This is a genomic window from Pseudomonas sp. MIACH, assembly GCF_001269925.1.
Lineage (GTDB): Bacteria > Pseudomonadota > Gammaproteobacteria > Pseudomonadales > Pseudomonadaceae > Aquipseudomonas.
This window is the reverse complement of record NZ_LHVO01000053.1, coordinates 113,824-168,060: the sequence shown is the minus strand read 5'-3', so window position 1 is coordinate 168,060 and position 54,237 is coordinate 113,824. Positions and strand designations below refer to the sequence as shown.

At 57.8% G+C, this 54,237-nt stretch carries 57 protein-coding genes, 2 tRNA genes and 3 pseudogenes (2 of these 62 cut by a window edge); 25 read left to right on the top strand and 37 right to left on the bottom strand.

Annotation, left to right across the window (positions count from 1 at the left end; genetic code table 11):
- On the bottom strand, window positions 1–143 hold the 5' portion of the coding sequence (locus tag AD670_RS21240) for a LysR family transcriptional regulator (protein WP_053136880.1). It extends 754 nt beyond the left edge of the window; 143 of the gene's 897 nt are visible here — the first part of the coding sequence; the start codon lies at window positions 141–143; the stop codon falls past the left edge of the window.
- A gap of 95 nt (window positions 144–238) precedes the next feature.
- Here AD670_RS21240 and AD670_RS21235 point away from each other — a divergent pair, with 95 nt between their 5' ends.
- The 3 genes from AD670_RS21235 (at window position 239) to AD670_RS32340 (ending at window position 3,002) form a co-directional block, all read left to right on the top strand.
- Window positions 239–1,402: an MFS transporter gene (locus tag AD670_RS21235; RefSeq protein ID WP_053136876.1), complete on the top strand. Its 1,164-nt coding sequence runs from the start codon at window positions 239–241 to the stop codon at window positions 1,400–1,402.
- Window positions 1,399–2,574, top strand: coding sequence for an MFS transporter (locus tag AD670_RS21230; protein ID WP_053136873.1), 1,176 nt, complete (start codon window positions 1,399–1,401; stop codon window positions 2,572–2,574). The genes AD670_RS21235 and AD670_RS21230 overlap by 4 nt, the downstream gene beginning before the upstream one ends.
- A gap of 287 nt (window positions 2,575–2,861) precedes the next feature.
- The gene (locus AD670_RS32340) at window positions 2,862–3,002 is read left to right on the top strand and encodes a DUF6124 family protein (RefSeq protein ID WP_371263193.1); all 141 of its coding nucleotides are present in this window, start codon (window positions 2,862–2,864) and stop codon (window positions 3,000–3,002) included.
- 62 nt (window positions 3,003–3,064) lie between these two features.
- On the opposite strand, the gene AD670_RS21225 is transcribed toward AD670_RS32340, so the two are convergent.
- The 8 genes from AD670_RS21225 to AD670_RS21195 form a co-directional block, all read right to left on the bottom strand.
- On the bottom strand, window positions 3,065–3,370 hold the full coding sequence (locus AD670_RS21225) for a DUF6482 family protein (protein WP_053136870.1): 306 nt from the start codon (window positions 3,368–3,370) through the stop codon (window positions 3,065–3,067).
- A gap of 20 nt (window positions 3,371–3,390) precedes the next feature.
- Window positions 3,391–3,915 carry a DUF3833 domain-containing protein gene (locus AD670_RS21220; protein ID WP_053136867.1) on the bottom strand — a complete coding sequence of 175 codons (525 nt, stop codon included), beginning with the start codon at window positions 3,913–3,915 and terminating at the stop codon, window positions 3,391–3,393.
- 199 nt (window positions 3,916–4,114) lie between these two features.
- Window positions 4,115–4,188, bottom strand: a tRNA-Gly gene (locus tag AD670_RS21215).
- On the bottom strand, window positions 4,189–4,377 hold the full coding sequence (locus tag AD670_RS31725; protein WP_172681507.1) for a hypothetical protein: 189 nt from the start codon (window positions 4,375–4,377) through the stop codon (window positions 4,189–4,191). It lies immediately after the preceding tRNA gene.
- Window positions 4,378–4,411: 34 nt separating this feature from the next.
- Window positions 4,412–5,296 carry an alpha/beta fold hydrolase gene (locus AD670_RS21210; protein ID WP_053136864.1) on the bottom strand — a complete coding sequence of 295 codons (885 nt, stop codon included), beginning with the start codon at window positions 5,294–5,296 and terminating at the stop codon, window positions 4,412–4,414.
- A 304-nt stretch (window positions 5,297–5,600) separates the two neighbouring features.
- Window positions 5,601–6,293 carry a pseudouridine synthase gene (locus AD670_RS21205; protein WP_053136862.1) on the bottom strand — a complete coding sequence of 231 codons (693 nt, stop codon included), beginning with the start codon at window positions 6,291–6,293 and terminating at the stop codon, window positions 5,601–5,603.
- A complete protein-coding gene (locus tag AD670_RS21200; protein WP_053136858.1) occupies window positions 6,283–6,489 on the bottom strand; it encodes a cysteine-rich CWC family protein in 207 nt (68 codons plus the stop codon). The genes AD670_RS21205 and AD670_RS21200 overlap by 11 nt, the downstream gene beginning before the upstream one ends.
- A gap of 134 nt (window positions 6,490–6,623) precedes the next feature.
- Window positions 6,624–8,246: a methyl-accepting chemotaxis protein gene (locus AD670_RS21195; protein WP_053136855.1), complete on the bottom strand. Its 1,623-nt coding sequence runs from the start codon at window positions 8,244–8,246 to the stop codon at window positions 6,624–6,626.
- Window positions 8,247–8,561: 315 nt separating this feature from the next.
- Here AD670_RS21195 and AD670_RS31125 point away from each other — a divergent pair, with 315 nt between their 5' ends.
- A complete protein-coding gene (locus AD670_RS31125; protein WP_082341025.1) occupies window positions 8,562–8,933 on the top strand; it encodes a hypothetical protein in 372 nt (123 codons plus the stop codon).
- A gap of 55 nt (window positions 8,934–8,988) precedes the next feature.
- On the opposite strand, the gene AD670_RS21190 is transcribed toward AD670_RS31125, so the two are convergent.
- Window positions 8,989–10,101, bottom strand: a complete 1,113-nt coding sequence (locus tag AD670_RS21190; RefSeq protein ID WP_053136852.1) for an enoyl-CoA hydratase/isomerase family protein — start codon at window positions 10,099–10,101, stop codon at window positions 8,989–8,991.
- A 136-nt stretch (window positions 10,102–10,237) separates the two neighbouring features.
- Between AD670_RS21190 and ung the strand changes: the two genes are divergently transcribed.
- Window positions 10,238–10,930 (top strand): uracil-DNA glycosylase, encoded by a 693-nt coding sequence (gene ung, locus AD670_RS21185; protein ID WP_053136849.1) that lies wholly within the window; start codon window positions 10,238–10,240, stop codon window positions 10,928–10,930.
- 65 nt (window positions 10,931–10,995) lie between these two features.
- Here the strand turns inward: ung and AD670_RS21180 are convergent, their stop codons facing one another.
- From AD670_RS21180 to AD670_RS21160, 5 genes are read right to left on the bottom strand one after another with little or no spacing between them, the layout of a single operon-like run.
- Entirely contained in the window at window positions 10,996–12,033 is a 1,038-nt protein-coding gene (locus AD670_RS21180) for an AbrB family transcriptional regulator (protein WP_053136846.1), read from the bottom strand.
- Window positions 12,026–13,540, bottom strand: a complete 1,515-nt coding sequence (locus AD670_RS21175) for a tripartite tricarboxylate transporter permease (protein ID WP_053136843.1) — start codon at window positions 13,538–13,540, stop codon at window positions 12,026–12,028. The genes AD670_RS21180 and AD670_RS21175 overlap by 8 nt, the downstream gene beginning before the upstream one ends.
- A 1-nt stretch (window position 13,541) precedes the next feature.
- Window positions 13,542–14,000 carry a tripartite tricarboxylate transporter TctB family protein gene (locus tag AD670_RS21170; RefSeq protein WP_053136840.1) on the bottom strand — a complete coding sequence of 153 codons (459 nt, stop codon included), beginning with the start codon at window positions 13,998–14,000 and terminating at the stop codon, window positions 13,542–13,544.
- Window positions 14,001–14,059: 59 nt separating this feature from the next.
- Window positions 14,060–15,043, bottom strand: a complete 984-nt coding sequence (locus tag AD670_RS21165) for a tripartite tricarboxylate transporter substrate binding protein (protein ID WP_053136837.1) — start codon at window positions 15,041–15,043, stop codon at window positions 14,060–14,062.
- A gap of 45 nt (window positions 15,044–15,088) precedes the next feature.
- Window positions 15,089–16,381 (bottom strand): OprD family porin, encoded by a 1,293-nt coding sequence (locus AD670_RS21160; RefSeq protein ID WP_053136834.1) that lies wholly within the window; start codon window positions 16,379–16,381, stop codon window positions 15,089–15,091.
- A 235-nt stretch (window positions 16,382–16,616) separates the two neighbouring features.
- On the opposite strand from AD670_RS21160, the gene AD670_RS21155 reads away from it, so the two are divergent.
- Window positions 16,617–17,288 (top strand): response regulator, encoded by a 672-nt coding sequence (locus AD670_RS21155; RefSeq protein WP_027604325.1) that lies wholly within the window; start codon window positions 16,617–16,619, stop codon window positions 17,286–17,288.
- Complete coding sequence (locus AD670_RS21150) at window positions 17,281–18,666, top strand: sensor histidine kinase (RefSeq protein ID WP_053136831.1); 1,386 nt, start codon at window positions 17,281–17,283, stop codon at window positions 18,664–18,666. The genes AD670_RS21155 and AD670_RS21150 overlap by 8 nt, the downstream gene beginning before the upstream one ends.
- Here AD670_RS21150 and AD670_RS21145 read toward each other — a convergent pair whose 3' ends face one another.
- Window positions 18,667–19,488, bottom strand: coding sequence for an HDOD domain-containing protein (locus AD670_RS21145; protein ID WP_053136828.1), 822 nt, complete (start codon window positions 19,486–19,488; stop codon window positions 18,667–18,669).
- Between the two features lie 36 nt (window positions 19,489–19,524).
- A complete protein-coding gene (locus AD670_RS21140) occupies window positions 19,525–20,466 on the bottom strand; it encodes a folate-binding protein YgfZ (RefSeq protein WP_053136825.1) in 942 nt (313 codons plus the stop codon).
- A 140-nt stretch (window positions 20,467–20,606) separates the two neighbouring features.
- Between AD670_RS21140 and AD670_RS21135 the strand changes: the two genes are divergently transcribed.
- Together AD670_RS21135 and AD670_RS21130 are read left to right on the top strand one after the other, a co-directional pair.
- Complete coding sequence (locus AD670_RS21135) at window positions 20,607–20,861, top strand: succinate dehydrogenase assembly factor 2 (RefSeq protein WP_027604321.1); 255 nt, start codon at window positions 20,607–20,609, stop codon at window positions 20,859–20,861.
- Entirely contained in the window at window positions 20,845–21,291 is a 447-nt protein-coding gene (locus AD670_RS21130) for a protein YgfX (RefSeq protein ID WP_053136822.1), read from the top strand. Before AD670_RS21135 ends, AD670_RS21130 begins: the two co-directional genes overlap by 17 nt.
- Here the strand turns inward: AD670_RS21130 and nadB are convergent.
- Entirely contained in the window at window positions 21,260–22,876 is a 1,617-nt protein-coding gene (nadB, locus tag AD670_RS21125) for an L-aspartate oxidase (RefSeq protein ID WP_053136820.1), read from the bottom strand. The genes AD670_RS21130 and nadB overlap by 32 nt on opposite strands.
- Window positions 22,877–23,339: 463 nt before the next feature.
- Here nadB and rpoE point away from each other — a divergent pair, with 463 nt between their 5' ends.
- From rpoE to AD670_RS21100, 4 genes are all read left to right on the top strand, one after another.
- Window positions 23,340–23,921, top strand: a complete 582-nt coding sequence (gene rpoE / locus AD670_RS21120) for an RNA polymerase sigma factor RpoE (RefSeq protein ID WP_003172477.1) — start codon at window positions 23,340–23,342, stop codon at window positions 23,919–23,921.
- A 32-nt stretch (window positions 23,922–23,953) separates the two neighbouring features.
- Entirely contained in the window at window positions 23,954–24,541 is a 588-nt protein-coding gene (locus AD670_RS21115) for a sigma-E factor negative regulatory protein (protein ID WP_053136817.1), read from the top strand.
- Window positions 24,542–24,557: 16 nt separating this feature from the next.
- A complete protein-coding gene (locus AD670_RS31120) occupies window positions 24,558–25,529 on the top strand; it encodes a MucB/RseB C-terminal domain-containing protein (protein ID WP_082341024.1) in 972 nt (323 codons plus the stop codon).
- A 226-nt stretch (window positions 25,530–25,755) separates the two neighbouring features.
- The gene (locus AD670_RS21100) at window positions 25,756–27,192 is read left to right on the top strand and encodes a DegQ family serine endoprotease (protein WP_053136807.1); all 1,437 of its coding nucleotides are present in this window, start codon (window positions 25,756–25,758) and stop codon (window positions 27,190–27,192) included.
- A 67-nt stretch (window positions 27,193–27,259) separates the two neighbouring features.
- Here the strand turns inward: AD670_RS21100 and AD670_RS21095 are convergent, their stop codons facing one another.
- A complete protein-coding gene (locus AD670_RS21095) occupies window positions 27,260–28,693 on the bottom strand; it encodes a M48 family metalloprotease (RefSeq protein ID WP_053136804.1) in 1,434 nt (477 codons plus the stop codon).
- Window positions 28,694–28,788: 95 nt separating this feature from the next.
- Between AD670_RS21095 and AD670_RS21090 the strand changes: the two genes are divergently transcribed.
- Window positions 28,789–29,028 carry a sulfurtransferase TusA family protein gene (locus AD670_RS21090; protein ID WP_010212198.1) on the top strand — a complete coding sequence of 80 codons (240 nt, stop codon included), beginning with the start codon at window positions 28,789–28,791 and terminating at the stop codon, window positions 29,026–29,028.
- Window positions 29,029–29,059: 31 nt separating this feature from the next.
- Window positions 29,060–30,130 (top strand): AI-2E family transporter, encoded by a 1,071-nt coding sequence (locus AD670_RS21085; RefSeq protein WP_053136801.1) that lies wholly within the window; start codon window positions 29,060–29,062, stop codon window positions 30,128–30,130.
- Between the two features lie 60 nt (window positions 30,131–30,190).
- On the opposite strand, the gene AD670_RS21080 is transcribed toward AD670_RS21085, so the two are convergent.
- Together AD670_RS21080 and AD670_RS21075 are read right to left on the bottom strand one after the other, a co-directional pair.
- Window positions 30,191–30,664 (bottom strand): peroxiredoxin, encoded by a 474-nt coding sequence (locus AD670_RS21080; protein ID WP_053136798.1) that lies wholly within the window; start codon window positions 30,662–30,664, stop codon window positions 30,191–30,193.
- 12 nt (window positions 30,665–30,676) lie between these two features.
- Window positions 30,677–31,237, bottom strand: coding sequence for a glycine cleavage system protein R (locus AD670_RS21075; RefSeq protein WP_003172487.1), 561 nt, complete (start codon window positions 31,235–31,237; stop codon window positions 30,677–30,679).
- A 273-nt stretch (window positions 31,238–31,510) separates the two neighbouring features.
- Here AD670_RS21075 and dapA point away from each other — a divergent pair, with 273 nt between their 5' ends.
- The 5 genes from dapA (at window position 31,511) to AD670_RS21050 (ending at window position 35,199) form a co-directional block, all read left to right on the top strand.
- On the top strand, window positions 31,511–32,389 hold the full coding sequence (dapA, locus tag AD670_RS21070; RefSeq protein ID WP_053136795.1) for a 4-hydroxy-tetrahydrodipicolinate synthase: 879 nt from the start codon (window positions 31,511–31,513) through the stop codon (window positions 32,387–32,389).
- A gap of 17 nt (window positions 32,390–32,406) precedes the next feature.
- Window positions 32,407–33,522: an outer membrane protein assembly factor BamC gene (gene bamC / locus AD670_RS21065; protein WP_053136792.1), complete on the top strand. Its 1,116-nt coding sequence runs from the start codon at window positions 32,407–32,409 to the stop codon at window positions 33,520–33,522.
- 4 nt (window positions 33,523–33,526) lie between these two features.
- Entirely contained in the window at window positions 33,527–34,285 is a 759-nt protein-coding gene (locus AD670_RS21060; protein WP_027604310.1) for an MBL fold metallo-hydrolase, read from the top strand.
- Between the two features lie 27 nt (window positions 34,286–34,312).
- Window positions 34,313–35,026, top strand: a complete 714-nt coding sequence (gene purC, locus AD670_RS21055; protein WP_027604309.1) for a phosphoribosylaminoimidazolesuccinocarboxamide synthase — start codon at window positions 34,313–34,315, stop codon at window positions 35,024–35,026.
- A gap of 83 nt (window positions 35,027–35,109) precedes the next feature.
- Window positions 35,110–35,199: transfer RNA gene (locus AD670_RS21050), tRNA-Ser, on the top strand.
- 1,185 nt (window positions 35,200–36,384) lie between these two features.
- Here the strand turns inward: AD670_RS21050 and AD670_RS32025 are convergent.
- From AD670_RS32025 to AD670_RS21035, 3 genes and pseudogenes are all read right to left on the bottom strand, one after another.
- A pseudogene (locus tag AD670_RS32025) lies at window positions 36,385–36,666 on the bottom strand (TonB family protein); the annotation flags it as partial.
- Between the two features lie 545 nt (window positions 36,667–37,211).
- Entirely contained in the window at window positions 37,212–37,490 is a 279-nt protein-coding gene (locus tag AD670_RS21040; RefSeq protein ID WP_053136786.1) for a hypothetical protein, read from the bottom strand.
- A 19-nt stretch (window positions 37,491–37,509) separates the two neighbouring features.
- A complete protein-coding gene (locus AD670_RS21035) occupies window positions 37,510–37,731 on the bottom strand; it encodes a hypothetical protein (RefSeq protein ID WP_053136783.1) in 222 nt (73 codons plus the stop codon).
- Between the two features lie 125 nt (window positions 37,732–37,856).
- Between AD670_RS21035 and AD670_RS21030 the strand changes: the two genes are divergently transcribed.
- Both AD670_RS21030 and AD670_RS21025 read left to right on the top strand, forming a co-directional pair.
- Window positions 37,857–38,132: a helix-turn-helix domain-containing protein gene (locus AD670_RS21030; protein WP_047541478.1), complete on the top strand. Its 276-nt coding sequence runs from the start codon at window positions 37,857–37,859 to the stop codon at window positions 38,130–38,132.
- Window positions 38,133–38,236: 104 nt separating this feature from the next.
- Window positions 38,237–38,446: a hypothetical protein gene (locus AD670_RS21025; RefSeq protein WP_053136780.1), complete on the top strand. Its 210-nt coding sequence runs from the start codon at window positions 38,237–38,239 to the stop codon at window positions 38,444–38,446.
- A gap of 29 nt (window positions 38,447–38,475) precedes the next feature.
- On the opposite strand, the gene AD670_RS21020 is transcribed toward AD670_RS21025, so the two are convergent.
- Together AD670_RS21020 and AD670_RS31510 are read right to left on the bottom strand one after the other, a co-directional pair.
- Entirely contained in the window at window positions 38,476–39,462 is a 987-nt protein-coding gene (locus tag AD670_RS21020; RefSeq protein ID WP_050513959.1) for a DNA-processing protein DprA, read from the bottom strand.
- 233 nt (window positions 39,463–39,695) lie between these two features.
- Window positions 39,696–40,988, bottom strand: a complete 1,293-nt coding sequence (locus AD670_RS31510; protein ID WP_156338288.1) for an HAD family hydrolase — start codon at window positions 40,986–40,988, stop codon at window positions 39,696–39,698.
- Window positions 40,989–41,286: 298 nt separating this feature from the next.
- On the opposite strand from AD670_RS31510, the gene AD670_RS21010 reads away from it, so the two are divergent.
- A complete protein-coding gene (locus AD670_RS21010) occupies window positions 41,287–41,886 on the top strand; it encodes a recombinase family protein (RefSeq protein ID WP_053136773.1) in 600 nt (199 codons plus the stop codon).
- A gap of 549 nt (window positions 41,887–42,435) precedes the next feature.
- On the opposite strand, the gene AD670_RS21005 is transcribed toward AD670_RS21010, so the two are convergent.
- The 5 genes and pseudogenes from AD670_RS21005 to AD670_RS32020 all read right to left on the bottom strand — a co-directional run.
- Window positions 42,436–43,569: a beta family protein gene (locus tag AD670_RS21005; RefSeq protein ID WP_172681512.1), complete on the bottom strand. Its 1,134-nt coding sequence runs from the start codon at window positions 43,567–43,569 to the stop codon at window positions 42,436–42,438.
- A gap of 10 nt (window positions 43,570–43,579) precedes the next feature.
- On the bottom strand, window positions 43,580–44,791 hold the full coding sequence (locus tag AD670_RS21000; RefSeq protein ID WP_053136767.1) for an ImmA/IrrE family metallo-endopeptidase: 1,212 nt from the start codon (window positions 44,789–44,791) through the stop codon (window positions 43,580–43,582).
- Window positions 44,788–45,051, bottom strand: a complete 264-nt coding sequence (locus AD670_RS20995; protein WP_053136764.1) for a type II toxin-antitoxin system HigB family toxin — start codon at window positions 45,049–45,051, stop codon at window positions 44,788–44,790. Before AD670_RS20995 ends, AD670_RS21000 begins: the two co-directional genes overlap by 4 nt.
- Window positions 45,052–45,234: 183 nt before the next feature.
- A complete protein-coding gene (locus AD670_RS20990) occupies window positions 45,235–46,716 on the bottom strand; it encodes a tyrosine-type recombinase/integrase (RefSeq protein ID WP_053136760.1) in 1,482 nt (493 codons plus the stop codon).
- Window positions 46,717–46,974: 258 nt separating this feature from the next.
- Window positions 46,975–47,130 (bottom strand): annotated as a pseudogene (locus AD670_RS32020) (type II toxin-antitoxin system HigA family antitoxin); the annotation flags it as partial.
- Between the two features lie 86 nt (window positions 47,131–47,216).
- On the opposite strand from AD670_RS32020, the pseudogene AD670_RS32335 reads away from it, so the two are divergent.
- Window positions 47,217–47,984 (top strand): annotated as a pseudogene (locus tag AD670_RS32335) (MCP four helix bundle domain-containing protein); the annotation flags it as partial.
- A complete protein-coding gene (locus AD670_RS32330; RefSeq protein ID WP_371263194.1) occupies window positions 47,979–48,842 on the top strand; it encodes a methyl-accepting chemotaxis protein in 864 nt (287 codons plus the stop codon). The pseudogene AD670_RS32335 and the gene AD670_RS32330, both read left to right, overlap by 6 nt.
- Before the next feature lies 1 nt (window position 48,843).
- On the opposite strand, the gene AD670_RS20980 is transcribed toward AD670_RS32330, so the two are convergent.
- The 6 genes in view from AD670_RS20980 to AD670_RS20955 are tightly spaced (at most 2 nt apart) and all read right to left on the bottom strand, a layout consistent with a single transcriptional unit that may run on beyond the window.
- Window positions 48,844–50,793, bottom strand: coding sequence for a response regulator (locus tag AD670_RS20980; protein WP_053136754.1), 1,950 nt, complete (start codon window positions 50,791–50,793; stop codon window positions 48,844–48,846).
- A complete protein-coding gene (locus AD670_RS20975; protein ID WP_053136751.1) occupies window positions 50,783–51,646 on the bottom strand; it encodes a sensor histidine kinase KdpD in 864 nt (287 codons plus the stop codon). Before AD670_RS20975 ends, AD670_RS20980 begins: the two co-directional genes overlap by 11 nt.
- Window positions 51,639–52,646 carry an ATP-binding protein gene (locus tag AD670_RS20970; RefSeq protein WP_082341022.1) on the bottom strand — a complete coding sequence of 336 codons (1,008 nt, stop codon included), beginning with the start codon at window positions 52,644–52,646 and terminating at the stop codon, window positions 51,639–51,641. Before AD670_RS20970 ends, AD670_RS20975 begins: the two co-directional genes overlap by 8 nt.
- Window positions 52,637–53,041 carry an ATP-binding protein gene (locus AD670_RS20965; protein WP_053136748.1) on the bottom strand — a complete coding sequence of 135 codons (405 nt, stop codon included), beginning with the start codon at window positions 53,039–53,041 and terminating at the stop codon, window positions 52,637–52,639. Before AD670_RS20965 ends, AD670_RS20970 begins: the two co-directional genes overlap by 10 nt.
- Window positions 53,038–53,400 carry an STAS domain-containing protein gene (locus tag AD670_RS20960; protein ID WP_027604299.1) on the bottom strand — a complete coding sequence of 121 codons (363 nt, stop codon included), beginning with the start codon at window positions 53,398–53,400 and terminating at the stop codon, window positions 53,038–53,040. The genes AD670_RS20965 and AD670_RS20960 overlap by 4 nt, the downstream gene beginning before the upstream one ends.
- 2 nt (window positions 53,401–53,402) lie before the next feature.
- A protein-coding gene (locus tag AD670_RS20955) for an STAS domain-containing protein (protein WP_053136745.1) crosses the window boundary here: on the bottom strand, window positions 53,403–54,237 show its 3' portion. Its footprint extends 17 nt past the window's final position; only the last 835 of its 852 coding nucleotides appear in the window; the start codon falls outside the window, past its right edge; the stop codon is at window positions 53,403–53,405.

Genomic DNA, 54,237 nt, shown 5'->3' with positions numbered 1-54,237 from the left:
AGCTTGAAACCCAACTCTGCCTCCAGCGCTGAAATCTGCCGGGTCAACGGCGGCTGGGCCAGGTGTAGGCGCAGGGCCGCGCGACCGAAGTGCAATTCTTCGGCGACGGTCAGAAAGTAACGCAGCTTGCGTAGGTCGAGCATCCTGATCCTTGGGTATCAATCGGTCGGAATTCGGTATTGGTTTAAGACCGGCCGGCCATTCTATAAAGACCTTTCAAAATAAAACGAGAGGTTTCATGAAACCGCGCCTGCATTGTGCCCGCCTTGCCCTGTTCCTGTGTGGCTGCGCGGCGTTTCTCAACCTCTATGCGACCCAGAGCATTCTCCAGACGTTTGCCGCGCACTTTCATATCAGTGCCAAGGAGGCGGGCTGGAGCATCACCGTCACCACCCTGGCGGTGGCGATCACCGCCCCTTTTGTCAGTCGCCTGACCGGACGTTTTGCGCAACGCACGGTGATCTCGGTGGCCGCTGTGCTGCTGGCGGTGCCGGCATTGATGACCGCTTATGCCGACAGCTTTGCCGAAGTGCTGGTGTGGCGCTTTGTCGAGGGCATGCTGATCCCGGTGCTGTTCGCCACCAGCGTGGCCTACATCGGCGACCGCTGGAGCGGCGGCACGGTCACTGAGGTCACGAGCCTCTACGTCGCGGGCACCGTGTTGGGCGGGTTCGCCGGGCGCTTCGTTACCGGGGTCATGACTGAGTATGTGGGCTGGCGTGAAGCCTTTGAATTGCTGGCGGTGCTGAGCCTTATGGTCGGCGGTTTTATCCAGTTTCTGTTACCGGCCAACCGCCCACGGACCGTGCAGGCTAAAGCCTCTTCGTCAGGTGTATTTCGCCGGCCGCTGTTGGCCGCTTACGCCGTAGGTTTCTGCGTGTTGTTCTCGCAGGTCGCGGCGTTTACCTACGCAGGTTTGTACTTGGGCCTGCCGCCGTTCAACCTTGGGCCGGCAGCGTTGGGGACGCTGTACATGGTGTTCCTGTTGGCATTGATCGTGATCCCCATCGCCGGGCGCCTCAGCAAAGCCCGCCCCCATGCCGAACTGCTGAGTGTCGCCGCCGTGCTGGGCGTCAGCGGTTCGGCGCTGACCCTGATGCCGTCACTGTGGTGCATCGTAGTCGGCCTGGCGCTCAGTTCCACCGGCGTGTTCCTTGCCCAAGCTGCCGCCAATGCGTTTATCACCGCCACCGCGCGCGATAACAAGACGGGCGCTGTCGGGGTTTATCTCACTTGTTATTACCTGGGCGGCAGTGGCGGCGCCATCGTCCCGGCGCTGATTTGGGAACGCTGGGGCTGGGCCGGTTGCGTGGTGCTGATCATCGGTTTCCAGTTGCTGACCTTGTTGATCGCCTTGACCGGTTGGAAGCCTCTTCGGCCTGAGCTGGTTCCGACACCATGAACGACACCGTGCCTGCGTTATCCACCCGCCGTCGCGCCCTGTTCGCCGGTTGCAGCGCTCATGCGGTGCACGATGGGCTCACTGATGTGATCTACGTTTTGCTGCCTGTCTGGCAGGCTCAGTTCGCCTTGTCCTACGCCCAGATCGGCCTTCTACGTGGCGCCTATTCCGGGATGATGGCCGTGTTCCAATTGCTGGCCAGCCGCGCCGCCAGACGCTGGGGCCGTATACCTATGCTGGTGGGCGGCACTGCGCTGGCGGGAGTTGCCTACCTGTTGGTGGGTCAGGCGACAGGGCTGACCGTATTGCTGGTGGCGCTGCTGCTCGGCGGTCTGGGCGCCAGCACCCAACACCCACTGGCCTCCTCGATGATCACCGACGCCTATGAGGACGGGGGCGGGGTCAAGCAGGCGCTGTCCCAGTACAACTTCTCCGGTGACATCGGCAAAACCTTGATTCCTGGTCTGGTCGGGCTGCTGCTCACTGTCATCAGTTGGCGGGCCAGCGCCACGTTGCTGGGCCTGCTTGGCCTGGCGGCGGCGGGGCTGTTGTGGTGGCTGATTCCTGCTCAATCATCCGAATCCACCGCCACAAAAACAGCCAAGCCCTTCAGGCGCAGCGGCTCGGCCACCGGCCTGCGCGCGCTGATCCTCACCGGCACCCTCGACAGCGCCGTGCGCATGGGCTTCCTCACCTTCCTGCCGTTCCTGTTGCAAGCCAAAGGCGCCGGTACCGCCGGGATCGGCCTCGCCCTGACCCTGCTGTTCATCGGCGGCGCCTTCGGCAAACTGTTCTGCGGCTACCTCGGCGCACGTATCGGCATGATGAAGACCGTATGGATCACGGAAACCAGCACCGCACTGCTGATCGTCGCGGCGGTTTACCTGCCGCTCAGCGGGTTGATGGTGATGCTGCCGCTGTTGGGGCTGGTACTGAATGGCACCTCCTCGGTGCTGTACGGCGCCGTGCCCGACCTTGCCGGCGCGGGCAAGCGCGAGCAGGCGTTTGCGCTGTTCTACACCGGCACGATTGGCGGTGGCGCGTTGGCGCCGGTGGTGTTTGGTGCAGTGGGGGATGTGCTGGGCGTGCCGGTGGCGGTGATGGTGTTGGCGGGGATGTTGGGTGTGACGTTGCCGTTGGCGTGGTTGGTGCAGAGGGGGGAGGAAAAGTGAGGTGTCAGAACGTAGAGTTGAACCTTGCGGCATTGCCTACACAACGATCAGACTCGTCCGAGTTGTGCGCCTTGGACGACCTCTTTAAGGTTCGTCAGCCGCTGCCCATCAGCGGTCGGGTTTAGTAGCCCGATACGATCAACGGCGTACAGCTGCTCTTATGGTGGCTGCACGCAGGGCGTCTTCGGGCGCGCCGGTTTCGTTGATTCGCCGGTCTACTAACCTGCGTACAGCCGCCACCCATTGTTTAGTAGCTCTGGTATGCGGTCCCTAACGAGGATCAACAGATGTGTACTGACTCATGCAATCCATCCGTAAAACTGTTCAGCGTCCGCCCCGAAATCGACACTCAAGCGCTGCTCGCCAACGCCTACGAAACCATCGCCGGTGCAGGTGCCATGACATGGCCAGTTAACTCCTGGCCATGATTAATACATGTAAACGATGTCTCCGGTTTCAAACGTAAAGGATGTCTCCGGTCTGTACCCATTTAAAGTGTCGCCGCCAGCGAAAACGGAATGCGCAACGCACCGATAGGCCCTTCACGCGTACCGCACATTTCATCGTGAACGCAGTGTTGCACCAGTACGCAAGGAAACGGCGGAACCCGCTGCAACAGGTCGCGTAAATGCGTAGTGGACCCGATGCGCAGCGGCTTGCCGTGATCGTCCAGTAATGTCGCCTCGACGTGCTCCAGCCTGACGCGAGCGATATAGAAACCGCCCTCCAGGGACAGCAACTCCAGCTCACGTATTTCGCCTTTCCCGGCCAACTCGGCCAGCATTTGCAGATTCATGATTGACCCTCGCTCGGGGCTCATTGGCGACGAAAGAACAACGTGACCTGACCCCACTCGACACCGAACTTGGACATGCTCGAGCGGTTGATCAAGGTGTCCTCGTCCATCAGGTACATCCAGTCGTCAAAGCTGACTTCGTACACCGAGCCATCCACCGGCAGATTGAGCCGGTAGCGCCAACGCAGCGCATTACCCGCCACTTCGCCGATCGCCTCGCCCACCACATCCCCGGCTCGTCCGCGCCAGCGTCCTGGGCCGTCCGGCGTCAGTGTCCACACCCGTTGTTGGCGCGTGCCATCGCTGTACAAGAAACGCTCATCCAGAATCAACGCGTTGCCCTCGCGCCGGCTGGCAATATCGACCTCAAAGCGCTTGGCCACTTCCCCCGAACGCTTCTGGAAGATGCCCCAGGCTTTCACGGGTTTACTGAAGAAGCGCTCCAGATCCAGTTTCGGTTGCTGGTCGGCGTAGTGGTCGACCTCAACGTTGCTGCAACTGGCCAAGCTCACTACCAGCAACAGTGAAAACAGTAGACGTGTCATGGCCTGGCTCTTCGAAGGTGCGGGGCGAAGTGCCGCCGCTCGAAGTATGATACTTGTACAAGAAAACTAATTTGTACAGGTTTGTCCGCGCTTTATTTTTTGAATCCCAAATCCCATCCATAAAAAAACCGGCCACCAAGGACCGGTTTTTTTATGCATCCCCCGCCAAAACCCTCCTGGCGTGGAATCTATGTCTGAGTGGAGCGGGTGAAGGGAATCGAACCCTCGTTATCAGCTTGGGAAGCTGGAGTAATGCCATTATACGACACCCGCTCAGAGCGGCTGACTTTGTACCAGATGTGCGCCGGGATTTGAAGTTTTTCTTCGAAAAATGTGCGAGTTGCAGGCGCTTGCCCTGGCGACGAACAGAGCCGGTGTAGGAGCGAGCTTGCTCGCGAAGAATTCAAGAGCGCCGCGTTCAAACAGGGAGCGCACGTCATCGTTGGCGATCTTCGCGAGCAAGAACTAGGCGTCCCCCTCGCTCCTACACGGTATTTCAGATGGCAAAGGCATGCTGCGTCTGACCCTGGTGATAACGCAATCGGCTGGCCTGCCGTTCCGGTTTCAAAAAGCCCACCACCGCGTCCCGGCTGTCCCGGCACGCCGCCTTGTGCTCCATATCCAGGAAATGCCCCGTCGCCTGGATCGTGCTGAAGCTGCTCTTCGCCACGTACTGCCCGAACTGCTTGGCATCCTCGGCGCTGGTGTATTCGTCCCATTCGCCGTTCAAAAACAGCACCGGCACGTCGATCTGCCGCGCAGCCTTGAGGTAGCACAGGCGGTCGCTGTGCAGCACCTGGCTGATGTGAAAGTGCATCTGCCCGTATTCGTGCTCGGCCAGGCTGCTCACATGCTTGTAGTTGAAACGCTTGAACAGCGACGGCAGGTGTTTGCCGATGGTGCTGTTGACGAGGTGGCCGACGCGGTCGCGGTCGAGGTTGCCGAGGTAGTCGACGCCACGTTCGAGGTAGTCGCGCATCGGCGCGTTGATCACTGGTGAGAACGAGCTGATCACGGCCTTTTCCACGCGGCGTGGCCGATGGGCGAGGGCGACCAGGGTGGCGGCACCGCCCCAGGAGAAGGACAGCACGTGCTCGGCGGCGAAGTGGTCGATCAGCTCCAGGAGGATCTGGCCTTCAACTTCCTTCGTCAGCATTTGCTCATGACGGTTATGGATTTTGGAGCGACCGGCGTAGGGCTGGTCGTACAAAACCACATTGAATTGCGGGTACAGGCTTTTCACGGTTTGGGCGAAGGAGGCCGTGGTGGCCATCGAGCCGTTGACCAGGATGATGGTCTTTTCAGCAGCATCCGCGCGATAGAACTCCGTGTAAACCCGATACTGACCCTGTATATCCAACACAGCGATTTCTGGCCTCATGTCGTAAGACTCCTGGCAAGCGGGTAGGGCGCGCAGATGACTCTGCACGAGCTTTGTGACAGGTAGGCATACGCCTGGAAGATGAGGGCCCATGTCGGTCCGATGACGGCTGGCCGACGGGTGTTGTTATGGCGGGCTGTTTGCCTGGGAGGCCCGTAGATCAAGCGCGGGCGGGGCAAGGTGTTTCTTGGAGGTTATAGGCGACTCGTCAGTCATAATTTGGCTGACGGTTTGATTCAAGCAGCAGAGTCGTCAGCTCGCAAGGCGATAAACTGGTTTTTTGCCATCACCGGCCGAACGGTCGTCAGACCTGTCGGATTTCTTCTTCGGACAGCGCCCGATACTCGCCCGGCGCCAGTGCTGCATCGAGCACCAATGGCCCCATTCGCTCGCGATGCAGGCCGATCACTTTGTTGTTGAAGTGCCCGAACATACGCTTCACCTGGTGATAGCGGCCTTCGATGATGCTCAGTCGTGCCAGGCGTGGTCCCAACAGCTCCAGCTCGGCCGGTTGCGTGGTCAGGTCTTCAAACGCGAAATACAGGCCAGCTGCAAAGGTTGCCGCGTATTCGGGGCCGATGTCCTGCTCTGTCTCCACCCGATAGACCTTGGGCAACTTGGTCTGCGGTTGCGTCAGGCGCCGCGACCACTGGCCGTCGTTGGTGATCAGCAACAGGCCCGTGGTATTGAAATCCAGCCGCCCGGCGATATGCAGCTCGCCTGGGTCCGGCTCATCCAACAGATCCAGGACCGTCGGGTGTTGTGGGTCTGCTGTCGCGCTCACACAGCCCTGGGGTTTGTGCAGCATGAAATAGCGCGCCGATTTACCTGCCTGCAGCACATCATCGTCAACGCACACGCGGCTGAATTCGCGGACTTCATGATGAGGATCGCTGACCGCCACGCCATCAACGGTGACACGCCGCGCAACCAGCAACATGCGCACTTGCTGGCGATTGAAACGTGGCAAGTTGCTGAGGAAACGGTCAACGCGCATTGCGGATCTGCTCATCCACCTGAGCACAGCGCGGACACAGGCAGGCCTTGTTACGCACTTCATCGGGCAGCGCTTCAAGCACCGCCGGGTCGATGGTGACGCTGTAGCACCAGCAGGCCTGGTCGGCGGTGCGTGGGTCGGCCAGGGTGCAATCGTTGCGGGCACCGCAGGCGGGGCAAAGGGTTGGCGTGGTCATGGTCGATGGGGGCAGGGCCTCGGAAGTCCCCGCACGATACAGCGCCGGTCAGTCCCGTTCCAGCACCAGCGTGAGGGTACCCAGTACGCCGAGGCCCGGCTTGGCAACCGGGCAGACGCACTGCTATGAGGCGATTACAGCTGGAACTTGCTGACCAGCACATTGAACGAGGTGGCCAGTCGCGACAGATCCTGGCTGGAGGCGTTGGTCTGATGCGCACCGGCGGCGGTCTGGGTGGACAGGTCCTGGATGTTGAGCAGGTTGCGATCCACTTCGCGGGCCACCTGGGCCTGTTCCTCGGACGCCGAGGCGATCACCAGGTTGCGCTCATTGATACTGGACACGCTGGCGGTGATGCGCTCCAGCGCCTGGCCGGCGTTTTGCGCCAGGGTCTGGGTGTTGTTGGCCCAGGTCAGACTCTTGTTCATCGCGGCCACGGCGCCATCGGCGCCTGCCTGGACTTCACCGATCATTTTCTCGATGTCGACCGTGGAGGTCTGGGTGCGATGGGCCAGCGCCCGGACCTCATCGGCCACTACCGCAAAACCACGGCCTTGCTCACCGGCACGGGCGGCTTCGATGGCGGCATTGAGGGCCAGCAGGTTGGTCTGGTCGGCAATGCCGCGGATCACATCAATCACTTTGCCGATTTCGCGTACCTGGCCAGCGAGATCGGCGACCGATTGGGTCGAATCGTTGATCTCCACCACCATCGACGACATGCCCGACACCGCCTGTTCCACTTGCTGACGGCCATCTTCGGCTTCGGTCGTAGCCTGGCGGGACGCTTCCGAGGTCGACACGGCGTTGCTCGCCACTTCATCCACCGCTGCGGTCATCTGGTTGACGGCGGTGGCGGCTTGTTGGATTTCGTCATTCTGGCGGGTCAGGCCACGGGTGCTTTCATCGGTGACCGCGCTCAGTTCTTCGGCTGCCGAAGCGAGCTGGTCGGAGGCGTTGGCGATTTCCACCAGCGTGCTTTTCAGGCCGCCCTGCATATCGGACAACGCCATCAGCAGTTGCCCGGCTTCGTCGGTGCGATCGGTCGTGATCGCTTGGGTCAGGTCACCCTGAGCGATGCGCTGCGCGCTCTGCACCGCCTGTGCGATCGGGCGGGTGATCAGGCGCGTGATCAGCACGCCAATGATGATCGCAATGATGAAGGCCAGGACAATGCCGCTGATCATCCACATCAACGCGCTGCTGCGAAGCTCCTCGGCGGCGATTGCGCCTTCCTTGATCTGGCGGTTGTTGGAATCGATCATCACGCGGATCAACTCGCGCGCCTGGCGGAACAGTTCATTGTTGCTGCTGTTGAGCTGCGCGCGGGCCTGTTCCCGCTGGCCGGCATCGAGCATCGCGATGATGCGTTCGGAGTTGCTGATGTAGGTGGGCCAGATCTGGTCAAGCTTGTCGCCTGCTGCCCGTTCGTCGTCTTCCAGGGGCGTGGCGCGGTAGATGGCGTATGCGCTCTGGCTGCGTTTGAGTTCGTTGGCGATGTCCTGGCGCACGCGGTCGCGGTCTTGTTGGGATACGTCGCCATTGCTCGCATCCATCAAACGGTACAAACCACGGTTGTGGGCGACCAAGCCGTTGAGGGTGGCGGCCGTGTTGCTGACGGACACCAGGTTATTGGAGAACGTCAGTTCCAATGCGCTGGAGAGTCGAACGACGCTTTTGATACCCAGCAGGCCGACCCCGAGGGTGACCAGCGCGCACAATAGAAATGAAAGCAGCAGTTTGGTTGAGATTTTCATGGCTCGGATCCGGCGAAAGTGGCGAAGGACGCACGTTAGAGCCTCCCTGGCCCATGCAGTGTCATAGTGACATCATCGCAATCGGGAAAGTTTCGGGCCAGAAAAATTTACTGAATCGATAAACGTGGTTGATAGGTAAGTGCTATGCCGCAGTGCGTCTGACGCGGTGTGGCGGTACTGGGTATTGATGTATCAAGTTGTTACCAGAACGCACCAGATTCGGTTTTTGATGTCAGATATTTCGTCATTCGGTGAAAGCTGAATGCCGCCCCCCAGCGTCGCTGGAGGTGCTCTTTCGCGGTCCAGGAGGCCGCCATGTATCGACGACTGCTGCTCAGCGCTTTACTCGGTCTGACCCTTTCCGCTTGTGTGCCCTATTACGATGGAGGCCAGAGCTATTACCGTTCCGAGGTCTACACCTCGCCGGCGCCGGCTTATTACTACGGTGGCGGCACGGCGTATCAATATCGCCGTGATTACTACCCGTCGCCGCGTTATTACGCACCGGCACCGCGTTACTACTCGGCCCCGCGTTATTACCAGCCAGCACCTCGCTATTACCCGTCAGGGCCAAGGGCCGGTTACCGGCCTTACCCGAACCAGGGGTGGGGGGATCGTTGGAACAATGGCGGGCATGGACGCGGCGGTGATCATGGCCGTGGAGGTGGCCGCGGCGGTCACCGGTGACAGGCCTGTATGACCAGCGGCGCATGAAGCGCCGCTTTTTTATGGGCGCAAAACGTCAGTAATCCGACAAGTCCGCCAGCGGATGCCGGCCTTCCCACGCCTTGGTGAAATGCGCCTGCACCACCGCGTCGGGGACCGTATTGATGTCCGGCCAATGCCAATGCGGCGTCTGGTCCTTGTCGATCAACCGCGCGCGCACCCCTTCGCTGAACTCTGGATGGCGGCAGCAGTTCAGGCTCAGGGTGTATTCCATCTGGAACACCTCGGCCAGGGACAGATGGCGGGCGCGTTGGATCTGCTCCCACACCAGGTGCGCGGTCAGTGGGCAGCCTTCGCTCAGTGTCTTGCCGGCGCGGTTGAACAGCGGGTCGGCATGCTCGCGCAGCGGGCTCAAGGCGCGCCAGGCGTTGCGCACATCACCGACGTCCAGCCATTCGTCGATCTGTGCCCGGCGTGGCAGCCATTGCGCTTCAGGTTGTTGAGCCACGGCTTCCTGGGCCATGGCCTTGAGCAGGCTGTTGAGCTGTATCGCGGTCTGTTCCTGCCAGTTCAGTTGCAGCAAGCCGTCGAGCAGTTCGTCCTGTTGATCGTCGCGTAGGAAACGGTCGGCCAGGCCCAGGTCCAGGGCGTCACGGCCGTTGATATGGGCCCCGGTGAGACCAAGGAATAAACCGAGCTTGCCCGGCAGGCGCGACAGGAACCAGCTGGCACCCACATCCGGGTACAGGCCGATGCTGATCTCGGGCATGGCCAGGCGGCTGCTCGGCGTGACAATCCGTATGGCCGCGCTTTGCAGCAGGCCCATGCCACCGCCCAACACGTAACCGTGGCCCCAGCAGATCAGCGGTTTAGGGTAGGTGTGCAAGCGGTAGTCGAGGCGATATTCCGCGGCAAAAAACTGTGCAGCCAGGGCGGGCACTTCGCCCGGCTGCTCGCGGCAGGCCTGGGCCAGACTGCGCACTTCGCCCCCGGCGCAAAACGCCTTGGGCCCGTTGCCGCGCAGCAGCACGCAGGCAATGTTCGGGTCTTTGGCCCAGGCGTCCAGGCGATCAGTCAGGGCCAGGATCATTGGCAGGGAGAGGGCATTGAGGGACTTTTCAGCGTCGAGGCTGGCGATGCCGATACGGGCACCGTCGCTGCCGGTCAGTTCTTCGAAGTGCAGATTCATCGTGACCTCAATCGAGAAGGTGAAGGATCAGTATGATCGCTTCGTGGGAAAGTGCCGGTGGTGTGTCAGATCAATTGACAAGCAGGGCCGGCTTTCCTAGGGTTCGCCTCATTCTTTTTTACAAGACAATTCGACTATGACTGAAGGCGACCGTATCAAACTCGAACCCAGCTGGAAACACGCCCTGCGTGATGAGTTCGATAAGCCCTACATGGGCCAGTTACGCGAGTTCCTGCGCCAGGAACATGCTGCCGGCAAAGAGATCTACCCGCCCGGTCCGCTGATCTTCAACGCGCTTAACTCAACGCCGCTGGACAAGGTCAAGGTGGTGATCCTCGGCCAGGACCCGTACCACGGCCCCGGCCAAGCCCACGGCCTGTGCTTCTCGGTGCAACCGGGCGTGCCGGCACCGCCTTCCCTGGTCAACATCTACAAAGAACTCAAGCGCGACCTGAACATCGACATCCCCAACCACGGCTACCTGCAAAGCTGGGCCGACCAGGGCGTGTTGATGCTCAATACCACCATGACCGTGGAGCGCGCCAACGCCAACGCGCATGCGGGCAAGGGCTGGCAATTCTTTACCGATCGGATTATCGAAGTGGTCAGCGAGCACCAGCCGCATTTGGTGTTCCTGTTGTGGGGCGCCCATGCCCAGGGCAAGCAGAAGCTGATCGATGCCACCAAGCACTTGGTGCTGACGTCGGTGCACCCGTCGCCGCTGTCGGCGTATCGCGGGTTCCTGGGTTGCGGGCATTTCAGCCGCACCAACAAGTTTCTTGAGCAGAATGGCGAGACGCCGATTGAGTGGCGCCTACCGCCGCTCTAAGGCCAGGCACATTCAAATGCGGGAGGGCGCTTGCCCCCTCCCACATGTTGAACTGTGCCGAAGGTTTAGAATTTTTCCGGCTGACGGTTCCAATGCCGAAACAACGGTTCCGCCAAAAACAGCACAAACAACAACCGCATCACCTGCATCGCCGTCACCAACGGCACCGACAGTTGCAGGGTCTCGGCTGTCAGGCTCATCTCGGCAATCCCGCCGGGCATCATGCCCAGGGTCAGCGAGCGCAGGTCCAGATGGGTCAAGGCGCTCAAGCCCACCGCCGCCAACGTCGCCAAGGCCATGGTCAAGGCCGTGCCGATCAAGGTGCGAACCATGAACGACGGTGCACGACGGAAGAACTGCCGATTGAAGTGACAGCCCAACCCGCTGCCGATCAACCACTGGCCGATCTGGCTGCCGCCGTCGGGCAGGCCGATATGCAGGTCCCACACCACGCTGGCCGTCGCACTCACCAGCAATGGGCCGAACAGCCATGGGTTTGGCTGACGCAAGCGCTGCCATCCCCAAGCCATCAGCGCACCGAGTGGAAACAGCACCGCCAGCCACATCCAACTCACCGGTGCCGGATGAAACTGCGGCGCACCGCCGTCGAGCAAATACTTGAAGATCGCCGGCACACACAGCACCACCACCAGCACGCGCAAACTCTGCCCGGCCGCGACACGGCTGAGCACCGCGCCATTGCGTGCGCCGAGGTTGACCATCTCGCCGGAACCGCCCGGCATGCTGGAAAAAAACGCGGTGGCGCGGTCTTCACCGCTGCGGCGCATCAACCACACACCGACCACGCTGGACAGGCTGGTGACCAACGCGCCGAAGAAGATCAGGCCGAAGTGGCTCATCACCTGCTCGATCACCACCGGGGTGAAGTGCAGGCCGATGCCGATGCCCACCACCCATTGGCCGCATTTGCGCCCGCCGGGAATCTCCGCCAACTGCCACGGCGTTAGGCAACGCACGAGGATAATCGCCAGCAATGAGCCGACCATATACGGCAAAGGCCAGCCGACCAGGCTGGCCAGGTAACCGCCGGCCAGGCCGACCAGCGGTGTTCCCCACCAATGTTTAAAGGTGACCTCAGACATCGGCCACGGCACGACGCTGCAGGGCACGTTTGCGGTAGATGCGGATCAGCGGGAAGGCCAGCATCAGCGCGGTCAGTACCCAGACGCCAAAGGTGATCGGGCTCGACCAGAGAATCTGCAGTTCACCGTTGGAGATCGACAGCGCACGGCGCAGGTTCTGCTCCATCAGGCCGCCGAGGATAAAGCCCAACAGCACCGGCGACAGCGGGAAGTCCAGCTTGCGCAGGATGTAGCCGAAGATGCCGATACCGACCATCAGGAACAGGTCGAAGGTGGTGGCGTGCACCGCGTACACCCCAATCGCGGTGATGATCGCGATCACCGGCACCAGCGCCCAGTTCGGCACGGCGAGGATGCGCGTGAAGATGCGGATCATCGGGATGTTGAGGATCACCAGCATGATGTTGGCGATAAACAACGAGGCGATCAGGCCCCAGACGATGTCGGGTTGCTGTTGGAACAGCAGCGGGCCGGGGGTGATGTTGTACAGCGACAGGGCGCCAATCATCACGGCGGTGGTGCCCGAACCGGGAACGCCGAGGGTCAGCATCGGCACCAGGGCACCGCAGGCGGACGCGCCGATGGCGGTTTCCGGTGCCGCCAGGCCACGCATGTCGCCCTGGCCGAATTTGCCACTGGCACCGGCCAGGCGTTTCTCGGTCATGTAGGCAACCGCCGAGGCCAAGGTGGCACCCGCACCCGGTAGCACGCCCATGATGAAACCGAGCAGGCCGCAGCGGATGTTCACCACGAAGACGGAGGAAGCTTCCTTCAGGTTGAACATCATCCGTCCGGTGGCTTTTACCGCTTCCTGGCCACGGTGGGTTTTTTCCAACAGCAACAGGATCTCACTGATGGAGAACAAGCCCAGCACCAACACCACAAACTGGATGCCGTCGGTGAGGTGGATGTTGTCGCCGGTAAAACGGTACACGCCGCTGTTGGCGTCGATGCCCACCGCCGACAGGAACAGGCCGATCAGCGCCGCCACGAAGGTCTTCAGCGGTTTGTCACCGGCCATGCCGCCCAGGCAGACAATCGCAAACACCATCAGTACGAAGTATTCCGCCGGGCCGAAGGCAATCGCCCATTTGGCCAGCAGCGGCGCGAACAGCACCATGCCGCAGGTGGCGATAAACGCGCCGATGAATGAACTCCATGCCGACAACGACAGCGCCACACCGGCCAGGCCTTTGCGGGCCATCGGGTAGCCGTCGAGGGTGGTCATCACGGTGGAGGCTTCGCCCGGGATGTTCAGCAGGATCGAGCTGATACGCCCGCCGTATTCGCAGCCCAGGTACACGGCGGCCAGCAGGATCAGCGCCGATTCCGGCGGCAGGCCCAGGGCGAACGCGATGGGGATCAACAGCGCCACGCCGTTGATCGGGCCCAGGCCCGGCAACAGGCCGACGACGGTGCCGATCAGGGTGCCGCACAGGGCGGTCACCAGGTTGTAGGGGGATAGTGCAACGCCGAAGCCCTGGCCCAAATAGCCGAAAGTATCCATATCAGTTCTCCAGAACGTCGAGCAGGCCGAGGGGCAGCGGAACATCCATGGCTTTATCGAACAGCAGATAAAGACCGATGGCCATCAGGCTGACGATCACCACACTGGGCACCCAGCGACCGCCATACAGGCGCGCCATGGGGATGCCGATCAACATGCTGCTGAGGATGAAACCCAGGGGCTCGAAGGTGCCTGCAAACACGATCAACAGCGCCACGCAGATACCGATCTTGGCCAGTGTCTGGCGGTCGAGCGCGGGTTCTTCTTCGGTGTGCTTGGTGGGTTGCGGGCGGAACAGCATGTAGATCAGCGCCAGGCTCATCAGCCCGAGCATCAGCAGCGGGTAAGCCCGAGGCCCCACCGGTTCGTAGGAAAACTGCGCCTGATACGGCCAGGCCATCAGTGCCAGGCCGGCGCAGGCCAGCAACAGCACGGCGGCGAAAATGCGTTGTAAGAGCATGTAGAACTCCTGGGCCATGCCTGGGGTTCGCCAGGCATGGCCGCGCGACAGAGGGGCGATTACTGGATCAGGCCGAACTCTTTGGCCAGCACTTTGTAGTCAGCCACCTGTTTCTTCACGTAGGTGTCCAGCTCCGGGCCGGTCATGGCGAACGGGAACAGCTCGCGCTGGTCACGCAGCTTGGCGAACTCCTCGGAGGCCAGCAGTTTGTCGAAGGCGTCCTTCCACCAGGCGTAGTCGGCATCGCTGACTTTTGGCCCGAGGTAGAAGCCACGCACCACCGGCCAGACGATGTCGTAGCCTTGCTCTTTGGCGGTCGGAATATTCTTCATTTCCGGCTCGTCCAGGCGCTCTTCGGAGAACACCGCCAGCAGGCGCATGTCACCGCTGAGGATGTGCGGCATGGAGTCGGAGATGTCGGTACTGCCGACTTGGATATGTCCGCCGAGCAGGGCGGTGGCGATTTCACCGCCGCCTTCGAGCGCCACATAGCGCAGCTCGCGTGGGTTGATCCCGGCGGCCTTGGCGATCAGGGCGGTTTGCATCCAGTCCTGGCTGCCGACGGTGCCACCGGAACCGATCACTACGCTGCCCGGATCTTTCTTCAGGGCTTTGACGAGATCGTCGAGGGTCTTGTAGGGCGAATCGGCTTTCACCGCGATGGCGCCGTAGCTGGTGCCGACGGCTGCCAGCCAACGTACAGCGCTTTCATCGAAGCGTCCGAACTTGCCCTGGGCCAGGTTCAGCAGCGAACCGCTGGACCAGGCCACGAGGGTGCCGCCGTCCGCCGGGCGCTGGGCGACCACCGCGTTGTAGGCCACCGCGCCCACACCGCCGGGCATGTAGGTCACGCGCATCGGCTTGCTCAGCAACTTCTCGTTGACCAGCGCGCTCTGCGCCAGTTTGCAGGTCAGGTCAAAACCGCCACCGGGGGAGGCCGGTGCGATGCACTCCGGGCGCTTGGGTTCATCAGCGGCCAGCAGGTGGCCGGCGAACAGCACGCAGCCGGCGGCGAGGGCAAATTTACGCAGTGAAGGGGTCATGGTGATCTCCGTCTTTGTTGTTATGAGTGGCTTACCAGGCACTACTTACCAGAGCGCAACGCTGTAGCTGACCAGCAGGCGCATTTCATCCGCATCACGGGCTGAATAGTTGGAACGGTAGGTGGCATTGCGCAGGCGCACGGCGACATCCTTGAACGTGCCGCTTTGCACCACGTACTTGATCTCGCTGTTGCGTTCCCATTCCTTGCCGGTGTCGCCGTTGCGCAGCTTGATGTTGTCACCGGACAGGTAACGGCTCATGAAACTCAGGCCTGGGATCCCCAGCTTGGCGAAGTCGTAGTCGTAGCGCGCCTGCCAGGAACGCTCTTCGGCGCCGGCAAAGTCGTTGATCTGCACGAAGTTGACCAGGTACGGGTCGCTGCCATCCACATACGGAAAGGCGCTGTCGCCGGACATATGCTGGTAGCCGGCGCTGAGCTTATGGCCATTGAGCGCATAACTTAACAGGCCATTGAGGGAGGTGTTGTCGATCTTGCCGCCACGGGCTGCGCCTGCGTCATCGCTGATCGCCAGGCGCAGGTCGGTGGCGAAGGTGCCGGGGCCCATCGGACGCGCGGCGACCAGGCCGAGGAAGTGCTGGCGGTACACGTCATCGAGTTGGGCGAAGTGGTAGCTGCCGGTGATCTTGTCGGCGAACTTGTAGTCGACACCGCCGAAGTTGAAATGCTTGCCGGTGGCGCCGCTGAGGAAGCGGCTGTTCTTGTTGTTGAGGGCGATGTCCTCGTAGTTGGTGTCGTCGCGGTCCTTGGCCTTGTCGAGGCGGCCACCCGTGAACACCAGGTTCTTGAATTCCTTGGAGGTGATCAGCCCACCGTTGAAGGTCTGCGGCAGAATGCGACCGTCGTTGGGCTTGAGGATCGGCAGCTCGGGCATCAGCGAACCGATCTTCAGCTCGGTGGCGGAAATTTTCACTTTGCCGGTCAGGCCCAGCTTGGAGTACTCGTTGGCGGCGCGGCCATCGTCGTGGGTGGGCAGCAGGCCGGTACCGGTGCGGTCGGGGCTGGAGTCGAGCTTGACCCCGAGCATGCCCAGCGCGTCCACGCCAAAGCCGACGGTGCCGTCGGTGTAGCCCGATTGCAGGTTGAGCATGAAGCCCTGGGCCCACTCGTCGCGCTTGGATTGCTGGGCGCTGGTGCCATCGCGAAAGTCGCGGTTGAAGTACATGTTGCGGGTTTCCAGGGTCGCGCTACTGTCTTCGAAGAAGGCAGCCTGGCTAAGCGGCGAAAAGCCGGCAAGGGCAGCGGCACTGGCAAGGGCGGTGTGGGTCAGGCGGGGAATACGAACAGGCGGGCAAGCCTGGGGCTGTGTCGACAGCATCGTGGTGCACTCCGTTATTGTTCTTATTTTGGCGAAAACGCTTCGAGGCGTTTTTCGGGCGCGACCCATCAGGTCGCTCGGCAGGCATGACCTACCGTGGCTGGATGCTAAAGGGCGAAGCTTTCACTAACCTTTCAGCGGCCTTTCAATGTTTTCAGGCTTCACAGGGCAGTCGGCGCCTGTAAACTGCCCGGCAAAGCGTGGCGTCGATCACGTCCGAATAAGGTAGAAATCCATGCGTGTCCTTCTGGTTGAAGACCATCTGCAACTCGCCGAAAGCGTCGCCCAAGCGCTTAAGAGCACGGGTTTGACCGTTGACGTATTGCATGACGGCGTGGCCGCCGACCTGGCTTTGAGCAGTGAGGATTACGCGGTCGCCATCCTGGACGTGGGCCTGCCCCGCATGGACGGTTTCGAGGTGCTGGCGCGCTTGCGGGCACGTGGAAAAAACCTGCCGGTGCTGATGCTGACCGCGCGCAGCGATGTGAAGGACCGCGTGCATGGCCTGAACCTGGGCGCCGATGATTACCTGGCCAAACCCTTCGAACTGACCGAGCTGGAAGCCCGGGTCAAGGCGCTGCTGCGCCGCAGTGTGTTGGGCGGCGAGCGCCAGCAGGCGTGTGGTGTGCTGGTTTATGACCTCGACACCCGCCGTTTCACCGTGGGCGGCGAGCTGATGACGTTGACCTCCCGCGAGCAGGCTGTGCTTGAAGCGCTGATCGCCCGGCCGGGTCGGGTGATGAGCAAGGAACAGTTGGCCTCCCAGGTGTTCGGTCTGGACGAAGAGGCCAGCCCCGATGCCATCGAAATCTACGTGCACCGTCTGCGCAAGAAACTCGATGGCCAACCCATCGCCATCGTGACGTTCCGGGGCCTTGGCTACCTGCTGGAAGCCCGCGATGCATAAGCCCAGCAGCCTGCGCTGGCGTCTGCTGTGGAACCTGGCGCTGTTACTGGTGCTGTTGATGCTCGCCAGTGGCATGAGTGCCTACTGGAACGGTCGCGAAGCGGCCGACACCGCCTATGACCGTACGCTGCTGGCCTCGGCGCGGACCATCGCGGCCGGCCTGACCCAAGTGGACGGCACCCTCAGCGCCAACGTGCCCTATGTCGCCCTGGACACCTTTGCCTACGACAGCGCCGGGCGTATCTATTACCAGGTCAATGACATTGATCAGAAGTTGATTTCCGGCTACGAAAACCTCCCCGGCCCGCCCCCCGGTACACCGCGCACCGACGATTACCCGGCGCTGGCGCGCTTCTACAACGCCAAGTACCAGGGCCAGGAAGTGCGGGTGGTCAGCCTGCTCAAGGCGGTCTCCGAACCGAACATGAACGGCATGGCGGAAATCCGCGTGGCTGAGACCGATGAAGCCCGCGTGAGCATGGCTCGCAGCTTGATGGCCGACACCTTGCTGCGCCTGGGCATGCTCGCCATCGGCGCGTTGCTGTTGGTGTGGTTTGCCGTCAGCGCCGCGTTGCGCCCGCTGGAGCGCCTGCGCACGGCGGTGGAAGAGCGCCAGCCCGACGACTTGCGGCCGTTGCCGTTGGTGGAGGTTCAACATGAGTTCGGCCCGTTGGTGCGTTCCCTCAACCACTTCACCGAACGCCTGCGCGGCCAATTCGAGCGTCAGGCGCAGTTTATTGCCGATGCATCCCATGAATTGCGTACCCCGTTGGCGGCCCTTAAGGCGCGCCTGGAATTGGGGCTGCGCGCCGAAGATCCAGCGATCTGGCGCAGTACCCTGGAAACTGCCGCCCAAGGCACCGATCGGTTGACCCATCTGGCCAATCAGTTGTTGTCCCTGGCGCGCATCGAAAACGGCGCCCGGGCGATTGCCGAAGGCGGTGCGCAGTTGCTGGACCTCAGCCAATTGGCCCGTGAACTGGGCATGGCCATGGCGCCGTTGGCCCATGCGCGCGGTGTAGCACTGGCGCTGGAGGCTGATGAACCGGTGTGGTTGCGCGGCGAGCCGACGCTGCTCAATGAACTGTTGAGTAACCTGGTGGACAACGCCCTGGCGCACACGCCACCGGGCGGCAACGTGATCCTGCGGGTGACGGCGCCGGCGGTACTGGAAGTGGAAGATGACGGCCCGGGTATTCCGCTGGATGAGCGCGACCGGGTGTTCGAACGCTTCTACCGCCGTAGCCAGCAAGGCATGGGCTCTGGCCTGGGGCTGGCGATCGTCGGCGAAATCTGTCGCGCGCATCTGGCGCAGATCAGTCTGCACGATGGCGAGCAGGCGGGCTTGAAGGTGCGGGTGAGTTTTATCGCCGGTTGATCAATCGAACATTGCGCGTGCTTCATCCAGCTCGGCACGCAGCTTCTCGCTGTAGGGGTCAACCCGCAGTTTTTTCATCGCAGGCACGCTGGAGACATCCACCTTTGCCAGCGGATGATCGGTGCCGTGATGGCAATACAACACGGCGATCTGCACCAGGTCGATGTAGTCGAGGCTGGCTGAATCGCGTTCCAGGTTCAGGTACTGGCCCGGCAGCTTCGCCAGCATTTCCGGGAAGTCCCAGCCACCCAGCAACTTGTCACCGAGCACCGGGTGGATGCTGTCGATCACGTGGTTGAGGCTGACCGGGTCGGACAGCAACTCGTAGTGGTCTTCGGCGTAGGTCAGGATCGGCAGCACCCCGATCTGGTGCACCAGGCCGCCCAGCGCTGCCTGGTCTGGCTTGAGCTGGCTGTGGCTGCGGCACAGGGCATAGCTGACGCCCGCCACTTCGAGGCTGCGGCGCCACACATCGCGCATTTTCTGTTCGACCACCTCGGAGCGGGCGTGGAAGATCTGTTCCATGACCAGGCCGATGGCCAGGTTACTGCTGTAGTTGGTGCCCAGCCGGGTGATGGCGGTGTGCAGGTCGGTGACTTCCTGGGTAGCGCGCAACAGCGGGCTGTTGACTACTTTGATCAGGCGCGCCGACAGCGCCGTGTCGCGGCCGATCACTTTGCTCAAGTGGCTGATGCTGATTTCCGGGTCTTCAGCGGCCTGACGGATATTCAGGGCCACTTCCGGCAATGTCGGCAGAACCAGGTCATCGTTGGCGATGGCCTTGACCAACGCCTTTTGGACTTTTTCCGCCAGTTTGTTCATTCATGCTCTCTAGGGTGTTGCAGAAAAATACGGCGACTAACGCTGGATCTCACGATCGCGGTCCAGTGTGTATGGCAGATCCAGCAGTTGCAGGTTGGGGCCTTCCAGTGTGCCTATATGCACATCGCCACTATCGGCAGCTTCGGCTTGCAATACCGCCAGAAGTTCAATCACTTGGTCAGCTTTTGCCGCAATCACCACTTCGCCGATCGCACTGTTGTGGCTGGGGGAAAACAGCGGGGTGCCTGGCTCGGGCAGTTCAGCCGCATTGAGGGACAAGCGGTACAGGCGACGCTTGAGCTTGCCCAGGTACTGCATGCGCGCGACGATTTCCTGGCCGGTGTAGCAGCCTTTCTTGAAGCTGACGCCGCCCACCGCTTGCAGGTTGAGCATCTGCGGGATGAACAGTTCGCGGGTCTGGGGCATGACCTGGCCGATACCGGCGCGGATCTGGCCCAGCAGCCAGTCATTCAGCTCGGCTTGTGTCAACTGTGCGGCCAATTGGCTGCGCACGCTGTCGGCGTGCTCGGCGGGCACCCAGAGTTCGGCGCGGGCCGGGGAGACACGAATGGCGATCAGGTGTTCGGTACGGGCAACGTTGTCCGTCTCCGCCGCCAGCTCGAGGCCAAGGCTGGCCAGCGCTTGATCGCCGTTGGCCACACCGAAACGCACCCAGGCGGTGCTTTCGTCGGTGAGCTTGGACTTGGAGAACACCGCATATTTCTTCAGGTCCGCCAACTGCGGTTCGAGCAGCTCGGTGGCCATGGCCAGCAGCACCCCGTCGCCCTGCAACAGGATGCGGAAGCTCGACTGCATGCGGCCTTTTTGCGTGCAGCGCGCACCGAGGCTGGCCTGGGTGTCGCTCAGGTAATTGAGGTTGCAGGTGAGTTGTCCCTGCAGGAACTTGGCAGCGTCGGCGCCGCGGACGGCGAGAACGCCTTCGTGGGACAGGGGGCAGAAGAAAGCAGAGTCAGCCATGGGTCATCGCAGGTCAAAAAGTCATGGGTGCATCATAGAGGGGCGCCCGGCAAATGGATAGTTTCCATATGGGGCGACCAAAGCCGACTGTTCCGGTGCCGTCGGGCCTGTATACTTGCGCCCTATTTGAGGAGCGCTCCATGGTCGAAGATGTAGAAATCAATCGTCTCTACTGGCACAGCCGTCGTGGCATGCTTGAGCTGGATGTGTTGTTGGTGCCCTTTACCAAAGAGGTGTACGCGACGCTCAATAAGGAAGATCGCGATCTCTACGTCAGGCTGCTGACTTGCGAAGATCAGGACATGTTTGGCTGGTTCATGGAGCGGGCCGAGTCGGAAGATCCTGAGTTGCAGCGCATGGTCCGGATGATCCTGGATCGTGTCCAGCCCAAGTAATCGTTTCGAATGCCGCTGGCAGGCCTCACGGCTGTTGCTGGCGGCCTATGTGCTTGCCCAGCTTTTCGCGCTGGGTGCCCTGTTGGTTCTAGACGTTCCCTTTGCTTTCCTTGGCGTGCTGGTATGCCTGGCCCACGCGGCCTGGGTGTTGCCGCGGCATGTCCGGCTGACTCACCGTTCGTCGATTCGTGGCCTGCGTCGCGATGAAGAGGGTTGGCAGTTATTCAGCAGTGAGCGCGGTTGGCATCGCGTGCAACTGCGACCCGACAGCCTGGCGTTGCCGCTGGTTGTCGTGTTGCGCTATCGCGTGCAGGGCGAGTGGTGGGTACGTTCGGTCTGTGTGCCGAGGGATGCGCAGGCCGCCGATGTGCACCGGCGCATGCGGGTTCGCCTGAAGTTCAGCCGCCGTAGGTGGTTGGCACCAGAATAGTGTCGCGGGCCTCGGGTAGCATCTGCGGGTAGTCGAGGGTGTAATGCAGGCCCCGGCTCTCCTTGCGCTCCATGGCCGAGCGGATCATCAGCTCGGCAACCTGGGCCAGGTTACGCAGTTCGATCAGGTCGCGGCTGACCTTATAGTTGCTGTAGAACTCATCAATCTCATCCAGCAGCAGGCGCACCCGGTGCTGAGCCCTTTGCAGGCGCTTGTTGGTGCGCACGATCCCTACGTAGTCCCACATGAAGCGCCGCAGCTCGTCCCAGTTGTGGGCGATGATCACGTCTTCGTCCGAATCGGTAACCTGGCTGGCATCCCAGCGGGGCAGGGCGGCCGGTACGGGAATGCGTGGCAGTTGTTCGAGAATGTCCGCAGCGGCCGAGCGGGCGTAGACGAAACATTCGAGCAGCGAGTTGCTGGCCATGCGGTTGGCGCCGTGCAGGCCGGTGAAGCTGGTTTCGCCAATCGCATAGAGGCCGGGTACGTCGGTGCGGCCATGCTGGTCGACCATCACGCCGCCGCAGGTGTAGTGCGCGGCCGGTACCACGGGGATCGGGCCTTTGGTGATGTCGATGTTGAACGCCAGGCAGCGCTCGTAGACGGTCGGGAAGTGGTTCTTGATGAAGGCTTCGGGCTTGTGGCTGATGTCCAGGTAGACGCAGTCGATGCCCAGGCGCTTCATTTCATGGTCGATGGCGCGGGCGACGATATCTCGTGGGGCCAGCTCGGCGCGCGGGTCGAAGCGCTGCATGAAGCGCTCACCGTTCGGTAGCTTAAGGTGTGCACCTTCGCCGCGCAGGGCTTCGGTGATCAGGAAACTCTTGGCCTGCGGGTGATACAGGCAGGTGGGGTGGAACTGGTTGAATTCCAGGTTGGCCACCCGGCAGCCCGAACGCCAGGCCATGGCGATGCCGTCGCCGCAGGCGCCGTCGGGGTTGCTGGTATAGAGGTAGACCTTGGCTGCGCCGCCTGAGGCGAGGATGGTGAAGCGCGCGCCGTAGGTGTCGACTTCACCGCTGGTGCGGTTGAGCACGTAGGCGCCGAGGCAGCGCTCGCCATTCAGGCCTAGGCGTTTCTCGGTGATCAGGTCGACGGCGACGCGTTGTTCCAGCAGTTCGATGTTGGGGCGTTGGCGGGCCTGGTCGAGCAAGGTCTTGAAGATGGCGGCGCCGGTGGCGTCGGCGGCGTGGATGATACGGCGATGGCTATGGCCGCCTTCGCGTGTCAGGTGGAACTCGAAGCCGCCGTCATCGCTGCCGGCGTGTTCATCGCGGGTGAAGGGCACGCCCTGGTCAATCAGCCATTGGATCGCTTCGCGGCTATGCTCGACAGTGAAGCGCACGGCGTCTTCGTCGCACAGGCCGCCGCCGGCATTGAGGGTGTCTTCGACGTGGGATTGCACCGTGTCGGTGTCGTCCAGCACGGCGGCGACACCGCCTTGGGCCCAGAATGTCGAGCCGTTGGCCAGGTCGCCCTTGCTCAGTACTGCAATGCGCAGGTGGCTGGGAAGTGTCAATGCAAGGCTCAGGCCGGCCGCGCCGCTGCCGATCACCAGGACATCGTGTTGAAACTGTTGGCTCATTTGAAGGATTCCGCAAAAAGCGATCCAAAGGGCTGGCGCAAACAGGACGCCTGGATCGGCGAATCAAAGGGTCACACGGGCCACTAGTATATAGAGGGGGGGAGCGGCACAATAGCCGGGCATTCGTGGCAATGTGAGATTACGGTGCGCGGCTCGGGTAAAATCAGCCAGTTATTGAAGCGGGAACTTTTTGCATAAGCCTCGACTCAATAGCAGGTTGCCCGAAAGCTGGGAAAACGTTGAGTTTATTGGCCCGTCGGGAGCATTGGACGCGTCAGAAAACCGACGACAAGATTATTCGCGCAGCCGGCGATACCCGTGCTGCGTTTTTCGTGTGTGCCAAATCAGTGCATGCCGGAAACTTGCTTGGAGGGGGAGAACTTTTGCGAAAAGTCCGAGTCTATGTTTGCAAGCCTGATCGTTTAGTTATGCAAGCCTCCTTCAAGTACAACGAGGAGTGTTCATGCTAACCCAGGAAGAGGATCAGCAGCTGGTCGAGCGCGTTCAACGCGGCGACAAGCGAGCATTTGATCTGCTAGTGCTGAAATACCAGCACAAAATTCTCGGGTTGATCGTGCGGTTTGTGCACGACACCCATGAAGCGCAGGACGTTGCACAGGAAGCCTTTATCAAGGCGTACCGTGCACTTGGCAATTTTCGCGGTGATAGTGCGTTTTATACGTGGCTCTACCGCATCGCCATCAACACGGCGAAGAACTATCTGGTGTCTCGCGGACGCCGCCCACCGGATAGCGATGTAAGTTCAGAAGATGCAGAATTTTACGATGGTGATCACGGCCTCAAAGATCTCGAGTCGCCGGAGCGTGCATTGCTGCGCGACGAGATCGAAGGCACCGTTCATCGCACAATTCAGCAACTGCCAGAAGATTTGCGTACGGCGTTAACTTTACGTGAATTCGATGGTCTGAGTTATGAAGACATTGCGAGCGTCATGCAGTGTCCGGTGGGGACTGTAAGGTCACGGATTTTCCGGGCCCGGGAAGCCATCGATAAAGCCTTGCAACCGTTGTTGCAGGAAAACTAAAGACAGCGGCGACAGCCAAGAGAGGAACCGCCATGAGTCGTGATGCCCTGCAGGAATCGCTGTCCGCAGTGATGGATAACGAAGCGGATGAACTGGAACTTCGTCGAGTGCTTAATGCATTTGATGATGCCGAAACCCGTGATACCTGGTCTCGTTACCAAGTCGCTCGGGCGGTGATGCACAAGGATCTTCTAATCCCTCGTCTGGATATTGCTGCGGCTGTTTCTGCCGCGCTGGCTGATGAAGCCGTTCCGGCAAAGGCTGCTCGTGGTCCTTGGCGTAGCCTCGGTCGCCTTGCAGTAGCTGCCTCGGTAACTGTTGCAGTGCTGGCCGGTGTTCGCCTGTACAACCAGGACGAAATCGCTGGTGCCGAACTGGCCCAGCAGACTCAGCAACCGGTCATGGCCGGCCGGCAAGTCAAAGGCCCGGCGGTACTGGCCGGCTACAAGGAAAGCTCTGACACTACCGGCCCTATGGCTAACGGTGTGTTGCAAGGGCAATCCGGCTGGCAAGATCAGCGTCTTCCAGGCTACCTGCGCCAACACGCACAGGAATCCGCCTTGAAAGGCACTGAAAGCGCTCTGCCATACGCTCGCGCTGCAAGCCTGGAAAACCGCTAATACGTTAAGGAGCCCTATGCGCGCCATACCGCTCCTTACGATTCTGCTCAGTGGTTGGTTTGCACTCCCCGCCCATGCCGATGAAGCGCAAGACTGGCTAACTCGACTTGGGCGTGCAGAGCAGCAGCAAAGTTTTCAAGGTACGTTTGTCTACGAACGTAATGGCAATTTTTCTACCCATGACATCTGGCATCGCGTCCAGAATGGTCAGGTCCGTGAGCGGCTCTTGCAGCTTGATGGTTCTGCCCAGGAAGTCGTCCGTGTAGATGGTCGTACTCAATGCGTCAGCGGCGCTCTTGTCGCCGGTCTTGGTAATTCGCGTGATGCACCCTCGCGCGCGCTTGATCCTGAAAAACTCAATCAATTCTACGAACTGGCCGTTATCGGCAAATCCCGCGTGGCCGGTCGTAATGCGGTAATCGTGTCGATCACCCCGCGCGATCAATACCGCTACGGTTTTGAACTGCATCTTGATCGTGAAACCGCGCTGCCGCTCAAGTCCTTGTTGCTGAACGATCAAGGACAGTTGCTGGAACGCTTTCAGTTCACTCGATTGGATACCTCCACCGCGCCGAATGATCGCGACTTGCAGCCCAGCAGCGAATGCACGTCTATCGCCGCCAGCGATACCAGGGCGGCGGACGTGAAGGCCACCGAGACATGGCACCTGGAGTGGTTACCGCCGGGCTTTCAGCTGACCAATAGCAGCGCCCGCCAGGACCCCCATACCAAAACCACGGTCGACAGCCTGATGTATGAAGATGGGCTGGCGCGCTTCTCGGTGTTTCTTGAGCCGATCAGCGATGTGAGCGTGACCGAGACTCGCACTCAATTGGGGCCTACCGTCGCAGTATCTCGCCGCCTGAATACGGTGGATGGAGAAATGATGGTGACGGTTGTGGGCGAAATCCCTATCGGCACCGCCGAACGCATCGCGTTGTCGGTGCGTGGCGAGAAAAAACCGGTCGCCCCCGCAGTGAGCCGTTAATCCTATGTTCATCCTGACCTTTCACTCTAAGCCCATGCCAGGTTGGCTGCCGAGAGCATGAAATGTCTGGATCAGCATTTTCACTTGCAAAAATCTCCCATGTTTTTTATAGGTCAGGGCTTGTCGGCTCTGGCCTTGTTTTGTTCGCGGAACAAAAATGCCGGTCGCAGTTTTCGGCGTTTCTTGAACCCTGTCGCTCAACCCTGCTCGTCGTAACGGGAGCTGTATGTCGATACCACGCTTGAAGTCTTACCTATCCATAGTCGCCACGGTTTTGGTGCTGGGTCAGGCCGTGTCCGCGCAAGCGGTCGAGTTGCCTGACTTCACCCAATTGGTTGAGCAAGCCTCGCCTGCCGTGGTGAACATCAGTACCACCCAGAAGCTGCCGGATCGCAAAGTCTCCAACCAGCAAATGCCCGACCTGGAAGGCCTGCCGCCGATGCTGCGCGAGTTCTTCGAACGTGGTATGCCACAGCCCCGTACCCCGCGTGGCGGCGGTGGCCAGCGTGAAGCGCAGTCCCTGGGTTCGGGCTTCATCATCTCGCCAGATGGCTACATCCTCACCAATAACCATGTGATTGCCGACGCCGATGAGATCCTCGTGCGCCTGGCCGATCGCAGTGAGCTGAAAGCCAAATTGGTAGGCACGGACCCGCGTTCCGATGTGGCCTTGCTGAAGATCGAGGGCAAAGACCTGCCGGTGCTGAAGCTGGGCAAGTCCCAGGACCTGAAGGCTGGTCAGTGGGTAGTAGCGATCGGCTCGCCGTTTGGTTTTGACCATACCGTCACCCAGGGCATCGTCAGTGCCATTGGGCGCAGCCTGCCGAACGAGAACTACGTGCCGTTCATCCAGACCGACGTGCCGATCAATCCGGGTAACTCCGGTGGTCCTTTGTTCAACCTGGCGGGCGAAGTGGTGGGGATCAACTCGCAGATCTACACCCGTTCCGGTGGTTTCATGGGCGTTTCGTTCGCTATCCCGATCGACGTAGCCATGGATGTTTCCAATCAGCTGAAAAGCGGTGGCAAGGTCAGTCGTGGCTGGTTGGGCGTGGTGATCCAGGAAGTGAACAAGGACCTGGCTGAATCCTTTGGCCTCGACAAGCCGGCCGGTGCCCTGGTCGCGCAAATCCAGGACGATGGCCCGGCTGCCAAAGGTGGCCTGCAAGTCGGCGACGTGATCCTGAGCATGAACGGCCAGCCGATCGTCATGTCGGCAGACTTGCCACACCTGGTCGGCGCCCTCAAGGCCGGCAGCAAGGCCAAGCTGGAAGTGATTCGTGATGGCAAGCGCCAGAACGTTGAACTGACGGTAGGTGCCATTCCTGAAGAAGGTGCGACTCTGGACGCCCTGGGTAGCACCAAGCCGGGCGCCGAGCGCAGCAGTAACCGCTTGGGTATTGCCGTGGCCGAGCTGACCGATGAGCAGAAGAAAAGCTTCGACCTCAAAAGCGGCGTGGTGATCAAGGAAGTGCAGGACGGCCCCGCAGCCTTGATCGGCCTGCAGCCTGGCGACGTGATCACTCACCTGAATAACCAGGCGATTGACACCACCAAGCAGTTCACCGACATCGCCAAGGCACTGCCGAAGAACCGCTCGGTATCGATGCGTGTGCTTCGTCAAGGGCGTGCCAGCTTCATTACCTTCAAACTGGCCGAGTAACCCTCCCGGCCAATAAAAAGCCCCGCCTTCGTTTTACGAGTGCGGGGCTTTTTTGTGGGCGATGGGTTTAGCTCATCATGCCTTTAACCAGGCGTTCCTGTTCGATCAGCTCACGCTGACGTGCATCGATACGTGACGACAGCGGGAAATTGCTGCCGGCACGACGTTTGGCAAAATCCAATTGCTGGATGGCCTGCTGGAAGTCGCCCACCAATGCAAAGTATTCGGCACGAGCCTGATGCAAACCGATGATATTGCCCGACAAGCCTCGCGTCTCGGCGACCTGATACCATACGTCCGGATCGTCAGGGCGCGACTTGAGTAAGCCATCCAGGGCTTTTTCCGCATCGGCAGTGCGGTTCTGCTTAAGCAGCAGATCTACCCGAATCTGATTCAGCGGATAGTTGCCAGGATATTGGGTCAGCATCCGATCTGTGCGTTGCTGGGCATCGGGCAAGCGGTTGTTGTCGATGTCCAGTTGGATTTGCGCCAGGTTGTAGGTGATGTCGTTGGGCTCCTTGGCCAGCAAGGGTTGCAGGCTTTCCCGTGCCTGCTTGAACTGGGAGGCTTTGATCTGGGCGATAGCCAGGCCATAGCGCGCCACATCGTTTTTCGGATTCTCGTCCAGTTGCGCCTGGAACCGCTTGGCGGCCAGTCCTGACGTGTCTTCGTATTGCAGTTGTACCCGTGCGCGAATCAGCTGGTAGCGCAGGCTGTCTTCCTTGCCGCCGGCCTTGGCTTGTTCCGCGCGGTTGCGGGTGTCGGCGATACGCGATTCGGTCACCGGGTGCGTCAGCAGGAATTCCGGCGGCTTTGCGTCGAAGCGGTACTGACGCATCAGGCGTTCGAACATGGTCGGCATGGAACGCGGGTCGTAGCCGGCTTTCTCCAGGTTGACGATGCCGATACGGTCCGCTTCCTGTTCATTCTGCCGAGAGAACCGTCGTTGTTCCTGGATGGCCGCCGCCTGGGTGCCGGCAATCGCAGCAATCCCGGCATCCCCGGCACCGGCGGCGGCGGCAATGATGCCGCCGAGCAGGGCGGCCATCATTGGGATCTGCATGCGCTGCTGCGCCTCAACACCACGGGCGAAGTGACGTTGGGACAAGTGAGCCAATTCGTGGGCCAGTACCGACGCATATTCCCCTTCGGTCTGGGCATTGAGAAACAGGCCGCCGTTCACGCCGACGATACCGCCTGGCGCAGCAAAGGCGTTCAGTTGCGGGCTGTTGATCAGGATGAACTCCAGGCGCCGGTCATTCACCTGACTGGTCTCCACCAGCTTGTACACGCTGGTTTCCACATAGTCCTTGAGCTGCGGGTCGTTCAGTTGCGAGACCTGGCCCCGCAGATAGGCCAGCCAGGCACGGCCCAACTGATATTCCTGTTGTGGCGAGACAATGGCAGAACTGGCGTCGCCAAGTGACGGCAGGTCGTCAGCGAAGCCTGGGGAGGCCAGCAGGCAAGCCAGCGTCAGCAGGGTAGGGCGCAAAAAAGTCATGCACAGAGCCTTTCGACAAAGAGCTTACTGTAGCCGGACACTGAGCTTCGGACCAGATATTCTAAGCACCCCGAATGCTTGTCCGGAGTAAAACCATGACCGACGCTGTAGCCTTTGATGCCGAACTCGACGCCAGCGGCCTCAATTGCCCGCTGCCTCTGCTCAAGGCCAAGCTGGAGCTCAATCGATTGGCCAGTGGTGCAGTGCTCAAGGTGATCGCCACCGACGCAGGTTCCCAGCGTGATTTCCGTACCTTCGCCAAGCTGGCCGGCCATACCCTGTTGCATGAAGAAGACGCCGCCGGTGTGTACCGTTACTGGTTGCGCAAGGCCTGAACCGTTTGCCCCTACCGCCCGAGGTTGATTGATGTTCAAAGTGTTACGAGACTGGATCCAGCGCTACTTCTCCGATGAAGAAGCCGTGGTGCTGGCGGTCCTGCTGTTTCTGGCCTTTACGGCCGTACTCACCTTGGGTGGCATGCTGGCGCCGGTACTGGCGGGGATGGTGCTGGCTTACCTGATGCAGGGCCTGGTCACCACTCTGGAGCGTTTACGCTTGCCGGGCGGCGCGGCAGTGGGCCTGGTATTCGCCTTGTTCATGGGGCTGCTGGTGGTGTTTATCGTGGTGGTGTTACCGCTGCTGTGGCACCAACTGATCACGTTGTTCAACGAGTTGCCGGGCATGCTCGCCAAGTGGCAGTCGCTGTTGCTGCTGTTGCCGGAGCGCTACCCGCACCTGGTCTCGGACGAGCAGGTGTTGCAGGCCATAGAAGTGGCGCGCGGTGAGATCGGCAAGTTCGGGCAATGGGCGCTGACCTTTTCCCTGTCCAGCCTGCCGCTGCTGGTCAACATCATGATCTACCTGGTGCTCGTCCCGATCCTGGTGTTCTTCTTCCTCAAGGACCGCGCCATGATCGGGCGCTGGGTGCGCGGTTATCTGCCGCGCGAACGGGCGTTGATCACCCGGGTGGCCGAGGAAATGAACCGGCAGATCGCCAACTACATTCGTGGCAAAGTCATAGAGATCATTATCTGTGGCGGCGTCACCTACATCGCGTTTATCGCGCTGGACCTCAATTACGCCGCCTTGCTGGCACTGCTGGTAGGTATTTCGGTGGTGGTGCCGTATGTCGGCGCTGTGGTGGTGACGGTGCCGGTGACCTTGATCGCCTTGTTCCAGTGGGGCTGGAGCGACCAGTTCATCTACCTGATGGCGGTCTACGGCATCATCCAGACCCTGGATGGCAACGTGCTGGTGCCGCTGCTGTTCTCGGAGGCGGTCAACCTGCACCCTGTGGCGATTATCTGCGCAGTGTTGTTGTTTGGTGGACTGTGGGGATTCTGGGGGGTGTTCTTTGCGATTCCCCTGGCGACGCTGTTCAAGGCCGTACTGGATGCGTGGCCGCGGCAGGAGCCGGTGGTGGCGCCGTTGTTGTAACGGCAGGAGAGAATTGTGGTGAGGGCGTGTGTCCCGCACCACAATGGCTCGCGCTACAGATCAGGCCTTGTTCAATACCTGGGCTGCGGCCAGAACGGCATCCACATGCCCTGGCACTTTCACGCCGCGCCATTCCTGGCGCAGCACACCGTCCTTGTCGATCAGGAAGGTGCTGCGATCCACGCCCAGGTATTCCTTGCCGTACAGCTTCTTCAACTTGATCACATCAAACAGCTGGCAAACCGCCTCGTCCTTGTCGCTGATCAGCTCGAACGGGAATTCCTGCTTGCCCTTGAAGTTCTCGTGGGACTTCACGCTGTCGCGCGACACGCCAAACACTTCGGTGTTGGCGGCCTTGAATGCGGCGTACTGGTCACGGAAACCCTGGCCTTCGGTGGTGCAGCCCGGGGTGCTGTCCTTCGGGTAGAAGTAGATCACTACTTGCTTGCCCTTGAGGGCGGCAAGGCTGAAGGTCTGGCCACTGGTGGCCTGGGCTTCGAAATCGGCTACGGGTTTGTCGATGACTACCGCCATGAAAAAACTTCCTTACATTGGGTTCTGTGGGCGCCACGGCTCGATCAACGCGTCGAGGTTCAGGGCATCGGCGAAATCCAGGAACTGGTCGCGCAGCCAACTGATCTGCACGCCGGCCGGCAAGGTCACGGTGAACGTCGCGTTGAGCATGGTGCCGCCGGTTTGCGGGGCCTGGTAGGTGTCGCAGGTCAGGTTCTCGAGTTCGACGTTGTGGTCGATGAAGAACTGGCACAGCTCATTGACGATGTCCGAGCGGTAGGCCGAGCTGACATACGCCACATAAGGAAGCGCCTGCGGGCGATTTTCCAGCGCCGCGCTGCGCACCACGTTGACGGTGAAATCGTGCTTCTTGGCCAGGCCCGGCAGGCCGGTTTCCAGGCGCGCCAGGGCATCCCAGGTGCCGGAAATCTGCAAGACCAGCGCACTGCACTCGCCGTGGCGGGTCAGGCGGGAGGTCACCACGGCACAGCGGTTTTCATGGCTGGCGCGGCACAGGACGTTGGTCAGCTCCATGGGGTTGGCGCCGAGGGCACTGATAACAAGGAATTGTTCGCGAACTGTGGGGGTGGACATGCAGCCTTCCTAAAACGATGAGCGGTCGATACTGTGAGGGCTGTATCGATCAAAGCATGAAGGGTAGCGAAAAGCGTCGCCAAGGGATAGGAGGGGGCGTTTTCATTACGTGAACGGCTTGATTTCACCCTCCTGCGAGCGGTGCTTTGGCCCGATGATGGCATTGCCTGTCGTTTAGTTGCGCCAGAACGCATCCTCAGGCGGTACTTCGCTTGTACAAGCATCTTGGCGCCAGTACCATTACGGCTCTCTTTTTCCGGCAGGAGCGGTTGCATGATTGCGGGCAGTATGGTGGCACTGGTCACACCCATGGATGCACAAGGTCATCTCGACTGGGACAGCCTGGGCAAACTGGTGGACTTCCACCTGCAAGAAGGCACCAACGCCATCGTGGCGGTCGGCACCACTGGTGAATCGGCCACCCTCGATGTGGAAGAACACATCCAGGTGATCGAGTTCGTGGTCAAGCGTGTCGCGGGGCGTATCGCCGTGATCGCCGGCACGGGCGCCAACTCGACGCGCGAAGCCATCGAGCTGACCAAAAACGCCAAGAAAGCTGGCGCCGACGCTTGCCTGCTGGTCACCCCGTACTACAACAAGCCGACCCAGGAAGGCCTGTACCAGCACTTCCGCACCATTGCCGAAGCCGTCGACATCCCGCAAATCCTCTATAACGTGCCCGGTCGTACCGCGTGCGACATGAAGGCCGAGACCGTGATCCGCCTGTCCACCGTGCCGAACATCATCGGCATCAAGGAAGCCACCGGCGACCTGCAGCGTGCCAAGGACATCCTGGCCGGCGTGAGCAGCGACTTCCTGCTGTATTCCGGTGACGACGCCACCGCAGTCGAGCTGATGCTGTTGGGCGGCAAGGGCAATATCTCCGTGACCGCCAACGTCGCCCCGCGCGCCATGAGCGACCTGTGCGCTGCCGCCATCGCCGGCGACGCCGTGACCGCCCGTGCGATCCACGAGAAGCTGATGCCGCTCAACAAGACACTGTTTATCGAATCCAACCCTATTCCCGTGAAGTGGGCACTGTTCGAGATGGGCCTGATGCCGGACGGTATCCGTCTGCCGCTCACCCGCCTCAGCGAAGCCTTTCACGAACCGCTGCGACAGGCCCTGCGCCAGTCCGGCGTCCTGGTTTAATTGAGGAAGCACTACGCATGAAGCGATTGGCCGGACTTTCCGCACTTGCCTTGATTATCTCCAGCACCAGTGGCTGCGGTTGGATCTGGGGCCCGGAAGGCTACTTCCGTGACCGCGGCAGCGATTACCTGGAAGCACAAGCAACCAAACCGATGCAACTGCCGCCGGACGTCAACGTCGCCAAGCGTCTTGACCCGTTGCTGCCGATTCCACGCAACGTTGCCGACGACACCACCAAAGGTGAATACGTAGTGCCACGTCCACAGCCGATCTCGGCCGTGGCGGATGCCAGCGATTACAGCCTGCAGAAGAGCGGTGATTCGCGTTGGATCGTGGCGCAGCGCCCACCTGCCGAAGTCTGGCCGGTAGCGGTGCAGTTCTTCCAGGACAACGGTTTCCGCATCGACGAGCAGCGCCCGCAGACCGGTGAGTTCACCACGGCATGGCAGCAGGGCAGTGAACTGTCCGCCACCATGGCCAAGCGCCTGCAGGCCGGTGGTGTAGCTGCCGACAGCGAAGCCCGTGTGCGTGTGCGCATCGAGCCAGGCGTGCAGCGCAACACCAGTGAAGTCTATGTGGTCAGCGCCGAGCGTCCTGCCGGCAGCACCGCCAACGTCGACTTCACCAACCGCTCGGTCAACACCGGTGTTGACTCGGCATTGGTCGACGAGATGCTGGCCAGCATGAGCCGTATCTCCGAGAAGGGCGGTTCCGTCTCCCTGCTCGCCGCACGTGATTACGACACCCCGAGCCGCGTCAGCCTCACCGAAGACGGCAGCGGCAACGTGGTGCTGAACCTGGGTGAAGACCTGGACCGTGCCTGGGCCAGTGTCGGTCGTGCGTTGGAGCAAGGCCCGTGGCGTGTTGAAGACATCAACCGCAGCCTGGGCCTGTACTACATCAACGTGGCTGAAAAGGCCGAGCGCAAAGATGAAGAGCCTGGTTTCTTCGGCAAATTGTTCGGCAGCAAGCCGAGCAAGGAAGAAATCGAGACTCGCGCCGAGCGTTATCAGGTTCGTTTGAGCAAGGTTGGCGAGGCTGTGCAAGTCACCGTCGAGAAGAACATCAACACCGTTGCGCCAGCTGAAACAGCGCGCAAAGTGTTGGGCGTGATTCAGGACAACCTGGGCTGATCCGATGCGTTTTGCTGTTCTCGGTAGCGGTAGCCAAGGGAACGGCACGCTGGTCGCCCATGACGACACGTACGTACTGGTGGATTGTGGTTTCTCGTTAAAAGAAACCGAGCGGCGCCTGCTGCGCCTGGGGGTTCACCCCTCGCAGCTGAGCGCGATTCTGGTGACCCACGAACATGCCGACCACGTGCATGGCGTGGGTTTGCTGTCTCGGCGCTACAATCTTCCGGTGTACCTCAGTCGCGGCACACTGCGCGGGATGCGCAAACCCATTGAACCCGCAGGTTTCCTGGCCGGTGGCGAGCAACTGCAGATCGGTGCCCTGAGTATCGATGTGATTGCCGTGGCGCACGACGCCCAGGAACCGACGCAGTATGTATTCAGTGACGGAGAGCGACGCTTCGGCGTGCTCACCGACCTGGGCTCCTATTGCGCCAAGGTACTGGACGGTTACCGGAACCTCGATGCCTTGATGATCGAGTCCAACCACTGCCGAGACCTGCTGGCTCGCGGTCATTACCCCTACTTTCTCAAGCAGCGGGTGGGCGGCGAACTGGGACATTTGAACAACCATCAGGCGGCGTACCTGGTGTATGAGTTGGGCTGGCAAGACCTGCAACACTTGGTCCTGGCCCACTTGAGCAGCAAGAACAACCTGCCGACGCTTGCCCGGCAATGTTTTGTCGACACCCTCGGGTGCGACCCGGACTGGCTGCAACTGGCCGATCAAGATTCAGGGCTCGACTGGCGACACATCGCCTAGCCCACCTCACTCAAAGCGGAGCCCATCATGGAAAAACGTGAAGAACTCTACCGCGGCAAAGCCAAGTCGGTTTACAAGACCGATGACGCCAACCGCCTGATCCTGCTGTTTCGCAACGACACCTCGGCGTTCGACGGCAAGCGCATCGAACAGCTTGATCGCAAAGGCATGGTGAACAACAAGTTCAACGCCTTCATCATGCAGAAACTCGAAGCGGCGGGTATCCCGACCCAATTCGACAAACTGCTGGGCGACAACGAGTGCCTGGTGAAGAAGCTGGACATGATCCCCGTCGAGTGCGTCGTGCGTAACTACGCCGCCGGCAGCCTGGTCAAGCGCCTGGGCGTGGAAGAGGGCCTCAAGCTCAACCCTTACACGTTCGAGCTGTTCCTGAAGGACGACGCCAAGGGCGACCCGTTCATCAACGAATCCCACGTCGTGGCATTCGGCTGGGGCACCGCCGAGCAACTGGCGCGTATGAAGGAGTTGTCCCTCAAGGTCAACGACGTGCTGAGCAAGCTGTTCGACGACGCAGGCCTGCTGCTGGTGGACTTCAAGCTGGAATTCGGCGTGTTCCACGACGGCTCCATCGTCCTGGGCGACGAGTTCAGCCCGGACGGCTGCCGCCTGTGGGACAAGGACACCAAGAAGAAGATGGACAAAGACCGCTTCCGCCAAGGCCTCGGTGATGTGATCGAAGCCTACGAAGAAGTCGCCAAGCGTCTCGGCGTACCGCTTTAATCGACGCAAGCATCTGATAGCACGGAAAAAAATCGCTTCTGCGCTTTGCTTCCACGAATCATGCTGTTATGATGCGCGCCGTTGGAGAGATGCCAGAGTGGCCGAATGGGACGGATTCGAAATCCGTTGTACCTTCACCGGTACCTAGGGTTCGAATCCCTATCTCTCCGCCATACAAATGAAAGCCCCTGAAATCGATAGTTTCAGGGGCTTTTTGTTTTTTGGTTGTACGTAGATTTTGTACGTAAAACAACCTTAGATTCCCCTCCCGCTGTACCAAAAATCACGTACCCGACGGCATGCCCATTAAGAAGGGGCAGGATGCTTCTATGACCCCTATGTGTAGACGGGTCAGAACGATTTGATTGACGGGGTGTGCAGTATTTTTTACAAACCATCTGTGTTTTTCAAACAGTCCATGTTTGCCAGTTACTGCATGGTTTAACTGCGCGATTAATACGGCACTGATTAAGCGTGAAAATTGGTTGATTCAGCGTCCGTCCTAGTTCTTCTTCTGTAAGGTGCCTGGGTGCGTTTTGAGCGACGATAAGGTAGTGCTTGTAGGGATGGTGTCAGCTATCTTTGATGTGCCTTTAGCGGGGCTGTGGGCGCCCTAGGTTCGATTTGGTATCAGTGCGTCGAATGTTGAAAATATTTTCGAAATTTCTTCGATTTTGGTATTCGATCGACATAAATACATATGTGTTCCTGAACTGTATCTTCCGCCAATGTTTAATCTGGCAGCTGGCGGGGAGTAGAATAGGTGCACAGGTCGAAACCATAATCGACCATAAATTCGAACGGTATCAATTTCTAAGAGACGTCAAGAACGTTGGGTGTAGATGGCCGTGCGATAATGTTGCAAGAATAGGTTTTTCCGGGAAGTCATAATCGGAAGGGTCTGCAACCGCTGTCGCCAAACTAGAACAATGAAAATGGACCATGACAGGATGATGGCTCTGCAGAAAAAGATGCAACCATCGATTCGATTGAATTTCGTCATACTGGACTCAATTGGATACCGTAGCTGCTGCGAAGCGAAAACAGACATTAATCGTGCATCGGGTTACCCGCGCGAGCTAAATTTCAAGTGAATACTTGTTGTATGCAAGTCTAGTATGGGCCGTGCCGGGGACGTTCTTCAGACTCCCTTGGGTGGATTTTTCCTAGATAGGGAAAATCCGTCCGGAACTTTCTTCAGTAAGGGTTCTATAAGATTAAAAGAAAATATACTAGATCGCCGCAGGCGATGCCCGTAGGGCTGATCTAGTATGTTCTATTAATAACTTAATTAATGGGTAGTCAGATAAGATATTTGTTGGGTAGAACTGTTGTTTACAGTTTTGAAGACAATAATTTCATAATGCCAAATCTTCTGGTGTGAATTTCATCCTGAATGATTGATATTGGTTGGTATCCGATGGTTTCATTTCTTGCATTTCGGTCAATCGTCCAATGTTTTTGACTGCGGCCACTGCTGAAGTATCAAACGGTTCATCACCGCTGGTTTTGGCTATGGTGACCGATTTAACGGTACCGTCTGGTGTCATACCGATTTCCAGTTCAACTACCATCCCCTTCCTTGCTGATGGTGGTCGTGTCCAGCCTTCAGCGGAACGAGCTTTTATCAGTTCGTCAAAGTGCGCCCCCATATCAATTTCATTGATCAATTCAGGCGCATAGCGCGATGTCGCAACACTAGGTGGAAACACTAAGCAGCTTCTTAGATATATCCCGATCCCAAATTCAACCCTTCGGCACTGGAAGTAAAGCTCCTGACCCGCGTCAAAATTGGAAGCGAATTCATTGAGGCTTTGAATTCCTTTGATTTCCGATTTTCCCCCAGAAACCTTCCAAGGCCAAGCCTGATACCCGGACATAAATACTGTTACAGCAGTATTTTTCCCTTGATCAATTATGAAGAAAGCTCCCTGATCATCCATCATGATCTTACTGATACGCCCGTGATAGATGCCGGGCCTGCTATATTTAATTTGTGCCCTTGCCTGATTGGATTGTAAATCTTTTGTTATCTGCGTGGTGTCAACAGCTTGCCGAAAATCCCAACCTGTCGTTTCAAACATTTCATGCATGCGCGTGTTGAATTGATCCCATGCTGCGGAATCAAGTCCAGCACCATAGGTAACAGATGCCATTGTGGATAAAAGCACTACCAATGGAAGCTTCATTGAAAATCCTTTCGTTTGTATTGGCGGTCTGAACTCAACAGGAACATGTCAATGGCCATAATTAGATTTGAAACTATCCAAACCCCAAAAAAATGTTCTTGAGAACTGCGCATTAGAATTGCCAGAATCAACGCCCCACCGAAAATACCCGCGAACCAACGGCCCATGTACAGGTAGCCAGCCCCAGGAAGCAGCACATTCAATCCGACTGCGGCTGTCCTGCTTTTTAATTTCGGCGTAATGACTGTGTACTGTTCAACCCCCGGTTTTCGCATTGCTATTCGTCCTTGAAAATCAGTTGGTATTGATCGGTGCGCGCAAACGCCGCAAAGTCGAGGGCACCCCTGCCAGGAACAAGGTAAAGGCCACCAGCAGCATCACAGAGCCCACCAGGACGCCAACACCCAGCGCTTGCCGGAAGCTGGAAACGTATCTGAATTCCAATGAACAGATACCGGCAATACTGGCTATCGGCATGCTTAGCGTTGCAATAAATAATGCAATGTGGATTTTCATATCCATTTCCTCGTTGATGCACCGTCCAGAATTAGTACGGTGAGTATTTCTACGACAAAATATCTGAAAATCAGATATCTGGAAAGCAGATATAGCTTGTAAGGCTGCTCACCACGGACAGCCAAATGCCGAAAGCTATCTATCGAAATGAATATGAAGTCTTTTTGACTCTGTTGAAGGCGCGGCGGATCGACGCCGGGCTAACTCAGCAGGACTGCTCAAAGGCTTTGGGTCGTCCCCAATCGTTCATGAGTGATGTGGAGCGGGGGATACGTCGGTTAGACATCGTCCAAATTTATGATATCTGCCAAGTACTGGGGTGTGACCTTGTAGAGTTTGTCCAAGAATTTGCAACCGGAGTGCGATTGATGGATGCTGCATTAGCGGATCCCTTATCCTAGATCCAGTTTCACTTGATGATGGCAGGTAACGATCTCATCATGAGGAGCTTTAATCAGTATGTGGGTGTTCTCGATCAAACCGTTGTATTTCTTAGAGGTCTGATATGGTGTCTGATCAAGATGAAGCCATAGCGAATGCTTTAGAACTTTTGATGATCAACCAGAATGGCATAGGAGCCGCAATTGAGGAGCTTGCTAAATGGATTCATGAGCGGGGTTCAACTGATGTGGCGGCAAGTGCTGTGGGGGCGCTTGAGGTTCTTGATACTAACGCTGAAGGCATTATGGGTGTAATAAAATTGCTGCGTACGTGAACTGAGAGCTTTAGATGTCGTTGACGTGATTATAACATTTTACCGGTATCGTTATGGGTTAGCGCAGCGCCGTCTCCATAGTCTAGCATCTTTGGATAATCAGCCCTGCCAAAGAAAACATGAAGCCGCTCCAGGTCTTGAGTTTCGCACTTAAGTAGGTTTTTCTTATCAGAAACGCTAGTGGATGCAAACAACATATTGGCCTGTATTTTAGCTTCTGCTGCTTCTCTGTCTTGATCAGTTGGGTAGGGAACGGCTAACCAGCGTCCATATTGAAGCGCAGCTCGTGATGCGTGAAGACTACCGCCCTTTACATCGGATTGAATCATAACCACTCCTTGTGCAAGACCTGCTTGGGTTCGATCACGCTTTACAAAATTTGATGGTATAGCGGAGCTACCAAAGCCATACTCACTCACCAAGGCGCCACCGGCTTCAAGAATCTCCAACGTGAGCTGCTTGTGACTGCTAGGTGATACAGTATCTAATCCATGAGCTAAAACTGCGATGGTGTGCCCACCATTGGCCAATGCACTCCGATGCGCAACGGCGTCACATCCCAAAGCTAAGCCGCTTACAATACTCCATCCATTTTCGGCGAAAAACTTGGTTACTCTATCAGCGATCATAACTCCATGTTTTGTCGGTTGGCGCGTACCTATAATCGCGACGGATTTGCGTGGGACGGTATGGAGGTTGCCCTTAACATAGATTATATAAGGTGCATCTTTAGTTAATCTTAACAGTTCAGGATAGTCTTCATCCAAAACGCTAATGATGCGTGTATCCGAGCGTTGCGCTTCTGATATTTGAAAGCAAGCTTGGGCCTGGGCAGTATTCCAGGCACTAGGCAGTTCTAGAGACTTCTGTATCTTCGGCGATTTTTTTGCTATCCAATCAATATCCTCAAGTAGGAAATTCGGTAACGCCGCGACTTGGTGTAGGGTTGCTGGGCCCACTCCTTTCAGCATTGACAAGGCAAGCATCTTTTCCGTTTTGGTGGAGATTGCTATCATAGAACTGAAATCACCTTTGTCAGTATGTTTAGCTGTTATAGCAACTCTGATTTAGAGAAGCGCACGGCCTTCGGGTGGGGCCGCCAGTATGACTGCCTACTGTATACTGTTTTCGTGTAAAATAAAATCCTGACGTTTTGATTGTGATCCCGATATATGCCGCTATAACATAAATTATTATATGCATCGCATTCTGGGCTTTATCAGAAAGCCAGAGATTTTGAGTGCTGAGTCTAAAACTGATTCTCTGGATGTACTGTTTTGAACAAGGCATATGCTTTTACTTCGGTTTGTTCTGCAACCATTCCTGCTGTCCGCAAAAGAGATGCAATTGCACTCATATGAGCTCCTGACGTTACGACATCGTCGATAATAATTATGTAGTCAGCGGCTATCAATGAGGTCTGATTTATATGTATCCCCAGTGTTTCAAACTGTTCGTACATTTCGCGGCGACCTTCCGATAGATGTGACGGTTGTCTTGGCCAAAATCTCTCAAAAACATCATGAACGCTGATATTCATATTTGCCCGTTCTGAACTGATCCATCCAGCCCACCAAGTGCAAATAATTTCTATTGGATAACTTAAGTTACACTCTTGTGGAACGGATGCGGGGACTGGTATCAGTAGAATGCGACCATAGATTTCTTGGCTATCGCACCACCGAAGAAAATCTCTTTTGAAATGACCTGATTGTCGCATTAGCGTTTGAGTTTCAAACACGCCGTTTTGACCGTACATCTGCATAGGGGTATTTGATGTGTGGTGCCTTCGAGGATAGTTTTTAGCTTTTTTTACTACCCAATTTAAGTTTCTGGATGCAAATTTGTCATTGTCATTGTTGTTTCGATAGTTTGTATGGTGCGGAACATATTCTTGCCCAAAACCAATGTCATCTACGTCGAACTCATTCTCTTCTACTTCGTCTGCGTGAAACGTTAGGTAATTCTGGCTAAAATCATATGGCTGATAGTTTAAAGCTCCTTCACGGCAACGACTGACGGAACTACGAAGCTCTGCTAAGTTATTAACTACAGATGTTGGTCTGCTTTTGTTGGCTGCATTGAGGGTATGACGGGTTCCCCACGTTGCAAATATGGAAGGAACTTCGATGGAGTGAGCAAAATAGATATCTTTTGGGCTATCGCCTACGACTATATATTCAAGTTCATCTTCATCGATATTGAGCTCCTCGGATACAGACTCACTTATCACTTCAAAGTCAACGAGGGGCTTTCCCTGTGCGCCAAAAACCAAATTTGGGTTTACCGAATAGCCACATTGATTGAGTACTTCTAGGCAGTATGCTTTAGGTGAGTCTGAAACTACGATGCCACGAAGTTCCGGGTGGTTCCGCAAGTCGTTAAAGGCGGCTACGATGTCAGCCCCGTATGATCTAGCTCGAACTAGTCCTTGTCGTAGGTGTGAAACAACGAGGTCCCTGCCCACTTGGCTAGTTAAATATGGCTGGCAATCTTCAGTATTGGCTAACGTGAAATCAAGATCAAAAACTACAATTAACATTGATGCTCTCCCTGTTATGAAATCTGTCCTTTGCCCCTTTTTCTGCTTTCATCAAGGGGTGGCCATCACATTAGCATCACAAACCGTTTCTTTGAAAGTACTCTTGTCAAACCTTTTCCGGTTATTTCTGAAGTCAGGATTTTTTGTCGAATCGTCACCAACGGAAATCAGTACCATCAAACGACCGTTTGGTGATACGCGAAATTAGCCGTCATGAACGTATCAATAAAATAGCCTTGCATATCTATTGATACCAATTTACAGTGATGCCACGTTTAATGATACGTGAGCGCAACCCATGTCCCGCACATTTCTATACTGCCGTGTTTCAACATCCACTCAGTTCACTGCAAACCAAGTGCAAGAAGTGAAAGCAGCCGGATTCGACGTACAGGCAAGCCGGGTAATAGAGGAAGTCATATCGGGCAGCATCGCCGCCAGTGAACGCCAAGGGTTTCAAAAGCTATTAGATCGGATGGAATCAGGTGACGTACTGATTGTGACCAAGCTGGACCGTTTGGGCCGAAACGCAATGGATGTGCGTCAGACTGTTGAACATCTAGCTGGAATTGGAATTCGCGTACATTGCCTAGCTTTAGGCGGCGTAGACCTCACCAGTCCGGCAGGCAAGATGACAATGCAGGTTTTGAGCGCCGTAGCTGAGTTTGAACGTGACCTGCTGATAGAGCGCACGCAGCAGGGGTTGATGCGAGCCAAGGCTGAAGGAAAGCAGCTTGGTCGTCCTGTGGCTGTGAAAACGACGATTGACGTCCAGCGTTTGAAGGCCAAGGGCTACATTCAAACCCAGGTATCAGCAGAATTAGGCATCGGCATTGCCACTGTGAAACGTCACTGGAATGCCACAAACGTTTTTCCTGATACACGTTTGTCATCTTGATCTATATTGCGTCAAGCAATAGCGATATCCGTGGGTTGTTTTAGCTGAATTGTATGACGTTGTGCAGGTATGTTGTAAACGCACGCATAAATAGTGTGTTGTGGCCTTGCGTGAAGCGAATAAAGCTAAGTAATTACGCTTTATGCATTCCATCGATATTTTGAAAAGGGGTTGTGTATGTCGGATTCAGTTGAGACTTGTTATTCGTGCGGCAAGCCGGGAAAGTATTCTATTATGTTGGCGATAACAGGTGATAGGTTGTACTTGCCGAATGAAATAGTACGTAGGTCTGAACCACCTCATCCTGGTTATGGGCCACAGAATTTTTGCGTAACTTGTATGCGGGCGATTGAAGACTCTCTACGAGCAACCGTTCAATACCTCCAGTCAGAGAGTAAGCTCTGAAAAATGTATGCGCCGACGATTAGATAGCCACACTATGTTAATTATGGAGTGGCTGCTTTTGGTGCGAAAGTATAGGTGGTAAAGATACTTTGCGGATCTTTGGCTTTGACAGCAAAGATCCGCTCATTTATATCATAAGAAATACTAAACGGAAGTTCCTGATTTGGAAGTTTGGGCGGCAATTGTGGTTGCGAACTCGAAAATCTCTGCAGTAACTGCGCTCACGTGATGGTTTGTGTCAATGGCAATCCAACCTGTGGAATTACCAACAAATAATCCTTTGCTACAATCTAATATTTTTTTGTCACCCCAGCTAAAGCTTGAACCTAAGTAGTGCTTAGAGTCCACAATGACTTTGGACAATTTCTGGCTTTGGCCGTAACCATCAATTCCGCGGACTGAATGTCCACGTGCAATAAAGAATCCATTTTCAATCGTATAACGGATTTTAACATTCATATCGGGAGCAATAATGTCCGATGAGCGAGGATTCCTAATGCCGTAATCACCAAAGCTCAAGTTCGCATTGGGGTTTGCAGAAACGAATCCTTTCCAGGCGAGCATTTCTTTACGAACCATAGTGTCTGATGAATCACGTTCTTTCACCGCTTTTTCAATAGAATCAGGAATTGAGCTTGCGGTAATGATTATGGTTTCAAATCCAAGGCTAATCAATGTTGAGTATGAATCATCCATTATTTCCGTGATTTCAGATATTGGAAGTTTTGTGACATCTCCAATATCTACCACGACTTTGATATCGGAGGCTTCTACTCCGATTGTGATACATATATCTTCAACTATGCTTTCAAAATGCTCAACGTCCGCCATGTCTTCAAGTGCGATTTCGTCAAGACGAATGCAGAAGTTTTCGCCAGGTTTCAATGTCATGTTTTTGATGTCTTGACGATATTGCGCGTCATCCCAGCGTGCGTAGCCTACTACCGGATTGACTATCACACCCAGTGATGAGAGAAGGGATGACATGTGCCCTAGAACCTGACTGCCGCCTTCAGTCGTAAAGCTAACTGGCCATTGGGATGCATCAACGATTATTGATTTACCCTTGAATACTGCGGCTATTTTTTTTGCTTTGTTGTCCATCCAGTATTCATATGGCGTATCAGATTTTCTAGCGGCTACCTCATATTCTTTTGCGGAGATCTTGGGGATTTCCAAAATTGGTGTACACCGATTCAGCACTGTATTCGGCATGTTTTTAAAAGCATCAAATTCGCCTTGCTTTGCTCGTACAACCGGATAGTAGTGCTGGTTCATATCGGTACGCCTATGTGGTTTCAAAGTGTTTTCGAACTTCGCCATGGCCGACGAGATCGGTGAATTGATTGTAGTTTCCTGTTTCCTTGCGCAATCGCCCAGCAATTATTGAAGGGTGAATTTTAAGTTCTTTGGATAATGCAAAAATGCTTTCTTTGCTCGGTGATACATACGCCCCAGAACTTTTCCATTGTGATCTAGGTATGAAGGAATCACGAGCTATCCTGTTGGCTTCTGCTTCACGTCTGTCGTCAGATGAGTGTTCCAAGTCATCAAGAATTACTTCGTCTGGGGTTTTTATATGTTTCCATATATGAGCAAGCTCATGAACCAATGTAAACCAGAAATTGTCGAGCCGGTCATTTCGCAAGGTTAACGCAATAATGGGGGTTCCATCGGTATCCATTAATGCGGCGCCGTCCAACATTGTCCCTTTCAGTTGTGGTTCTATCACAACTGAAATTCCTATGCTTTTGATTAAGTCGATTGCAAGCTTTGGTCCGTCATCATTAACGCTAAGACTGACGATCTTTTTTATTAGGTTTTCGTTAACTGAATTGCTGTCGTATTCAGGCTTCTCAGAAGTTTCTTCTCTGGACTTTTGGATTACACGCGCTAGCCATGCATGTAGTGTGTACGTTGTGGTTTGTGTTAATGCGTCCCCGGACAAGGTTCGTCTAAATGCCGCATTTTCAGTTTGTAATCCAGCACTCGCAATGAAGCTTTTGACTATGTCTTCAGCAGCTTGTTTGGATTTCTCAGTTGCCGTTCTAATCCATCCTCGTGTAATCATTTCCTTGATCGGGAACTTTGACCAGTCAATTATTTTGTTGTCAATCTTAACTTCAATTTGGTCAAGACCAATCAGAACTTCAGCAGAAATGCCCAAACCTATAGAAAGGGCGCGAATCATAGGCACAGTCAATGGTCGCTTGCGGGCAAGTATTTCGGAAACACGGCTGCGTGTGCCAAAATACGGAACCAAGTCAGTTTGCCGTAATCCTTTCTCTGCCATTCTGAATAATATAGCGTCAATCGGGTCGGGCGGTTCTACCGGATATTTTTGAAGTTCATAGTTTTCAATGAGTACCGATAGTAACTCTAGTGTCTCACTTTCTTCCGTGCCAAGATCAGGGAGCTTGTTTATCAAATACTGAACTTTATCGAAGTATTCAAAGTATTGCTGTTCTGTTTTGATAATTTTTGCTGTAGTCGTAATCATGGTTTTCTACTTAACTCTGTGATAATTGCGATTCCTTGTGCAAAAGCAATTTTCAACCAAACTTCAATGCCTGTTTGTTCAATCGAGAATGAATAAAGTGCGCCATCCCCGACTGTGGCTGCGGGGAATTGCTCAGTGACATCGTCAGCGTGCTTCCAGCTCGCGTGGGTCACTTCACTCACCCAGCTCGAAACCCAGCGGTCAATCAGGACGCTTTCCCCTTTGAGCGAGGCCAACTTCTTTGTACCTAGCAGCTTCATAAATCTGGCCGTGTTCCCATTTTGGGAACAAGCTACCTTCGTCAGATTTGAATGTCAAGAAGGTGTTACCAAATTGGGAACAGATCGCCGATAGGGCTAGGGGGGGCAGGCGAGGGTGTTTTGATACCACCCTATATTCTGCCTAAAGGCCCATGGGTCCCAGTATGGGGTTAGCTGTGCCAGCTACGTACCGATGCGAGCAGATTCAAGCTTGCTTAACGGGGGAAGCTTCGATATTGCATCGAGTTTTTGTGCGATTGTCGCCCCTTGGCTGTACACGTCAAACGTAACCAACCCGGTTTCATGACCTACAAGTTCAGCAATCAAAGTGCCTTGTACGTTCGCCCTAACAAGCTGTGTAATAACGGTCTTTCGGATGGAGTGAAAAACACGATCCGACCCAAATCCCTGTGCTGTCTTCAACCTGCCAAAAGCCTTCACCATGGGGTCTGATCGGATCCCATACTTGCTACGGCTCTTGGTAACGATAAGGTATTCATCAGTCGAATCGTTGATCAGTCGTTTCACAAGATCGATGATGCCTGGGTGGACTGGGACGACCCGGATTCCAGCTTTGGTCTTGCTGTCAGTAATATCGAAGCTAAGAACGTTATCCATGGTGATCACGTTGTCTTTCTTCAGTTGGCACAGTTCTTCGATACGGGCCCCTGTGAAGGTTCCAAGTAGGATCAGGTCCGCTAGGGCCTGTAGTCCTTCTGAAACCGCTGCCGCGTGTAGCTTTGTAAGGTCATCCAAGGTGAAGTCTTTGCGTTGCGCGTCTACCTTGTCCCTGCCTCTCACTTTCGGCAGATCGTGCTCTTCAAATGGGTTGGCTCTGTCCTTGTAGTCGATCCGCCAACGAGCGTCATGCTTCATTGCCCATTTCCAGAAGACATTCCCCGCCAGCAGGTATTGCGTCAGGGTCTTACTCGCCAAATTGATTGAATCCAACCACGACGAAATCGCATCGAAGTCCAGCGGTTTACCTGTTTGCGTGAGGTATGCCGACAGCTTTTCTAATTTTGACTGTTGCTGATCAATCGTTTTGGCGGCGATATTTCGGTTTTCTCGAAAGGTTCGGAACGTTGCCAGCCTTGCTTTGGTAATGGGGGATTTGGGTGTGTATGACTTCGGGTTATTGATCAGCCCTGCCAATTCTTTGTGCTCGTCCGAGGACAGACGGTGCATCGAGGCGAACTCGTTTTGAATCGTTTTTTTGAATGCTCGATGCAATCCTTCTTGGATGCGTAACTCGCCTTCTACACCGTTGTCCCATTCATGGTCGATGACTCTTTCAAGAAGTGCGACAAACCCTGGATTCTCTGCCTTAAACGCTTCGACTTCTGATTCGCTGACGGCCAATGGGGCTGTAGGTTCACCGATGATGTCGAGTTTTCGGTTCCGCTTCAGGGAGTCCAGTTCAAGCAGTCCTGAAACTAGATTGTCCTGCCAGCCTTCGGGCAGTGGTTTGCCTTCGCGTGCAATTTTGATTTGAGCTTTCCAAGCGGCAAGAATGGGAAGTCTGCGATCCAGTGCTTCTTGATGCACGCCTGTCATGAGTGTTTGAGAAAGCACACGACGTCCGCCGAATGCTTTTTGTACGTCTACGGGGACGGCTAGCCTGACGTGGTAGGTGCCCCCTTGGAGTTCTAAGTTGTTTGCCATTTGATGTACCAGTGATCGTTTGTACGTATTTATTGTACGTAAAACGGCCGTGAAAGCCCCATAATTCAATGGTTGCTGGCGTTTTTACCGTTGTGTGGAGCCTCCCTATCTCTCCGCCATTACATAGAAAAAGCCCCGTAGCTGAATAAGCTACGGGGCTTTTTCGTTTCTGAGATTTGAGGGCAAGCTACTCATTCCGAGCAGCAAACAGGGCCGTAGTGGTTGTTTCCAGCAGGCACAACCAACCGTATTCCGTCTTCAAGCATGCCTTACTGGCTTGATCAGGCTTTCTGCTGGAATACCAAACATCTCATGCAGCTTCCAAATCATTGGCAAGGTCAGCGCTCGTTTTCCATTCAGCACTTCATAAACACGATTCTGGCGGCCAATGGCGGGAATAAGATCAGCCGCTGATTGGGTGTACGCCCCTCAAGTCTTTATCCACACGGCCGAAACACTCTCGTACGACATCGTATCCCCCAATAAGAGAGTCCCCCCTAATGTCCCTTCGCAGCCTGTCCATCGCCCGCCGTGCGGGTCTGGGTTTTGCCTTGATTGCTTTGCTCGTGGCCCTGCTGGGTTTTTTTGCGCTCTCGAACATGGCAAGCATCCGCGCGAGTGCGGTGCAGGTGGAAAGTGGGCTGGTGCCGAAGATGCGGCTGGTGGCGGACATTCGCGAAATCATGTTGCGCATTCGTACGATCTCTCTACGCATGGCGCTGGACCCGAATCCGGCGAGCATCCCGCAATACCGTAGCCAGATGGACACCCGCAGCCAGGACCTGGCCAAACGGCTGGCTGACCTCGATGCGGTGATCGACACCCCCGAAGTACGCACGCTTTATGACCAATTCCAGGTCTCGCTGCGCCAATACCAGCAGGGGCTGGCGCAGTCGTTCAGCCTTGCCGACAAGCAGCAGGGCGCCGAGCTCAACAAGTTGTTGCTGGTGGATATGAAAACCGTGGTCGATGGCTCCGGTGCCCAGCTCAATGCCCTGGCCGACTATTACAACGCCCAGATCAACCAACAGGGCCAGACGGCCGAGTCGCAGTACGGCCGCTCGCGCACCATGGTGTTCGGCTTTGTGATCGTTGCGGGGTTGAGCACCGTGCTGCTGGCCTGGTTGCTCACGCGCAGCATTGTCGGCCCGCTGAGCCATGCGGTGCGGGCCGCCGAAAACGTGGCCGAGGGCGACCTGACCCAGACGGTAGACGTGAGCGGCAATGACGAAGTGACTCGCCTGCTGGTGGCACTCAAGACCATGCAGGCCAACCTGCGCGGGACGTTGCAACTGATTCGTCAGTCGGCGGGGCAGATGGCGTCATCGGCCACTGACCTGAACGGCATCACTGACCAGAGCAGCCGCAGCCTGCAAAAGCAGACCGCTGAAATCGAGCAGGCCGCTACCGCTGTCAACGAGATGACCTCGGCGGCGGATGAGGTGGCGCGCAATGCGGTGTCCACCTCCGAGTCCACGCGTCTTTCCAATGAAACCGCGCGCGAAGGCCAGCACCGTGTGGGTGAAACGGTCAGCGCCATTCAAGCCCTGAGCACCAACATCGGCGAAACCTCGACCCTGGTGCAGAACCTCGCCGAGCAATCGCGGGACATCGGCAAGGTACTCGACGTGATTCGCTCCATCGCCGAGCAGACCAACCTGCTGGCGCTCAACGCCGCGATTGAGGCGGCGCGCGCCGGTGAGTCCGGGCGCGGCTTTGCGGTGGTGGCTGATGAAGTCCGCGCCCTGGCCCATCGCACTCAACAATCGACCCTGGAAATCGACCAGATGGTGACCGCGATGCGCACGGGATCCAACGAAGCGTTGACCTCGATGCAGTCGAGTACCCAGCGTGCCACCGACACCCTGGCCTTGGCTGAGGGCGCGGGCGGTGCGTTGAGCCAGATCACCGACTCCATCGACCAGATTCACCAGCGCAACCTGGTCATCGCGAGCGCCGCCGAGGAGCAGGCCCAGGTGGCCAAGGAAGTCGATCGCAATATCGTCAATATTCGCGACCTGTCCGCACAGTCCTCTTCCGGGGCCGGACAGATCAATGGCTCAAGCCGTGAACTGGCGCAATTGGCCGTCTCGCTGAACGAGGCGGTGGCGCGGTTTCAGCTGTAACTCACTCGTGCGCCAGGGTGGTCGGGGGCGGCGTTAATTCCAGTCCGCGACGGATCTTCGCCAGCAACTCATCGATATGAAACGGCTTGTAAATCAGGTCCATGCCTTCGCCGAGGAAGCTCTGGCGATTCGCCGCGTTTTCCGCGTAGCCCGTCATGAACAGAATCGGCAGTGCAGGGTGCATTTCACGTACGACATCGGCCAGTTCGCGCCCGGTCATGTAGGGCAGGCCGACATCGGTCAGCAGCAGGTCGATGCTCGGGTCGTTGCGCAAGCTGGCGATGGCTTCGTCGCCATCGGCGGCCAGGCTGCAGCGGTAGCCGGCGTCGATCAGCACCTCGGCCACGAAGCTGCGCACCGAAGGCATGTCTTCGACGATCAGCACATGTTCGCCGTGGCTGTGGCCGGGTTCTGCCAGGGGCTTGACCGTCGTGCTGGCGGGGCCGCTTGCGGCGGGGAGCATGATGGTCACCTCGGTGCCCTGTCGGGGCACGCTGCGGATCTGTGCATCGCCGCCGGACTGGCGGGCAAACCCGTAGATGGTCGACAGGCCCAGCCCGGTACCCTGGCCGACGGGCTTGGTGGTGAAAAACGGATCGAACACCTTGTCGATGACGCTGTGCTCGATGCCCACGCCGTTATCGCGCACCGACAGGGCGACGTAGGGGCCGTTTTCCAGTTTGAGGTTGCCGTTGGAGTAGGCCAGGTAGGTGGTCACCCAGATATTGCCGCCTTTGGGCAGCGCGTCGCGGGCGTTGATCACCAGGTTCAGCACGGCGCTTTCCAGCTGGATCGGATCAACCATGGCCACGGCCGAGTTGTTGGTCAGTTCGAGTTTCAGCGCGACATGTTCACCGATAGTGCGCACCAGCAGCTCTTCCAGCGAGCGCACATGGGCATTGATGTCGATCGGCCGCGTATCCAGCGGCTGCTGGCGGGCGAAGGCGAGCAGGCGGTTGATCAGACCGGCGGCACTCAGGGCTGAACTCAACGCCGCATCGGCGTAGCCCATGACTTTGTCGGTGCGCTGGGTGTCGATGCGTTTCTTGATCAGCTCCAGGCTGGTGATGATCCCGGTCAGCAGGTTGTTGAAGTCATGGGCGATGCCGCCGGTGAGTTTGCCCAGGGCATCCATTTTCTGCGCCTGCAACAGCTGCGCCTCGGTGTGGGCCAGCCGGTTGGTGGCGTTGGCCAGTTCGGCCTGCTGATGCCGTTCGCGGTGGCGGTGTTCGGTGACATCCTCGACAAACACCAGGCTCAATTCGGCGCTGCGATAGGGTGAAATCTGCCACTCGGTCTCGCGCAACTGACCGTCGACCTTCATTTGCAACGTGCCTTTCCAGCGCTCACCGGCGGCCAGGCGCAGGCACAGTTCCTGAAGCACCGCGAGTTGGTCGGCGGCGAAGCACTCCAGCAGGGCGTCGGGGTTGAGGTTGTCGTGAATCAACTGGGCGAAGGCGTGGTTGCATTCGTGAACCTTGAGCTGCGCGTCCATCACCGCAATCGGGGCGCTGATGTTGAAGAAAATCTCGCGAAAGCGCGCCTCGCTCTCGCGCAGTGCGTATTCAGTGTCACGCACGCGCAACAAGGTGCGCAGGGTCGCCAACAGTACATCGGGGTCGACCGGGTGGATCAGGTAGGCATCGGCCCCGGCATCCAGGCCGGTGATGATGTCGCCGGTCTCGATCGACGCTGCCGATACGTGCACCACCGGCAGCAAGGCAGTGACCGGATTGGCGCGCAGCACGCGCACGATGTCGAAGCCGCTCATGTCCGGCAGGTTGACGTCGAGGATCAGCCCGTCGATCTTCTTGCTGGCGATCAGGTCCAGGCCTTCCTGGCCGGTGCCGGCCTCAAGCACGAGGTAGTGATGGCTTTCCAGGCGCCGGCGCAGGGCGTAGCGGGTAGCGGCGTTGTCGTCGACGATCAGCAGTTGAATGTCACGGTTCATCGACAGGCCCGCCAGCAATAGAAAGAGGAATGATCACGAAAAACATCGAGCCAACGCCGGGAGTACTCTCTACGCCGACCCGGCCGCCAAGCAGCTCGGCAAAGCGCTTGCACAGCGACAGGCCGAGGCCGGTGCCGCGCAGGCGTTTTTGCAGCGGTGAGTCGATCTGGGAAAAGTCTTCGAACAGGTTGTTGTGCAGTTCGGCGGGAATGCCCAGGCCGGTGTCATGCACGGCAAAGCGGATTTCCTGCTCACCGACCCGTTGCGCCGATACCCGCACCTCGCCGTGTACCGTGAACTTCAGCGCGTTGGAGATGAAGTTGCGCAGGATCTGCGCCAGCTTCTTGTCGTCGGTGTAGAGCTTGGGCAGGCCGATGGGTTCTTCGAAGATCAGGTCGATGGAGGAGGCATCGACAATCGGCCGGAACATCCCGCGCAACGCCGAGAACAAATCGAACATGTCGAACCAGGCCGGCGAGATGGTGATGCGCCCGGCCTCGATCTTGGCCAGGTCCAGCAGGTCGTCGACCATTTCACGCAGCTCGCGCGCCGAGCTGCGGATAAACCCCACCTGGGTGTGTTGCTCGGGACTCAACGGGCCATCGAGCTCATCGGCCAGCAGGCTGGTGATGCTCAGGATCGAGCCCAGGGGCGTGCGGAATTCATGGCTCATGTACGACAGGAAGCGGCTTTTGAGGTCCGACGCCTGGCGCAGTTGGTCGGCCTGGGTATCCAGCTCGGCATACAGCGCCAATACGCCCTGATTGGTTTCGTCCAGCTCCGCGCGCAACGCATCGGCCTCCTGGCGCAGGCGTTGCACTTCATCGGCGAGGGCAGCGGTGGTCTCAGCCATCAATGGCCTCCAGGGCAATCACGAAGACGGTAACGTCATCCCGGCCGCGACAGAAGTCACGGTGCAGGATGGCGGCGATCAAGGCCGGATGGCGTTGGGAAAGCCCAGGGTAGTTGGCCAGGTTCCAGCGTGATTGCAGCCCATCGCTGTAGAGGACCAGCAGTTGGCCGGTCACCTGAGCGTAGTCGAAGGGCTGCGCCTTGCGGAACTGCACGCCGACGATGCCGGGGTGCGAGGCCAGCCCGCGCGACTTGTCGGGGCCGATCAGGCTGGCGCCGATATTGCCCACGCCCGTGAAGCGCAGGCTGTCGGCTGCGGCATCGTACTGGGCGACGGCCACGGCGGCGCCACGGGTACCGCCCATGCCGATATGCAGGTCGTTGAACAATACGGTCGGGTCCAGGAACGCGTCCTCGGCAAACACCGCTTCACCGGCGTGCGCTGCCCGTTCGGCCTCGCTGCCATGGCCCAGGCCGTCGGCGACCATCACGCTGAAGCGGCTGGGCTCGATCGCCAGGTGCCAGGCATCGCCGCACGCCGGGTCGTGGTGCAGGGAGTGCTGGCTGACGCCGTAGCGAATGTCCTTTGCGCCTGATGCGCGCGGATACAGGCGGGCGAGCATCGCCGTGCCGCGTTGATCGGCGTACACATCGAACACCTGGGCCACGCGCGAGATGGCGCCCATGCCAATGCCCTGGGTGCCGCCGGTGGAAAAACCGTCCACCAGGCAGCTGTCCAGGTCAAACCCCTGGCCACGGTCCACGGCGATCATCTCCACGCCCTGATTGCCCGTAGCGCGCAAGTGCAACTCGCCGTGGGTGGCATGCTTGAGGATATTGCTGGCCAGCTCAGTGGCCACCAGCGCCACGCGGCCGGCGTCGGTTTCGTCAAAGCCCAATTGCTCGGCGAGCTGTTGCGCGGTGCGTCGGGCATGGCCGACCTGGCTGACATCTTCGATCAGCAGCACCTCGGTCAAGGCGCTGGGAATGTTCACGTCCATCGGGTGATCGTCACGCGGGTGCCCTTACCGGGAGCGGTGTCCAGTTCAAACTCGTGCACCAGGCGTTTGGCGCCGGTCAGGCCCAGGCCCAGGCCGCTGCCGGAGGTCCAGCCGTCGGTCATCGCCAGTTTGAGGTCGGGGATGCCCGGGCCTTCATCGCGAAAGGTCAGGCGCAGGCCGGGGCGGTGGTCTTTCTCGACCACGGCCCAGTCCATATGGCCGCCGCCGCCGTAGACCACGGTGTTACGCGCCAGCTCGCTGACGGCGGTGACCAGCTTGGTCAGATCGATCAGGCGCATGCCGCATTCCTGGGCGAGCTTGCGCACCAATTGTCGGGCCAGCACCACATCCTGTTCGATGAGCACCGGTTGGGTGCCGCTGCTGGCCTGGGTCATGAGTGGTCTACCCGGTCGCGCAGCAGTTTCATGCCGCGCTCGACGTTCAACGCGGTCGCCACACCCGGCAGGGTCATGCCCAGCTCCACCAGGGTGATCGCCACGGCCGGCTGCATGCCCACCAGTACGGTCTGGGCATCCATGATGCGCGACAGGCCGGAAATGGTGCCGATCATGCGGCCGATGAACGAGTCGACCATGTCCAGCGCCGAGATATCGATCAACACGCCTCGCGCCGAGGTCCGGCTGATGCGTTCAGACAGGTCGTCCTGCAAGGTCAGCGCGAGTTGGTCGTGCATGTCGACCTGAATCGTCACCAGCAGGAATTCGCCCATCTGCAAAATCGGGATGCGTTCCATGCTTAAACAGCCTTGCTGATGGTGACGCCCAGGCGTTTAAGGGCCAGCGCCAAGGCGTCCGCCAGGTTGGCCTTGGTGACCACGCCTTGCAGGTCGAGACCCAGGTGCACGATGGTCTGGGCGATTTGCGGACGCACGCCGCTGATGATGCAGTCGGCGCCCATCAGGCGGATGGCGGTGACGGTTTTCAACAGGTGCTGCGCGACCAGGGTGTCCACGGTCGGCACGCCGGTGATGTCGATGATGGCGATCTCCGAGCCGGTGTCGACGATGCGCTGCAACAGCGATTCCATGACCACCTGGGTGCGTTGCGAATCCAGGGTGCCGATCATCGGCAGGGCCAGCACGCCGTCCCACAGCTTGACCACGGGGGTGGACAGTTCCAGTAACTCTTCCTGCTGGCGCTTGATCACCGACTCACGGGATTTCTGGAAAGTACGGATGGTGTGCATGCCCAGCGCGTCGAGTAGTTCGGAGATTTCCCACAGCTGTTCGGCCATCTGTGTCGGTTGCTCGGCGTATTCACGCTGCAGCAGGGCGAACAGCGGGCCCTTGAGGGCGAAGATAAAGCTGGCGGTTTGTTGCGAGTCCTGGCCGATCAGGGCGCGGCTGTGGGAGAGCTTTTCCAGGAAGACCCGGGTTTCTGCCCAGTTTTCATGGTTGACCTGTTGCGAACCGCCTTGCTGCAGTGCCGCGATCAGCAGGTTGAGGAAGTCGTTGGCCTGCTGCCGGGTGTCTTCGGCCTTGACGTTGCGCGTGGCCCCCGAAGCCTCAAGGCTGGCAACCCATTCGGTAAGCAGGGTGGGGCGATGGGTGTGCAGTGCCTGGATGGTATGA

Bases quoted from the DNA above. Each gene is read 5' to 3' on its own strand.
- AD670_RS21205 (WP_053136862.1), bottom strand. From the start codon at position 6,293: ATGCGCGTTGACCGTTTCCTCAGCAACTTGCCACGTTTCAATCGCCAG.
- nadB (WP_053136820.1), bottom strand. From the start codon at position 22,876: ATGAGCCAACAGTTTCAACACGATGTCCTGGTGATCGGCAGCGGCGCG.
- AD670_RS21165 (WP_053136837.1), bottom strand. From the start codon at position 15,043: ATGACCCCTTCACTGCGTAAATTTGCCCTCGCCGCCGGCTGCGTGCTG.
- AD670_RS21190 (WP_053136852.1), bottom strand. From the start codon at position 10,101: ATGAATCTGCACTTCGAAGAACTGACCGGCAGCGACGGTGCCCGTATC.
- AD670_RS21030 (WP_047541478.1), top strand. From the start codon at position 37,857: ATGCCGAAAGCTATCTATCGAAATGAATATGAAGTCTTTTTGACTCTG.
- AD670_RS21155 (WP_027604325.1), top strand. From the start codon at position 16,617: ATGCGTGTCCTTCTGGTTGAAGACCATCTGCAACTCGCCGAAAGCGTC.
- AD670_RS21235 (WP_053136876.1), top strand. From the start codon at position 239: ATGAAACCGCGCCTGCATTGTGCCCGCCTTGCCCTGTTCCTGTGTGGC.
- AD670_RS21195 (WP_053136855.1), bottom strand. From the start codon at position 8,246: ATGAAAATCTCAACCAAACTGCTGCTTTCATTTCTATTGTGCGCGCTG.
- AD670_RS31120 (WP_082341024.1), top strand. From the start codon at position 24,558: ATGCGCGCCATACCGCTCCTTACGATTCTGCTCAGTGGTTGGTTTGCA.
- AD670_RS21090 (WP_010212198.1), top strand. From the start codon at position 28,789: ATGACCGACGCTGTAGCCTTTGATGCCGAACTCGACGCCAGCGGCCTC.
- AD670_RS32340 (WP_371263193.1), top strand. From the start codon at position 2,862: ATGTGTACTGACTCATGCAATCCATCCGTAAAACTGTTCAGCGTCCGC.
- AD670_RS21100 (WP_053136807.1), top strand. From the start codon at position 25,756: ATGTCGATACCACGCTTGAAGTCTTACCTATCCATAGTCGCCACGGTT.
- AD670_RS21170 (WP_053136840.1), bottom strand. From the start codon at position 14,000: ATGCTCTTACAACGCATTTTCGCCGCCGTGCTGTTGCTGGCCTGCGCC.
- AD670_RS21060 (WP_027604310.1), top strand. From the start codon at position 33,527: ATGCGTTTTGCTGTTCTCGGTAGCGGTAGCCAAGGGAACGGCACGCTG.
- AD670_RS21160 (WP_053136834.1), bottom strand. From the start codon at position 16,381: ATGCTGTCGACACAGCCCCAGGCTTGCCCGCCTGTTCGTATTCCCCGC.
- AD670_RS20980 (WP_053136754.1), bottom strand. From the start codon at position 50,793: ATGAACCGTGACATTCAACTGCTGATCGTCGACGACAACGCCGCTACC.
- purC (WP_027604309.1), top strand. From the start codon at position 34,313: ATGGAAAAACGTGAAGAACTCTACCGCGGCAAAGCCAAGTCGGTTTAC.
- AD670_RS20960 (WP_027604299.1), bottom strand. From the start codon at position 53,400: ATGGAACGCATCCCGATTTTGCAGATGGGCGAATTCCTGCTGGTGACG.
- AD670_RS20990 (WP_053136760.1), bottom strand. From the start codon at position 46,716: ATGGCAAACAACTTAGAACTCCAAGGGGGCACCTACCACGTCAGGCTA.
- AD670_RS21210 (WP_053136864.1), bottom strand. From the start codon at position 5,296: ATGAGGCCAGAAATCGCTGTGTTGGATATACAGGGTCAGTATCGGGTT.
- AD670_RS21180 (WP_053136846.1), bottom strand. From the start codon at position 12,033: ATGTCTGAGGTCACCTTTAAACATTGGTGGGGAACACCGCTGGTCGGC.
- AD670_RS20970 (WP_082341022.1), bottom strand. From the start codon at position 52,646: ATGGACGTGAACATTCCCAGCGCCTTGACCGAGGTGCTGCTGATCGAA.
- AD670_RS21145 (WP_053136828.1), bottom strand. From the start codon at position 19,488: ATGAACAAACTGGCGGAAAAAGTCCAAAAGGCGTTGGTCAAGGCCATC.
- AD670_RS31125 (WP_082341025.1), top strand. From the start codon at position 8,562: ATGTATCGACGACTGCTGCTCAGCGCTTTACTCGGTCTGACCCTTTCC.
- AD670_RS21020 (WP_050513959.1), bottom strand. From the start codon at position 39,462: ATGATAGCAATCTCCACCAAAACGGAAAAGATGCTTGCCTTGTCAATG.
- AD670_RS20965 (WP_053136748.1), bottom strand. From the start codon at position 53,041: ATGACCCAGGCCAGCAGCGGCACCCAACCGGTGCTCATCGAACAGGAT.
- ung (WP_053136849.1), top strand. From the start codon at position 10,238: ATGACTGAAGGCGACCGTATCAAACTCGAACCCAGCTGGAAACACGCC.
- AD670_RS21200 (WP_053136858.1), bottom strand. From the start codon at position 6,489: ATGACCACGCCAACCCTTTGCCCCGCCTGCGGTGCCCGCAACGATTGC.
- AD670_RS21225 (WP_053136870.1), bottom strand. From the start codon at position 3,370: ATGAATCTGCAAATGCTGGCCGAGTTGGCCGGGAAAGGCGAAATACGT.
- AD670_RS21175 (WP_053136843.1), bottom strand. From the start codon at position 13,540: ATGGATACTTTCGGCTATTTGGGCCAGGGCTTCGGCGTTGCACTATCC.
- dapA (WP_053136795.1), top strand. From the start codon at position 31,511: ATGATTGCGGGCAGTATGGTGGCACTGGTCACACCCATGGATGCACAA.
- AD670_RS21220 (WP_053136867.1), bottom strand. From the start codon at position 3,915: ATGACACGTCTACTGTTTTCACTGTTGCTGGTAGTGAGCTTGGCCAGT.
- bamC (WP_053136792.1), top strand. From the start codon at position 32,407: ATGAAGCGATTGGCCGGACTTTCCGCACTTGCCTTGATTATCTCCAGC.
- AD670_RS21005 (WP_172681512.1), bottom strand. From the start codon at position 43,569: ATGAACCAGCACTACTATCCGGTTGTACGAGCAAAGCAAGGCGAATTT.
- AD670_RS20995 (WP_053136764.1), bottom strand. From the start codon at position 45,051: ATGAAGCTGCTAGGTACAAAGAAGTTGGCCTCGCTCAAAGGGGAAAGC.
- AD670_RS21035 (WP_053136783.1), bottom strand. From the start codon at position 37,731: ATGAAAATCCACATTGCATTATTTATTGCAACGCTAAGCATGCCGATA.
- AD670_RS21115 (WP_053136817.1), top strand. From the start codon at position 23,954: ATGAGTCGTGATGCCCTGCAGGAATCGCTGTCCGCAGTGATGGATAAC.
- AD670_RS21010 (WP_053136773.1), top strand. From the start codon at position 41,287: ATGTCCCGCACATTTCTATACTGCCGTGTTTCAACATCCACTCAGTTC.
- AD670_RS21080 (WP_053136798.1), bottom strand. From the start codon at position 30,664: ATGGCGGTAGTCATCGACAAACCCGTAGCCGATTTCGAAGCCCAGGCC.
- AD670_RS21085 (WP_053136801.1), top strand. From the start codon at position 29,060: ATGTTCAAAGTGTTACGAGACTGGATCCAGCGCTACTTCTCCGATGAA.
- AD670_RS20975 (WP_053136751.1), bottom strand. From the start codon at position 51,646: ATGGCTGAGACCACCGCTGCCCTCGCCGATGAAGTGCAACGCCTGCGC.
- AD670_RS21230 (WP_053136873.1), top strand. From the start codon at position 1,399: ATGAACGACACCGTGCCTGCGTTATCCACCCGCCGTCGCGCCCTGTTC.
- AD670_RS21150 (WP_053136831.1), top strand. From the start codon at position 17,281: ATGCATAAGCCCAGCAGCCTGCGCTGGCGTCTGCTGTGGAACCTGGCG.
- AD670_RS21095 (WP_053136804.1), bottom strand. From the start codon at position 28,693: ATGACTTTTTTGCGCCCTACCCTGCTGACGCTGGCTTGCCTGCTGGCC.
- AD670_RS21135 (WP_027604321.1), top strand. From the start codon at position 20,607: ATGGTCGAAGATGTAGAAATCAATCGTCTCTACTGGCACAGCCGTCGT.
- AD670_RS32330 (WP_371263194.1), top strand. From the start codon at position 47,979: ATGCAGGCCAACCTGCGCGGGACGTTGCAACTGATTCGTCAGTCGGCG.
- AD670_RS21025 (WP_053136780.1), top strand. From the start codon at position 38,237: ATGGTGTCTGATCAAGATGAAGCCATAGCGAATGCTTTAGAACTTTTG.
- AD670_RS21140 (WP_053136825.1), bottom strand. From the start codon at position 20,466: ATGGCTGACTCTGCTTTCTTCTGCCCCCTGTCCCACGAAGGCGTTCTC.
- AD670_RS21040 (WP_053136786.1), bottom strand. From the start codon at position 37,490: ATGCGAAAACCGGGGGTTGAACAGTACACAGTCATTACGCCGAAATTA.
- rpoE (WP_003172477.1), top strand. From the start codon at position 23,340: ATGCTAACCCAGGAAGAGGATCAGCAGCTGGTCGAGCGCGTTCAACGC.
- AD670_RS31510 (WP_156338288.1), bottom strand. From the start codon at position 40,988: ATGTTAATTGTAGTTTTTGATCTTGATTTCACGTTAGCCAATACTGAA.
- AD670_RS21075 (WP_003172487.1), bottom strand. From the start codon at position 31,237: ATGTCCACCCCCACAGTTCGCGAACAATTCCTTGTTATCAGTGCCCTC.
- AD670_RS21000 (WP_053136767.1), bottom strand. From the start codon at position 44,791: ATGATTACGACTACAGCAAAAATTATCAAAACAGAACAGCAATACTTT.